This is a genomic window from Desulfobotulus sp. (assembly GCF_034006065.1).
Classification (GTDB): Bacteria; Desulfobacterota; Desulfobacteria; order Desulfobacterales; family ASO4-4; genus Desulfobotulus.
Genome location: NZ_JAVETM010000026.1, coordinates 1 through 53,528, shown reverse-complemented (window position 1 = coordinate 53,528; position 53,528 = coordinate 1). Strand labels below are relative to the sequence as shown.

Annotated in this window: 53 protein-coding genes; 31 read left to right on the top strand and 22 right to left on the bottom strand. The window is 55.1% G+C overall.

The genetic code is table 11. The annotated features are described in order from the left end of the window. On the bottom strand, positions 1 to 599 hold a 599-nt coding region (locus RBR60_RS10775; protein ID WP_320356597.1), incomplete at its 3' end, for a hypothetical protein. A 628-nt stretch (positions 600 to 1,227) separates the two neighbouring features. Here RBR60_RS10775 and RBR60_RS10770 point away from each other — a divergent pair. After that, positions 1,228 to 1,395, top strand: a complete 168-nt coding sequence (locus RBR60_RS10770) for a hypothetical protein (protein ID WP_320356595.1) — start codon at positions 1,228 to 1,230, stop codon at positions 1,393 to 1,395. 132 nt (positions 1,396 to 1,527) lie between these two features. Here RBR60_RS10770 and RBR60_RS10765 read toward each other — a convergent pair whose 3' ends face one another. From RBR60_RS10765 to RBR60_RS10680, 18 genes are all read right to left on the bottom strand, one after another. After that, positions 1,528 to 2,349, bottom strand: a complete 822-nt coding sequence (locus RBR60_RS10765; protein WP_320356593.1) for an MBL fold metallo-hydrolase — start codon at positions 2,347 to 2,349, stop codon at positions 1,528 to 1,530. Next, positions 2,346 to 2,807: a dUTP diphosphatase gene (gene dut / locus RBR60_RS10760; RefSeq protein ID WP_320356591.1), complete on the bottom strand. Its 462-nt coding sequence runs from the start codon at positions 2,805 to 2,807 to the stop codon at positions 2,346 to 2,348. The genes RBR60_RS10765 and dut overlap by 4 nt, the downstream gene beginning before the upstream one ends. Beyond that, positions 2,804 to 4,102 (bottom strand): pitrilysin family protein, encoded by a 1,299-nt coding sequence (locus RBR60_RS10755; protein ID WP_320356589.1) that lies wholly within the window; start codon positions 4,100 to 4,102, stop codon positions 2,804 to 2,806. The genes dut and RBR60_RS10755 overlap by 4 nt, the downstream gene beginning before the upstream one ends. Positions 4,103 to 4,114: 12 nt before the next feature. After that, complete coding sequence (gene pnp / locus RBR60_RS10750) at positions 4,115 to 6,298, bottom strand: polyribonucleotide nucleotidyltransferase (protein ID WP_320356587.1); 2,184 nt, start codon at positions 6,296 to 6,298, stop codon at positions 4,115 to 4,117. A 284-nt stretch (positions 6,299 to 6,582) separates the two neighbouring features. After that, complete coding sequence (gene rpsO / locus RBR60_RS10745) at positions 6,583 to 6,867, bottom strand: 30S ribosomal protein S15 (RefSeq protein WP_413815462.1); 285 nt, start codon at positions 6,865 to 6,867, stop codon at positions 6,583 to 6,585. A 163-nt stretch (positions 6,868 to 7,030) separates the two neighbouring features. Beyond that, positions 7,031 to 7,945 (bottom strand): tRNA pseudouridine(55) synthase TruB, encoded by a 915-nt coding sequence (gene truB, locus RBR60_RS10740; RefSeq protein ID WP_320356583.1) that lies wholly within the window; start codon positions 7,943 to 7,945, stop codon positions 7,031 to 7,033. Beyond that, the gene (locus RBR60_RS10735; protein ID WP_320356581.1) at positions 7,942 to 8,919 is read right to left on the bottom strand and encodes a DHH family phosphoesterase; all 978 of its coding nucleotides are present in this window, start codon (positions 8,917 to 8,919) and stop codon (positions 7,942 to 7,944) included. The genes truB and RBR60_RS10735 overlap by 4 nt, the downstream gene beginning before the upstream one ends. Next, positions 8,900 to 9,295 (bottom strand): 30S ribosome-binding factor RbfA, encoded by a 396-nt coding sequence (rbfA, locus tag RBR60_RS10730; RefSeq protein WP_320356579.1) that lies wholly within the window; start codon positions 9,293 to 9,295, stop codon positions 8,900 to 8,902. Before rbfA ends, RBR60_RS10735 begins: the two co-directional genes overlap by 20 nt. Positions 9,296 to 9,400: 105 nt before the next feature. Continuing rightward, positions 9,401 to 12,286, bottom strand: coding sequence for a translation initiation factor IF-2 (infB, locus tag RBR60_RS10725; protein WP_320356577.1), 2,886 nt, complete (start codon positions 12,284 to 12,286; stop codon positions 9,401 to 9,403). A gap of 79 nt (positions 12,287 to 12,365) precedes the next feature. Further along, the gene (nusA, locus tag RBR60_RS10720; RefSeq protein WP_320356575.1) at positions 12,366 to 13,745 is read right to left on the bottom strand and encodes a transcription termination factor NusA; all 1,380 of its coding nucleotides are present in this window, start codon (positions 13,743 to 13,745) and stop codon (positions 12,366 to 12,368) included. Positions 13,746 to 13,758: 13 nt separating this feature from the next. After that, complete coding sequence (gene rimP / locus RBR60_RS10715; RefSeq protein ID WP_320356573.1) at positions 13,759 to 14,223, bottom strand: ribosome maturation factor RimP; 465 nt, start codon at positions 14,221 to 14,223, stop codon at positions 13,759 to 13,761. 258 nt (positions 14,224 to 14,481) lie between these two features. Then, entirely contained in the window at positions 14,482 to 16,905 is a 2,424-nt protein-coding gene (pheT, locus tag RBR60_RS10710; RefSeq protein WP_320356571.1) for a phenylalanine--tRNA ligase subunit beta, read from the bottom strand. 2 nt (positions 16,906 to 16,907) lie between these two features. Then, a complete protein-coding gene (gene pheS, locus RBR60_RS10705; RefSeq protein WP_413815463.1) occupies positions 16,908 to 17,879 on the bottom strand; it encodes a phenylalanine--tRNA ligase subunit alpha in 972 nt (323 codons plus the stop codon). Between the two features lie 252 nt (positions 17,880 to 18,131). Continuing rightward, the gene (rplT, locus tag RBR60_RS10700) at positions 18,132 to 18,488 is read right to left on the bottom strand and encodes a 50S ribosomal protein L20 (protein ID WP_320356569.1); all 357 of its coding nucleotides are present in this window, start codon (positions 18,486 to 18,488) and stop codon (positions 18,132 to 18,134) included. Positions 18,489 to 18,646: 158 nt separating this feature from the next. Next, positions 18,647 to 18,844 carry a 50S ribosomal protein L35 gene (gene rpmI, locus RBR60_RS10695; protein ID WP_320356567.1) on the bottom strand — a complete coding sequence of 66 codons (198 nt, stop codon included), beginning with the start codon at positions 18,842 to 18,844 and terminating at the stop codon, positions 18,647 to 18,649. A 165-nt stretch (positions 18,845 to 19,009) separates the two neighbouring features. Beyond that, positions 19,010 to 19,558: a translation initiation factor IF-3 gene (gene infC / locus RBR60_RS10690; protein ID WP_320356599.1), complete on the bottom strand. Its 549-nt coding sequence runs from the start codon at positions 19,556 to 19,558 to the stop codon at positions 19,010 to 19,012. Positions 19,559 to 19,715: 157 nt separating this feature from the next. Continuing rightward, positions 19,716 to 20,222 (bottom strand): nucleoside deaminase, encoded by a 507-nt coding sequence (locus RBR60_RS10685; protein ID WP_320356565.1) that lies wholly within the window; start codon positions 20,220 to 20,222, stop codon positions 19,716 to 19,718. Next, the gene (locus RBR60_RS10680) at positions 20,219 to 20,773 is read right to left on the bottom strand and encodes an adenosine deaminase (protein ID WP_320356563.1); all 555 of its coding nucleotides are present in this window, start codon (positions 20,771 to 20,773) and stop codon (positions 20,219 to 20,221) included. The genes RBR60_RS10685 and RBR60_RS10680 overlap by 4 nt, the downstream gene beginning before the upstream one ends. Before the next feature lie 133 nt (positions 20,774 to 20,906). Here RBR60_RS10680 and RBR60_RS10675 point away from each other — a divergent pair, with 133 nt between their 5' ends. The 3 genes from RBR60_RS10675 (at position 20,907) to RBR60_RS10665 (ending at position 23,479) form a co-directional block, all read left to right on the top strand. After that, positions 20,907 to 21,962: a deoxyguanosinetriphosphate triphosphohydrolase gene (locus RBR60_RS10675; RefSeq protein WP_320356561.1), complete on the top strand. Its 1,056-nt coding sequence runs from the start codon at positions 20,907 to 20,909 to the stop codon at positions 21,960 to 21,962. A gap of 120 nt (positions 21,963 to 22,082) precedes the next feature. Further along, on the top strand, positions 22,083 to 22,697 hold the full coding sequence (locus RBR60_RS10670; RefSeq protein ID WP_320356560.1) for a YkgJ family cysteine cluster protein: 615 nt from the start codon (positions 22,083 to 22,085) through the stop codon (positions 22,695 to 22,697). Then, a complete protein-coding gene (locus RBR60_RS10665) occupies positions 22,694 to 23,479 on the top strand; it encodes a YkgJ family cysteine cluster protein (RefSeq protein ID WP_320356558.1) in 786 nt (261 codons plus the stop codon). Before RBR60_RS10670 ends, RBR60_RS10665 begins: the two co-directional genes overlap by 4 nt. A 36-nt stretch (positions 23,480 to 23,515) precedes the next feature. Here RBR60_RS10665 and RBR60_RS10660 read toward each other — a convergent pair whose 3' ends face one another. Both RBR60_RS10660 and RBR60_RS10655 read right to left on the bottom strand, forming a co-directional pair. Continuing rightward, the gene (locus RBR60_RS10660; protein WP_320356556.1) at positions 23,516 to 24,331 is read right to left on the bottom strand and encodes an SDR family oxidoreductase; all 816 of its coding nucleotides are present in this window, start codon (positions 24,329 to 24,331) and stop codon (positions 23,516 to 23,518) included. A 21-nt stretch (positions 24,332 to 24,352) separates the two neighbouring features. Next, a complete protein-coding gene (locus RBR60_RS10655; protein ID WP_320356554.1) occupies positions 24,353 to 25,093 on the bottom strand; it encodes a YkgJ family cysteine cluster protein in 741 nt (246 codons plus the stop codon). A gap of 735 nt (positions 25,094 to 25,828) precedes the next feature. Here RBR60_RS10655 and aprB point away from each other — a divergent pair. The 16 genes from aprB (at position 25,829) to RBR60_RS10575 (ending at position 42,685) form a co-directional block, all read left to right on the top strand. Next, positions 25,829 to 26,278, top strand: a complete 450-nt coding sequence (gene aprB, locus RBR60_RS10650; protein WP_320356552.1) for an adenylyl-sulfate reductase subunit beta — start codon at positions 25,829 to 25,831, stop codon at positions 26,276 to 26,278. Between the two features lie 70 nt (positions 26,279 to 26,348). After that, positions 26,349 to 28,325, top strand: coding sequence for an adenylyl-sulfate reductase subunit alpha (aprA, locus tag RBR60_RS10645; RefSeq protein ID WP_320356550.1), 1,977 nt, complete (start codon positions 26,349 to 26,351; stop codon positions 28,323 to 28,325). A gap of 262 nt (positions 28,326 to 28,587) precedes the next feature. Further along, on the top strand, positions 28,588 to 29,856 hold the full coding sequence (locus RBR60_RS10640) for a CoB--CoM heterodisulfide reductase iron-sulfur subunit A family protein (RefSeq protein ID WP_320356548.1): 1,269 nt from the start codon (positions 28,588 to 28,590) through the stop codon (positions 29,854 to 29,856). Between the two features lie 12 nt (positions 29,857 to 29,868). After that, positions 29,869 to 32,205 carry an FAD-dependent oxidoreductase gene (locus RBR60_RS10635; protein ID WP_320356547.1) on the top strand — a complete coding sequence of 779 codons (2,337 nt, stop codon included), beginning with the start codon at positions 29,869 to 29,871 and terminating at the stop codon, positions 32,203 to 32,205. 48 nt (positions 32,206 to 32,253) lie between these two features. After that, complete coding sequence (gene qmoC / locus RBR60_RS10630; RefSeq protein WP_320356545.1) at positions 32,254 to 33,435, top strand: quinone-interacting membrane-bound oxidoreductase complex subunit QmoC; 1,182 nt, start codon at positions 32,254 to 32,256, stop codon at positions 33,433 to 33,435. A gap of 135 nt (positions 33,436 to 33,570) precedes the next feature. Then, a complete protein-coding gene (locus RBR60_RS10625; RefSeq protein ID WP_320356543.1) occupies positions 33,571 to 34,548 on the top strand; it encodes a formylglycine-generating enzyme family protein in 978 nt (325 codons plus the stop codon). A gap of 84 nt (positions 34,549 to 34,632) precedes the next feature. Further along, a complete protein-coding gene (locus RBR60_RS10620; RefSeq protein WP_320356541.1) occupies positions 34,633 to 35,358 on the top strand; it encodes a hypothetical protein in 726 nt (241 codons plus the stop codon). Between the two features lie 78 nt (positions 35,359 to 35,436). After that, entirely contained in the window at positions 35,437 to 35,751 is a 315-nt protein-coding gene (gene rplU, locus RBR60_RS10615) for a 50S ribosomal protein L21 (RefSeq protein ID WP_320356538.1), read from the top strand. A gap of 48 nt (positions 35,752 to 35,799) precedes the next feature. Next, positions 35,800 to 36,054: a 50S ribosomal protein L27 gene (gene rpmA, locus RBR60_RS10610; protein WP_320356536.1), complete on the top strand. Its 255-nt coding sequence runs from the start codon at positions 35,800 to 35,802 to the stop codon at positions 36,052 to 36,054. After that, positions 36,051 to 37,055: a GTPase ObgE gene (gene obgE, locus RBR60_RS10605; RefSeq protein WP_320356534.1), complete on the top strand. Its 1,005-nt coding sequence runs from the start codon at positions 36,051 to 36,053 to the stop codon at positions 37,053 to 37,055. Before rpmA ends, obgE begins: the two co-directional genes overlap by 4 nt. Then, on the top strand, positions 37,045 to 38,187 hold the full coding sequence (gene proB / locus RBR60_RS10600) for a glutamate 5-kinase (protein WP_320356532.1): 1,143 nt from the start codon (positions 37,045 to 37,047) through the stop codon (positions 38,185 to 38,187). The genes obgE and proB overlap by 11 nt, the downstream gene beginning before the upstream one ends. Before the next feature lie 31 nt (positions 38,188 to 38,218). Then, on the top strand, positions 38,219 to 39,466 hold the full coding sequence (locus RBR60_RS10595; RefSeq protein ID WP_320356530.1) for a glutamate-5-semialdehyde dehydrogenase: 1,248 nt from the start codon (positions 38,219 to 38,221) through the stop codon (positions 39,464 to 39,466). Between the two features lie 7 nt (positions 39,467 to 39,473). After that, entirely contained in the window at positions 39,474 to 40,118 is a 645-nt protein-coding gene (gene nadD, locus RBR60_RS10590; protein ID WP_320356528.1) for a nicotinate-nucleotide adenylyltransferase, read from the top strand. Continuing rightward, complete coding sequence (gene rsfS / locus RBR60_RS10585; protein ID WP_320356526.1) at positions 40,108 to 40,578, top strand: ribosome silencing factor; 471 nt, start codon at positions 40,108 to 40,110, stop codon at positions 40,576 to 40,578. The genes nadD and rsfS overlap by 11 nt, the downstream gene beginning before the upstream one ends. Continuing rightward, positions 40,571 to 42,109 carry a 2,3-bisphosphoglycerate-independent phosphoglycerate mutase gene (gpmI, locus tag RBR60_RS10580; RefSeq protein ID WP_320356524.1) on the top strand — a complete coding sequence of 513 codons (1,539 nt, stop codon included), beginning with the start codon at positions 40,571 to 40,573 and terminating at the stop codon, positions 42,107 to 42,109. The genes rsfS and gpmI overlap by 8 nt, the downstream gene beginning before the upstream one ends. A 45-nt stretch (positions 42,110 to 42,154) precedes the next feature. Next, positions 42,155 to 42,685 carry a type I restriction enzyme HsdR N-terminal domain-containing protein gene (locus RBR60_RS10575; RefSeq protein ID WP_320356522.1) on the top strand — a complete coding sequence of 177 codons (531 nt, stop codon included), beginning with the start codon at positions 42,155 to 42,157 and terminating at the stop codon, positions 42,683 to 42,685. A gap of 96 nt (positions 42,686 to 42,781) precedes the next feature. Here the strand turns inward: RBR60_RS10575 and RBR60_RS10570 are convergent, their stop codons facing one another. Next, on the bottom strand, positions 42,782 to 43,459 hold the full coding sequence (locus RBR60_RS10570) for a zinc ribbon domain-containing protein (protein WP_320356520.1): 678 nt from the start codon (positions 43,457 to 43,459) through the stop codon (positions 42,782 to 42,784). A 296-nt stretch (positions 43,460 to 43,755) separates the two neighbouring features. Between RBR60_RS10570 and RBR60_RS10565 the strand changes: the two genes are divergently transcribed. From RBR60_RS10565 to RBR60_RS10515, 11 genes are all read left to right on the top strand, one after another. Next, entirely contained in the window at positions 43,756 to 44,775 is a 1,020-nt protein-coding gene (locus RBR60_RS10565) for a GGDEF domain-containing protein (RefSeq protein ID WP_320356518.1), read from the top strand. A gap of 29 nt (positions 44,776 to 44,804) precedes the next feature. Continuing rightward, the gene (locus RBR60_RS10560; RefSeq protein ID WP_320356516.1) at positions 44,805 to 44,960 is read left to right on the top strand and encodes a hypothetical protein; all 156 of its coding nucleotides are present in this window, start codon (positions 44,805 to 44,807) and stop codon (positions 44,958 to 44,960) included. Positions 44,961 to 45,096: 136 nt separating this feature from the next. Continuing rightward, positions 45,097 to 45,939 (top strand): protein-glutamate O-methyltransferase, encoded by an 843-nt coding sequence (locus RBR60_RS10555; protein WP_320356514.1) that lies wholly within the window; start codon positions 45,097 to 45,099, stop codon positions 45,937 to 45,939. 21 nt (positions 45,940 to 45,960) lie between these two features. Next, positions 45,961 to 48,201, top strand: coding sequence for a chemotaxis protein CheA (locus tag RBR60_RS10550; RefSeq protein WP_320356512.1), 2,241 nt, complete (start codon positions 45,961 to 45,963; stop codon positions 48,199 to 48,201). Beyond that, positions 48,198 to 48,677, top strand: coding sequence for a chemotaxis protein CheD (locus RBR60_RS10545; protein ID WP_320356510.1), 480 nt, complete (start codon positions 48,198 to 48,200; stop codon positions 48,675 to 48,677). The genes RBR60_RS10550 and RBR60_RS10545 overlap by 4 nt, the downstream gene beginning before the upstream one ends. Further along, the gene (locus tag RBR60_RS10540; protein ID WP_320356508.1) at positions 48,674 to 49,522 is read left to right on the top strand and encodes an HDOD domain-containing protein; all 849 of its coding nucleotides are present in this window, start codon (positions 48,674 to 48,676) and stop codon (positions 49,520 to 49,522) included. The genes RBR60_RS10545 and RBR60_RS10540 overlap by 4 nt, the downstream gene beginning before the upstream one ends. A gap of 22 nt (positions 49,523 to 49,544) precedes the next feature. Further along, positions 49,545 to 49,967 (top strand): response regulator, encoded by a 423-nt coding sequence (locus RBR60_RS10535; protein ID WP_320356506.1) that lies wholly within the window; start codon positions 49,545 to 49,547, stop codon positions 49,965 to 49,967. Beyond that, positions 49,936 to 50,385 (top strand): chemotaxis protein CheX, encoded by a 450-nt coding sequence (locus tag RBR60_RS10530; protein WP_320356505.1) that lies wholly within the window; start codon positions 49,936 to 49,938, stop codon positions 50,383 to 50,385. The genes RBR60_RS10535 and RBR60_RS10530 overlap by 32 nt, the downstream gene beginning before the upstream one ends. Before the next feature lie 17 nt (positions 50,386 to 50,402). Further along, positions 50,403 to 51,443, top strand: a complete 1,041-nt coding sequence (locus tag RBR60_RS10525) for a chemotaxis response regulator protein-glutamate methylesterase (protein WP_320356503.1) — start codon at positions 50,403 to 50,405, stop codon at positions 51,441 to 51,443. Between the two features lie 72 nt (positions 51,444 to 51,515). Then, the gene (locus RBR60_RS10520; protein ID WP_320356501.1) at positions 51,516 to 52,427 is read left to right on the top strand and encodes a DsbA family protein; all 912 of its coding nucleotides are present in this window, start codon (positions 51,516 to 51,518) and stop codon (positions 52,425 to 52,427) included. An 8-nt stretch (positions 52,428 to 52,435) separates the two neighbouring features. Further along, positions 52,436 to 53,353 carry a hypothetical protein gene (locus RBR60_RS10515; RefSeq protein WP_320356499.1) on the top strand — a complete coding sequence of 306 codons (918 nt, stop codon included), beginning with the start codon at positions 52,436 to 52,438 and terminating at the stop codon, positions 53,351 to 53,353. Positions 53,354 to 53,528 lie beyond the last annotated feature (175 nt).

The following is a 53,528-nucleotide window of genomic DNA, read 5'->3' as shown; positions in this document are numbered from 1 at the left end:
TCCTCAGCGCGGATGCGCGCCTCTTCTTCGGCTTTTTTGCGAGCTTCTTCCTCAGCGCGGATGCGCGCCTCTTCTTCAGCTTTTTTGCGAGCTTCTTCCTCAGCGCGGATGCGCGCCTCTTCTTCGGTTTTTTTGCGAGCTTCTTCCTCAGCGCGGATACGCGCCTCTTCTTCGGCTTTTTTGCGAGCTTCTTCCTCAGCGCGGATACGTGCCTCTTCTCCAGCTTTTTTCAGATCCTCAGATGTGTAGGTCTGCAGCAGGAGGGATTTGACGCGGATTACCTCCTGGGGGTCTTCAGAGGTAAAAAAGGGGGGGGCTGAGGGGAGCGTTGGGGGGGCAGCAGCAGGCTGAAAGGGCTTTTCAGGTTGCCAGACGTCAAATTTCCGCAGGAGAAGGTTACCCTTTGGGGCGCTGGCTGGGGAGGTTTTGGTTTTTGCGGTTGTGGTCGCCTTTTTCACCGTGGCTGTTTTTTTTGCAGCGGTGGTTTTTGGGGCCGAATCGGACTTGGTTGTGCTGCTGGCCTTGCTTTTCTCACTGCTTTCTGTGCCGGTGCTTTTTGGGCTTGTCGTGGTTTTTTTCTTGGTTGTTTTTTTAGCCATGATAACCCCTTTGTTTTCGGTCGGCCCTTGACTGGGCCGGACACGTTTTTTTATCATTCAGTCAGATGGATGCTGCAGTTTAAGTTGCTTCCTTATAGGATTGGGGCCTTTTTGTAAACACCCATGTGCAGCAGTCTGAAAAAGTGCGGATACAGCATAGGCTGCAAAACGCATTCTGTGCGCTGCATCTTGAAAAAAGGGGAGGATGGGGGAGGATCATGGTCCTGACGGGATGAAATGGTGTACCTTTTTTGTTCAATGGGCTGTGGAGAGGGGATGATCTAAAAAAAAGCTTGACGTAAAAAATAAAATGATAGATTTTATTGCTTGAAGTACCTTCCTCTCCGGCTCGGCTTTTCTGGTTCCGGGCCTGCGCTGTGTCCTGTGGTCTCCCCCCACACGGGTTTACTTTTTTCTTTGTTGTTTGGGCGATGGGTCTATTGTACCCGATGGAAGCATGAAAATGCGCTGCGTCCGTGGAGATGCGCCTTGCCGGAACCCGGTTCAGGCGCTCCGTAACAGAGAACACCTTAGGTGCAGGGCTTTTAAGTTTTCCCCTGCATGATCTGGTCTTTGGCTTGGAAGCATTGCCTGGACCCGTAACCCTTTCCGAATCAGGAGGTGTCCCATGTTGAATACAAAGGTTGAATATAAAAAGGTCCTCATGGATGGCCTCAATGCCATGCGTCACAATGAATCCATACGCCATTACCAGGAACGAGGCTGGACTCTTTTCGGAGTAACACCCAATACCCAGGAAATGAAGATGGAGTATCGCTTTAAACGTCCCAAATAAAGGGAACTTCAGGGGAGAACGCAGAATCTTGCAGCGTTTATCGGGGGTTAAGAAAAAACCGGCATCTGCCGGTTTTTTATTTGGCAAAGGGCGGAAAGGAAAAGGACGAGGACTTTTTTTATCCAAGCGATATTAAAGGGAAAGGGGGGCCTTTTCGACCCGGACAGGGGGAAGAGGCCTTGCCTGACAGGCCACCATCAGATTGGCAGAAGAGTGGGCCAAAGCCTGTCCCACCACGCGGCAGGCCCGTTCAGGCTGGTTGTTCTGCTCACTGAGATGGGCGATGACAACCTGGGAAAGATCCCTGTGCAGAAGATCCTGAAGAAGATCCCTGGCAGATTCATTGGATAGATGGCCCGTGCGGCCCTTGACCCTCTGTTTGAGAGGCCAGGGATAGGGGCCTTTGTCCAGCATTTCCGGGCAGTGGTTGGCTTCAAGCACCAGAGCATGGCAGCCCCTGAGGTGGCTTTTGACCAGGGTCGTGGCCACGCCAAGGTCCGTTGCAATGCCGATTTTAATGTCTTGGGAACTCACGGTGAAGCCTGTGGGATCCGCAGCATCATGGGGGATGGAAAAGGGATGGATGAGGAGGCTGCCGATGGCAAAGGGGACACCGCAGGTGATTTCCCTTTTCTGGTGCAGACAGCCTGTGCGTTCTTTGGCCGCGTCCAGAGTGGCGGAGGTGCCATATACCGGAATGTGCAGTTTGCGGGAAAGGACGCCCGCACCAGTCACATGATCGCCATGCTCATGGGAAAGCACAATGGCGGAAAGGCCCTGGGCAGAAATACCGACACTGTCCATGCGGCGGAGAAGTTCCTTGCATGAAAAGCCCGCATCCACCAGAAGGGCCGTCTCACCATCGTCAATGTGCAGGCAGTTGCCCTTGCTGCCACTGGCCAGCACGGTAAGGGTGATCCCGGATGGACGGGCGGCGCCACAACCCTCTTTCATGGCCCTTTTGCCTCTCCTTTTCCCGTATGACCAAAGCCCCCTTCGCCACGGACTGTGGCTTCCAGGCGATCCACTTCCTGCCAGCGGATCTGGGAAACAGGGCCTATAATCATCTGGGCGATGCGGTCGCCGCGCAGGATTTCCACGGTTTTTCTGCCAAGATTGATGAGCCCGACCTTAACCTCGCCCCTGTAGTCCGCATCAATGGTTCCGGGCGCATTGACGACCGTGACGCCGTGGCGGATGGCAAGTCCGCTCCTTGGGCGAATCTGGGCTTCAAAACCCGGAGGCAGGGCCATGGAAAAACCTGCGGCAATGAGGGCGATGTCTCCGGGCTCAAGGATGCGGCTTTCTGCGGCTGGAATATCCATTCCCGCCGCCAGGGCTGTCATGTAGGTGGGAAGGGGAAGGTCCTCTGCACCTGGCATGCGGACAATGGGAATCGAGAGGGAGGTCATGATTTTTTTTCTCCGCATGCCTCTTTCATGGGCATGCCGAATTTCTCACCCAAGGCCGCCGCATTGTCCGATGGACCGAGGACAGAAACCAAAAAATGTTTTTCTCCAAAAGCAATTCGGGCAAGATCCATGATGCTTTCCTGTGTGACTTCATCCACCCGGGCCAGGGTTTCTTCCACAGGAAGATAGCGACCAAAATGAATTTCATTCTGGGCCAGTTTCACCATGAGATTTTCCGTGTTTTCCATGGAAAGAAGGATGTTCCCCTTGGTGTAGGCCCTTGCCCCTTCCAGCTCTTCCAGGGTCACGGGTTCTGTGCAGAGCCCTTTGAGTTCCTTGTGAATTAACTCCGCAGAGGTCTCCACCGTGCTGGGCGCGACACCGGCATAAATGCCCATCATGCCCGTATCCATGTGGCCTGATGAAAAGGCGTATACGGAGTAGGCCAATCCCCGTTTTTCACGGATTTCCTGGAAAAGTCTGGAGCTCATGTTGCCGCCCAGAATGGTGGTCAGCAGGGAGGCGGCAAAACGATCCTCATGGGTGATGGCAAGGCCGGGGGCGCCGAGACAGAGATGCACCTGCTCAATGGGGCGGGCTGTGACCCGCACCCCGCGCTGGAGTACCGGGGTTTTGCGTTCCGCGCGTCCAGGCCCTGGAATCAGGCGTTCAAAGGAAGGGGCCAAAAGATCCACAACGTGCTGGTGTGTTAGGTTGCCAGCCAGGGAGACAATAACCCGGGAGGGACAATAGTATTTCCGGAAAAAGGTCAGGAGGTCTTCGGATCGGACATTCTGGATGTTTTTGGGAGACCCCAGGATGGATTTACCCAGGGGATGGTCTCCCCAGGCGTATTTTTCCAGAAGATGATGGGCAAAATCTTCAGGGCAATCTTCCAGCATGCCGATTTCCTGAAGAATCACCGGTCTTTCGTTTTCCACCTCTTCGGGATCAAGGCTTGAGTTGAGGAACATATCCGAGAGGATGTCCACCATGATGGGCAGGTGGGTATCCATGACCCGGGCGTGGTAACAGGTGGTTTCCATGGTGGTAAAGGCGTTGGATTGTCCGCCAATGGCGTCAAAGGCCTTGGCCAGCTCATAGGCGGAGCGGCGCTTGGTGCCTTTGAACATCATGTGTTCCAGGAAGTGGGCGTAGCCCGCTTCCTCTTCGGATTCGTCGCGGGCGCCGACATCCACCCAGACGCCCATGGCGACGGATCGCACATGGGGCACCTGGTGGGTCAGAATCCGGACACCGTTGGCCAGTGTGGTTTTGCAGGTCATCGGGTCCATATGAAAATTTTTTTATCTCCGACGGGGTCTGGGGCCGTTGGAATCATCCCGGCGGGGGCGCTCGCTGCGGCCCTGTTCTCCGTTATTTTCGGAGGGGGCTTCCGCGCCTGCGGGAGGTTCCAGAAGAGCTTTATGACTGAGACGGATTTTCCCGTCTCTGGAAATTTCAAGAACCTTGACCCGAAGCTCATCCCCTTCCTTGACCACATCTGTGACCTTCTGCACACGTTGATGGGCCAGTTCCGAGATGTGTACCAGGCCGTCGGTTCCGGGCTTGAGCTGTACAAAGGCGCCAAAATCTGTGGTGCGGACCACCTTGCCCGTATAGATCTCTCCCACTTCAGGTTCCATGCAGATTTCAAGCACCAGTTTTTTGGCGGCTTCGGCGTCTTCAAGGTTGGCGGCGGAGATTTTTACGGTACCGGAGTCATCCACGTCAAGATTGCAGTTGGTGTCCGCCTGGATGGCGCGGATCATTTTACCGCCAGGTCCGATGAGATCCCGGATCTTATCGGGGTTGATCTTGACCGTAAAGACCTTGGGTGCATAGGGAGAAAGGGCTTCACGGGTCTGGGGGAGGGCTGCCAGCATTCGGTTGAGGATGTGGATACGGCCTTCTTTGGCCTGGGCCAGGGCCTTTTCCATGATATCCCGGGAAAGCTCGGGGATTTTGATGTCCATCTGTATGGCTGTGATGCCCGCTTCACCCCCGGCTACTTTGAAATCCATGTCGCCGGTATGGTCTTCATCGCCCAGGATGTCAGAGAGGATGACCACCTTGTCGCCTTCTTTCACAAGGCCCATGGCGATGCCGGAAACGGGAGCCTTGATGGGGACCCCGCCGTCCATGAGGGCCAGGGTTCCGGCGCAGACCGTACCCATGGAGGAAGATCCGTTGGATTCGGTGACCTCGGAAACCAGGCGGATGGTGTATTCAAACTTGTCACGATCCGGAAGGGCGGCTTCGATGGCGCGGGTGGCGAGGGCGCCATGGCCGAATTCCCGGCGTCCGGGAGCCCCGACCCTTTTCACCTCACCCACGCAGAAAGGTGGGAAGTTGTAGTGCAGCATGAAGGGTTTGGTTTCATCACCGGAGAGGGTTTCAATGCGCTGCTCGTCTTGGCCGGAACCCAGGGTGAGAACGCCCAGAACCTGGGTTTCACCGCGGGTAAAGAGGGCGGAACCATGGGGGCGGGGAAGGGTGCCCACCTCACAGGTGATGGGGCGGACCACATCAAAGGCCCTTCCATCAACCCGCGTGCCTTCTTCCAGAACAATTTTTCGGCTGACTTTTTTCATGAGGCTTTCAAAGAGCGTGGCCACTTCGGCTTTACGCTCCACGCCCTCTTCTCCGAGGTCTTCCATGAGCTGCTTTTTAACGGCGCTGACATTGTTTTTCCGCACCATTTTGTCGTCCGCCTTGAGGGCCGCGGCCAGGGGGGCGGCCGCAAGGTCCGCCACTTTTGCAGCGAGTACTTCGTCCACCACAGGCGGAGTGAAGCTGCGTTTGGCTTTTCCGATATTTTCCCGGAGCTGCTCCTGGATCTGGATCAGGGGCTGCATGGCGGCATGACCGGCAAAGATGGCGTCAATGACATCGCCTTCACTGACAAAACTGGCTCCCCCTTCCACCATGGTGATGCCGGTTTTGGAGCCAGCCAGAACAATGGTCATGTCGCAAGCGGGGTTTTTCAGATCCGAGAGCGTGGGATTAAAGACAAATTTCCCATTGATGCGGGCCACCCGGATACCGGCAATGGGCCCTTCAAAGGGAATATCGGAAAGGGTGAGGGCTGCGGAAGCGCCGATGATGGCCAGGACATCGGGATCGTTTTCCCTGTCCATGGAAAGGACGGTACCGATGATCTGGATTTCACTGCGGTAGCCCTTGGGAAAGAGCGGGCGGATGGGGCGGTCGATGAGTCGGCAGGTGAGGATTTCCTTTTCGCTGGGTCGGCCCATTTCTCTGCGGAAATAGTTGCCGGGAATGCGGCCTGCGGCATAGATTTTTTCCTGATACTCCACGGTGAGGGGAAGAAAATCGATATCCCGCTCTTCGCTGGAGGAAACGGCGGTGACCAGTACAATGGTTTCTCCGCACTGGACCATGACGCTGCCTGAAGCCTGTTTGGCGATTTTGCCGGTGCTGATGGAGATGGTTTTTCCATCGATTTCTGCGGAATAGGTGAATTGCATATGAAAAGCTCCTTTTGCGTAGGCTTGTGTGCCGGGCATCCTTTGCAAACGGACTTACGCAGAAACATCTTGGCGTTTCACTGAGAAGATTCTTTTTCAGGAAGCGCGAAGGTGTTTTTGCGGAAGTCCCTCGTGCCCGGAAAACGGTTGGGGTGACTGCCGAGGCAGGGGTTTGTGTTTGATGGTATCGGGGAAATCCGTCCATTCTGGCTCCGGGAGTCTGGGAATGGAAGGGATTTTCTATGATTTCGGGGAAAAGGAATTTTTCCTTTTCCCCGAAACAGTTACCGACGGAGTCCGAGGGCTTCGATGAGGTTTCTGTAGCGTTGCATGTCTTTGTTTTTGAGGTAATTCAGCAAGCGCCTGCGCTGACCGACCAGGATGAGAAGCCCCCTGCGGGAAGCATGATCTTTTTTGTGAATCTTCAGGTGCTCGGTCAGGTACGCGATGCGATGGCTGAGCAGGGAAACCTGCACCTCCGGAGATCCGGTATCCGACTCATGGGTTTTGAATTTTTCAATAATCTCTTTTTTCTGCTCATTGGTGAAAACCACGGTGTTTCTCCTCATTTGGAATAAGAATGTTCGTTCCTCTGCGTTTTCGATCCGATATTCCATTCAGACCGTAAGCCTTGTGCTTAAACTGCGTGCAAAGGACCCCTGGGTGTGAAAGACTGCCATTCCCCCTGAATACATCCAGAGGTTGGAAAGTGTGGAAACAAAAAATCACGGCCTAATCAGGGCCATGCATAAAAACAGCATCATAGCAGAATCTATCCGGTTGGTCTTCCTCTTTCCGGATCACGGCCATGAGTCTTCCCTGAGCATCCACGATGCGGACAGGACCTGCATCCGGGACAGCGTCGGGAAAATCCGCTGTGCAGAGCACTTTGCCATGAAAGATCTTTTCCGTCAAAGTATTATTCGCGCAGATTTCAGGCAGAAAGCCAAGGGCATGGGCCATGGAAATCAGCGGAGGCCCCTGGGAGGTGGTCTCTGCGCCTGGGAGAATGATATCCAGGGTGCAGGCGTCCTCCAGGGTAAACCCGCAGGTTGCCGTGCGTCTCAGGGCGGCAAGATAGCCCACTGTGCCAAAGGCTTCAGCCAGATTCGCAGCCAGGGTACGGATGTAGGTACCTGAGGAACAGTGAACCGCAAAGCGGATTTCAGGCAGCTGCAGTTCCAAAAGGTGGAGACTGTGCACGATGACCGGGCGTGGCGGTTTCTGGACCGGTTTTCCCTGGCGGGCCAGGCGGTAGAGGGGAACCCCCTTGTGCTTTAAGGCCGAATATACCGGCGGCGCCTGCATGAGAGGGCCTGTGAAGCGGGCAAAGGTTTCGCAGACTTCCGTTTCATTCAGAAAAGGTACGGCTGCGGTGGCCGTGATCTGGCCTTCGGGGTCCAGGGTGTCCGTTGTGCAGCCAAGGCGCAGGGTTGCCACGTAGCTTTTATCTCCGCCGAGAAAATAGCGGGAAATACGCGTGGCTTTCCCAAGGCAGATTACCATGAGGCCCGTGGCAAAGGGGTCCAGGGTTCCTGCATGCCCTGCTTTTTTTAGGGCCAAAGTCCTTTTCAGACGGGCAACCAGACCCGCAGAGCTGAGACCCTGGGGTTTGTCGATGAGCAGAATACCGTCACGGTTGTTCATGAATGGTCGCTCTGGCTTTCCTGGGCGGCCATGTCTTCTTCCAGCACCCTGAGGATTTCTTCAGGCTCCATGGCAATGGGAAAACCGGCTGCGGCCCTGTGACCACCACCGCCGAATCGGAGGGCGATGCGTGTGGCGTCCATGCGGCCATTGGAACGTAAACTTACTTTATAAGAAGGTGGGGATCCCGGTGCGTTTTCCTTTTCCCGGATCAGGGCGGCCATCTCCACCCCTTCTATCTGACGGGCATAATTGACAAGACCGCTGGCTTCCGTGTCATCGGCACCGCTTTCTTCAATCATGGCCCGGGTGAGAACCATGCTGGCCAGTCTGCCGCTGGCGGAAAGCCGGATGGAATTCAGCGCCTTCTGGAGAAGGCGGATATAGGCAAAGGAGTATTTTCCGTAAACATGGCGAGCCACAGTTTCGGGGTGTACGCCCAGTATTGTCATTTCGGCAGCAATGGAGAGGGCTTCGGTATTGGTATTTCCAAAACGGAATCCGCCGGTGTCCGTAAAGATTCCCGTATAAATTCCCCAGGCGGCTTCCCTGGGGATGGGCCAGTTCAGCCCTTTGAGAAGGCGATAAATCAGTACGGTGGTGGCAGCGGCGTCGGGGTCAATGAGGTTAGAAACACCAAAGGCCGTATTGCTGGGATGGTGATCAATGTTGAGGATCCGGGGAATCTTTTCGAGTTCCGGCTGAAGAACTCCCATGCGACCGGCATCCCCAGAATCCAGCACAACCAGCGTATCAAACACCTGGAGAGGACCGGGATCCCGGGTAATGCGCTCGGCTCCCGGAAGAAAGGCAAAGGCTGGGGGCAGGCCATCTTCGTTGTACATCACAACTTTTTTTCCACGGGCTTCAAGACTGGGGCCCAAGGCCATCAGGGCGCCGATGGCGTCTCCATCCGGCTGTACATGGGAAACCAGCAGAATGTTCTGTGCCTGTTCAAGTATGTTCTGCATCATCAGGGCCTTCTTTGGATTCACTCGGCGTTTGGGAAGGGGTGATCGTCCGGAATATTTTTTCCATGCGAGCGCCATAGTCAAAGGAATCATCATGGCGGAAACGCAAATCCGGCATATAGCGCAGCCCCAGATCCTTTGCCGCATTGCGTTTTAAAAAGCCCTTGGCGCTTTCAAAGCCCCTGAGGGCGTTGGCCTGGGCTTCGGGACCGCCTGCGGTGGTGAAGAAAACCGTGGCAATACGCAGATCCCGGCTCAGTTCCACGGCGGTGACTGTGACAAGATGCAGGCGGGGATCCTGAACGTTTCTTGCAAGATGGGTGGAGATCACCTCGCGGATCCGGCCTCGGATCCGGTCGGATCTGGGAGAGGCTTTCATGGAAAAACTCCTTTTGTGGTTGGGCGACAAACAAAGCCGCCCGGTGGTGTGCAGAAATGCACCGGGCGGTTTTTATGTTCCGATGAAAATGAAGGTGTGTCAAGCCTAGCTCAGCTTGGGTTTGATCTCAATGATCTCATAGGATTCGATGATATCCCCAACCTTCACATCGTTATAGTTTTCAATGCCGATACCGCATTCATAGCCCTTGACCACTTCCTTGGCGTCGTCTTTGAATCGTTTGAGAGAAGACATCCGGCCATCGTAGAGAATCACCCCATCCCGGAGCAGGCGGACCTTCTGGTTCCTGAAGACACTGCCATCGGTGATGAAACATCCGGCAATGGTTCCGATTTTGGGAATGACAAAGGTCTGGCGAACCTCGGCCCTGCCCAGAACCTTTTCCTCAAAGGTGGAGGCCATCATGCCGACCATGGCGTCCTGGATATCCTTCAGGGCGTTGTAGATGACATCATAGAAGCGCATGTCCACGTTTTCTTCCTTGGCCATTTCGTGAACCTTGGCACCGGGACGAACGTTGAAGCCCAGGATGATGGCATTGGAAACCGCCGCCAGAGAAATGTCCGATTCTGTCACCGTACCTGTGGCGGCATGGATGATATGAATTTTCACTTCCTGGGTGGCGAGCTTGGCCAGTGAATCACGCAGGGCTTCGATGGATCCCTGGACGTCGGCCTTGAGGATGACGTTGAGTTCCTTGACTTCACCCTCTTCCATCTGTTCAAAGAGCTTTTCAAGGCTCATGCGACTGGTCTTGGCCAGTTCCTTGGCCCGCTGTTTCTGGGATCTGTGCTGGGAAACCTGCTTGGCATCCCTTTCATCCTTTAAGGCGAAAAGCTCGTCTCCGGCCTCAGGTACACCGGAAAGTCCCAGAATCTCAACGGGGATGGAGGGACCGGCTTCCGTCATCACGGAGCCAGTGTCACTGATCATGGCGCGGATTTTGCCATGGTGGATGCCGCAGACCACGGCGTCACCGGTTTTGAGAGTGCCTTCCTGAATCAGCACCGTGGCAACGGGGCCACGGCCCGTATCAAGCTTGGCTTCCACCACATGGCCCAGGGCTTTCTTGTCCGGGTTGGCCTTGAGATCCAGAACCTCCGCCTGAAGGAGGATGAGTTCAAGGAGGGTATCGATGCCCTGCTTTTCTTTTGCGGACACATAGCTGAAAATGGTATCCCCACCCCAGTCTTCCGCAAGAACCCCTTTTTCAGAAAGCTCCCGTTTGACCCGATCCGGTTCCGCACCGGGTTTATCCATCTTATTGACGGCAACAATGATGGGAACTTCTGCGGCCTTGGCGTGGTTGATGGCTTCCACGGTCTGAGGCATGACACCGTCATCCGCAGCCACCACAAGGACAACAATGTCTGTGACCTTGGCACCCCTGGAGCGCATGGCTGTGAAAGCTTCATGACCGGGCGTATCCAGGAAAGTGATTCTTCCCCGATCCGTTTCCACGGAGTAGGCACCGATATGCTGAGTGATCCCACCCGCTTCGCCGGTGACCACATGGGTCTGACGGATGGCGTCAAGGAGGGAGGTTTTGCCGTGGTCCACATGCCCCATGACCGTAACCACAGGGGCCCTTGTGATGAGCTCTTCCGGCTTGTCCTCGTGGGCCTGAAGGATATTTTCCTCTTCAAAGGAGGCCCTTTCCACTTCAAAACCGAACTCTGAGGCCACGACAACGGCGGTATCATAGTCAATGGTCTGGTTGACCGTGGCCATGACGCCCATCATCATGAGTTTTTGGATCATCAGGCTGGCCTTGATCCCCATGCGCTTGGCAAGCTCCGCCAGAACAATGGTGTCATCGACCTTGATACGGCGCTTGATGGCCTTGGGTACGGTGATCTGGGTTTTCTGGTGCAGTTCCTGCTTTTTACCCTTTTTACCCTTTTTGCCTTTTGCGTAGAGTGCGTCGCCTTCCACAATGGCGCGTTTGCGGCCCTTCTTTTTGCCTCTGCGATCACTCTCTTCTTCACGGGATTCCGCCAGATCCTTGGAAAGGCTGTCTTTGCCTTTCTTTTTACGGCTGCCGCTGGAAGGCGTATCCGAAACCGCAGCAGAGTCGGGAACAAGCAGGAGCTCCAGGGGATCGGGTTCCGCAGGCACAACCACCGCAGGTGCTGCAGGCCGCGCCGCAGGCTTGGCCGGGCTGCGGTCGGACTTCATCTGCTGGAGAACAGCCGGGTCAATGCGTTTGATGATTTTGGCGGCTGTGGGTTTTTTCTTTTTTCTGGCCATGCGGGCGGCTTCATCGGAGTCGTTTGCCCCGATCTCATCCATTTTTTCCCTGTCTCCAGAAAGAATTTTTTCTGGTATGGCGGCAGGGGATGTCTCGGGCATGGCCGGGGTCTCGGCCGCAGACAGGACACTCTCCCCGACCTTTTCGACAGAAGGCTCTGGGCTTGCGGGAGGGACGGGCGTTTCCTGTTTTGCCGCGCGCGGGGGAAGGCCTGCAGACGATTTCTGGGCTTCAGGAGCGGCAACGGGGCCAGTCGGAGATGCGGTTTTTTCCGCAGCGGGCGCAGGGGCAGGCTCGGGAGGGCGGAAAATAATCCTGGCCGCATGGTTGGGCCGGGCGGGCTTGGGAGGACGGGCCCCAGTTCTGCCTGCCTGGGGTGCCGCTGTCTCGGGTGCGGGTGTATCCGCCTTTTCCGCCATGGGGGCTGAGGGCTGTTCTGCGCCATTGGCAGCGGATGTTGGCTGCGTCTGTGGAGCGTTCTGGCCGGAGCGTCCGGAACGGCGCTTGCGGCGGCGGACTACGGCCGGCTGTACCCGACGGTTTTCTTCTTCCGTATCTTTTCCCAGCACAAAGCGCTTGATGGCTTCAATCTCGCCATCTTCCAGGGCGCTCATGTGGCTACGCACCTCAACACCATCCATTTTTGCGATTTTGTCGAGGAGCGCTTTATTCGTCATATTCAGTTCCTTGGCCAGCTCGTAGACTCGCATACGTCCCATCCATATCCCCCTTCATCACCGGTAGCAGAGGTCTTTACCCCTGAAGCTTCCGAATTACCGCGGTCTTTCCGGTCCGGAATTATTCGTTTTCCGATTCCGGTGTCGCCGCTTCGTCTGCGGGGACCTTCCGGTTTTCATCCATCCTAGGTGTCTCCGATTCCTCTGACGCGTCCTCTTCGGAAGGCGCAGTCACTGAAGGATCGGGTCTTTGGGCATTTTTTTCACGGCTTATGGTCTGCATGGCTGCGGTAATCATGGCTTCCGCCATCTGGGCATCCACGCCTTCAACTTCCATGAGATCTTCCACAACCGCATCGGCAATCTCGCGTACGGTGGTAAAACCTGCGCCGTACAGGGCTTCGGCCAGGGTCATACCCACGCCCGGAATCCCCATGAGAGCGGCGTAACCTTCCTTCATGGCCTGGCTGTAGGAGGCCTCACTCTTCACATCCAGGTGCCAGCCCGTGAGCCTGGAAGCCAGACGTACATTCTGCCCCTTTTTGCCGATGGCAATGGAGAGAAATTCATCGGGCACAATCACTTCCATGGCCCGGTTGTCCTCATCAATCACCACCCGCAGGATTTCTGCAGGCGCTAAGGCGTTGCAGACAAAGCGGGCCGCATCGGGACTCCAGGGGATAATGTCAATTTTTTCTCCACGGAGTTCCTGGACCACGGCCTGAACCCGGGAGCCCTTCATGCCCACACAGGCCCCCACGGGATCAACCCCGGAATCCTGGGAAGATACGGCAATCTTGGCCCGGATTCCTGGTTCCCTGGCTGCGGCTTCAATGGTTACCGTACCTTCGGCAACCTCAGGCACTTCGCTGCGGAAGAGGGCTGTGAGAAACTGGGGATGGGTACGGGAGAGAATGATCTGGGGTCCCCGACTGTCCTGAAGCACCTTCATGATGCTGGCCCGGATGCGGTCACCCCTGCGATAGCTTTCCCTGGGAATCTGCTCCCGTGCGGGCAGAAGGGCTTCCGTCTGCCCCAGGTTAACCAGAATGTCTCCCCGATCCACGCGCTGGACAATGCCATTGATGATCTCGCCTTTGCGGTCAATGAACCCATCATAGACCGCATTGCGTTCCGCATCCTTGACTTTCTGGATGATCACCTGCTTGGCGGATTGCGCTGCGATGCGACCAAAGCTTGCCGTATCGAGCTTGGTGCCCAGGGAGTCTCCGATTTCACAATCCGGGTCCAGTTTTCGGCCATCTTCAAGGCTGAGCTGGAAATCCGGGTGGGTGACGTCTTCCACCACCTCCCGGAACTGGAAGACCTCAATTTCTCCAAGATCCGGATTGTACTGGGCTTCCACATCAATGTGGGATCCCAGTTTTTTCTTTGCCGCAGATTCCAGGGCTTCTTCAAGGGTCTGGATGAGGACTTCCATGGGAATACCCTTGTCCCGACTGACCTGTTCAATGACCCTTTTGATATCGCTAAACAGCATGATGTGCTCTCCGTTAGTCCCGGCAGAGCCGCGCCGACTGAATTTCCCCGTAGGGAATGGCAACGGTTCTTTCGGCAAGCTTGATGGTCACCTGACCTTCAGTGATGCCCAGAAGTTCCCCCTTGTAATTGCGCTGCCCCTCCAGAGGGGCGTGGGTCCGGATTTTTACCGTTTCTCCTGCGAAACGTTCGAAATCCCGAGGGCTTACAAGGGGGCGGTTGATTCCGGGAGATGACACCTCCAGGGTGTACTGACCCGGAATATCCATGTGAATGTCCAAGAGGTAACCGAACTCCCTGGCAAAACGGGCGCAGTCGTCAAGGGTTATCCCGCCGGGTTTGTCCATGAGGATGCGAAGAATTCGTCTCCCGTTTTCAGAGGCAAACTCTGCAAGGACAAGTTCCAGCCCGTGGGATTCCAGCAAGGGCTGGGCAAGGTCCTGGATGCGATGGATCAGTGTGTGGTTTTCGGTTTGCAACCGGTTTCCTCCAAGGCAAAAGGAAGACCGGAATTGCATAAAGAAAAAACGGGCAGCGGCCCGTTTTCCGTGGCGATTCCGGTACTGTTGGTATGGGCGGAAGAAGCCTGCTTCCGATCCTTTACGGCATTTGACGCAGGTTTAAATACATACCAGAAGAATAAATAGGGTATTTTGTTCTGCTTGTCAAGAAGCCTTTTAAGGGCAGGGTGGAGGAGAAGCCCCTGCCCAGAAGGGGGCAGGGGCTGAAGAAAGATTTTATGCCGGGAGTGTGGCGTTGAATTGGCGGAGCAGGGTTTCTGTGATTTTTTCCTGGACCTTGTTCACTTTTTTATCCGCAAGGGTTTCTGTGGCGGAACGGTAGATCATACGCAGGGTCAGGCTTTTTTTGCCCTGGGGAATATTTTCACCCTGGTAGAGGTCGTGGATGCTTAAGGATTCCAGGATAGAAGGTCTTTCCTTTTCCACTTGCGCCAGGACATCCGCTGCGGGGATGTGGGTATCAAGAATCAGTGTGACATCCCGGAAAGTGGCGGGGTACCGGGAAATCTCCCGGGAGGCGTGCAGGATTTTGCGGTTTTTCATGAGTGCTGTGAGTTCCAGCTCTGCCATGAAGACCGGCTGTTTGATGTCAAAGAGACGACAGGTTTCAGGATGGACCTCATAGACGAGGCCGAAAATCTCTTCCCCAAGGTGGATGCAGGCCGCAGCCCCTTTGCGGGTCCAGGGCAGATCCGCCGGGTTGGTCGGGGGTGTGAAGTCTGCCTCGGGAATGCTGAGAATGCGGAGCAATGCCTCCACACTGCCTTTGATGTCAAAGAAATCGCAGGCCGCAGGTCGGGTATGCCAACCTGCGCCGCTGCGGGAGCCGGTCCAGGCGAGAGCCAGAATCTCCCTTTCTTCTGGGAGGTCCTGGTCCGCATGGGGAATAAAGGTGTTGCCGATTTCAAAGATTTTCAGATTCTTTTCCTGCTGGGCAATATTCCGGGCCAGGGTTGAAAGCAGGCCTGGGACCAGGCTGGTGCGCATCACGGCCAGATCTTCGGAAATGGGATTTTGCAGGCTTACGGAAGGCCGCAATGGGTGGTCCTGGGAAAGACGCATTTTTTCCGCGCTGTCTTTGGCCACAAAGCTGTAGGTGATTACCTCATGAAATCCCAGTCCGCACATTTCATCCTGAAGCGTGCGGCGGAAACGTACTTCTGGGGGATCAAAGCGGGTTTCTGCGGGCATTTCCGGGAAGGTGACCGGAATGTTGTCGTAGCCAAAGAGCCTTGCCACTTCCTCAGAAATGTCTTCTTTGCGGGACACATCCACCCGGAAGGAGGGGGGGCTGAGGGTGAGGGTTTCGTCTGCAACGCGGACGGTAAAACCCACCTTCTTCAAAAGGCTGGCCATGGTTTCCGCAGAAAGGGAGAGGCCGATGCGCTGATTGATGAAGGAGGCATCGACGGTGAGGGTGCAGGGGGTTTGGGGTCTGGGATGGATGTCCAGGGTGCCATCCACCAGTTTTCCGTTTCCGACTTCCACCATAAGGCCCGCAGCCCTGTTGAGGGCATAGAGGGTGCCCTGGGGATCCACGCCGCGCTCGAAACGATAGGCCGCATCTGTGGAAAGGCCCAGCGTCTTTGCGGTCCTGCGTATGGAGGGGGCGTCAAAGCAAGCGCTTTCGATGAGAACCCGCCGGGTTTTTTCTGTCACCCCGGAATGAAGGCCGCCCATGACGCCGCCGATGGCCACGGGCTTTTCCCCGTCGCAGATCATGACCATGCCAGTGTCCAGCCTTCGCTCCTTCTCGTCAAGGGTAACGAAGGTTTCTCCATCTCTGGCTTTGCGGACCACGATGCGCTGATCCGCAAGGGTGTCAAAGTCAAAGGCGTGGAGAGGCTGGCCTGTCTCCAACATGACAAGGTTTGTGATATCCACAATGTTGTTGATGGGGCGGAGACCTGAAGCCATGAGTCGGGTTTTCAGCCAGGCGGGTGAGGGCCCAACGGTGATATCCACAACAAGACGGGCGGCGTACCGGGGGCAGCCTTCGGGGTCTTCGATGGTGACAGAGGCGTGGTTCTGGATCTTGCCCACTGCCGGATCGACTGCTGGCAGCTCCAGGGGTTTGGGTTCAAAGGGCCTGTCTCCGAATGCGGCCACTTCCCGGGCAAGGCCCATGACACTGGCGCAATCCACCCGGTTGGGGGTAAGGCCGATGGTCAGAACGGTGTCGTCCAGCCCCAGTGCCTTTGGAAAGGAAAGGCCGGGAGGGGTATCCGGAGGCAGGGCCAGAATACCGGAATGGTCTTCATCCAGTCCCAGTTCCTTGGCGCTGCACAGCATGCCTTCGGAGATTTCTCCCCGGATTTTGCCTTTTTTGAGCACTGTTCCGTCGGGCATCTGTACGCCTGCGGGTGCCAAGGGGGCCATCATGCCGTTTTGGATGTTGGGGGCACCGCAGACCACATGGAAGATTTCATCTCCGGTATCCACCCTGCAGGTCTGGAGTTTATCCGCATTGGGATGGGCGGCAATGTCGAGAATGCGGCCCACACGGATGGCGTCGAGGTGGGCGAAGGGGCGCTCGATGGCTTCCACTTCGAGGCCGGTCATGGTGAGGGCGTGGGCCAGATCCTCGGGTGCCATGGGTACGGGTATCAGGCTTTTAAGCCAGTTGAGGCTGAGTTTCATGACTAAAACTGCTCCAGGAATCGGATGTCGTTTTCAAAGAACTTCCGGAGATCGTCGATGCCGTACTTGAGCATCGTAAGACGCTCCACGCCCATGCCAAAGGCAAAGCCCCGGTAGCGTTCCGGATCTATGCCTGTGTTTTCAAAGAGTACGGGATGCACCATGCCGCAGCCGAGAACTTCCAGCCAGCCGGTCTGGGAACAGATGCGGCAGCCCTTGCCCTTGCACATGACGCAACGGATGTCCACTTCTGCACTGGGTTCTGTGAAAGGGAAGAAGCTTGGGCGGAACCGAAGGCTGGTTTCCTTGTCAAAGAGGGCGTGGATAAAGGCGGTGAGGATCCCCTTAAGGTCTCCGAAACTGGCCTTTTCATCCACAAGCAGTCCTTCAATCTGGTGAAACATGGGGGTATGGGTGATGTCTGAATCGCAGCGGTAAACCCGGCCCGGCGCAATGATGCGGATGGGAGGGGTGTGGCTTTCCATGAAGCGGATCTGAATGGGGGACGTGTGGGTCCGCAGCACCACCTTTTCGGAAACATAAAAGGTATCCTGCATATCCCTGGCCGGATGGTGGGGCGGGATGTTGAGGGCTTCGAAGTTGTACCAGTCGAGCTCCACCTCCGGGCCTTCGGAAATCTCAAAACCCAGGCGGCTGAAAATGTCGGAAATTTCTCTGCGGATGCGAGTCAGAGGGTGGAGGGTTCCTGTGGAAGGTCTCCGGCCGGGAAGGGTGATGTCAATGTCTGCGGACCGGTCTGCGGCTTCGGATTCAAGAAGGGCCTTTTTTTCGCTGATGGCCTGCTCAAGGGCTTCCTTGGCGGCATTGACCCTCTGTCCAAAAGCGGGGCGCTCTTCCGGAGGCAGGCTGGCCATGGTGCGCAGGTGCTGGGTTAAAAGGCCTTTTTTGCCCAGGTATCGGACGCTGAGGGCCTGAAGTTCTCCGGCATGAGCAATGCCGGCAAGGGCGGCCATGGCCTCTTCTCTGAGTTGTTCAATGCTGATGTCCACGTCTTATGCCCTGTATCGGTGGTTGGAGGTGGGGGTCGCTCTTTTTCAGGATGGAATGTGGGCTTCCGGTCCTTCAAAAGCAGATAAGGTTTTTATGAAAAAAACCGGAACTCCCGAACCCGGAGAGGGCGGAGGTTCCGGCTTTTGTGCGACCCTGGTGATACGGTGCGCTCTCTAAGGCAGAGGGGCGGTCCTGTGCGGAGTCCGCCCATTCTTTTATGCCTGCAGCTTGTCGGAGGCGGTTTTGGCAATCATGGCAAAACCCTCGGGATCGGAAATGGCAAGCTCTGCCAGAACCTTGCGGTCCAGATCGATGTTGGCCATCTTGAGGCCATGGATCAGGCGGCTGTAGGAAAGTCCGTTCATCCGGGATGCGGCGTTGATACGGGCAATCCAGAGACGGCGGAAATCCCGTTTTTTCTGGCGACGGTCGCGGAAGGCATACATGAGCGCCTTGTCCACGGAGTCGGCGGCTGTGCGAAAGAGCTTGCTGCGGCCACCACGGAAACCTTTGGCGAGGGTAAGAACCTTTTTACGTCTGTGTCTGGCTTTAAAGCCTCTTTTAATGCGCATGGGAAAATCTCCTCAAAAAGACATTTAAAAAAACCGGCAGATCCCCGCATTCCGGATTCAGAAGCACCCCGGAGGACAGGGCCATGGCGACCCTTGTGATGACGAGGTTCGGAGCGGCGCGCCCCCTGATGTAAGGCGCGGATGGAGCCGGGTCTCGGCTATGCGTAGGGCATAAGCCGCAGAAGCTGGGACTGGTTGGTTTTGTCTGCAATCTGACCCTGGCGGAGGTTCCGTTTTCTTTTACGGGTTTTTTTGGTCAGAATGTGACTTGAGTTGGCCTTCCGGATTTTAAATTTACCGGAGCCTGTACGGGTAAAACGCTTGGCTGCGGCCCGGTTGGTCTTCATTTTGGGCATGAAACGGCCTCCCTTTCCTTGAACCATCCTGTTTTTAAGGATTGTCGATCACCTCCGGACCGCGCTGCAACGGTCCGGACGCCTTGGTAAAAAACAAAAATACTGGCGCGTAGAAAATACGCGCCAGAAGAATAAACGCCATGGCGTGGATCCGCAATGAAAAAATCAGGCTTTGGGGACAAGAATCATCATCATGGTCCGCCCTTCAAATTTGGGCGTTGACTCCACGGTGGCGATGTCCTCCACCTGGGAAATAATGCCTTCCAGTACACTGCGACCCCGGTCGCTCATGGTAATTTCCCGACCCCGGAACATGACGGTCACTTTGACCTTGTTTCGTTTCTCAATGAATTTCCGGATATTTTTCAGTTTTGTTTCCAGATCGTGGTCGCCGGTTTTGGGGCGTACCTTGACTTCCTTTAACTGGACAACAGTCTGTTTTTTCCGGGCTTCCTGTTGTTTTTTGGTCAGTTCATATTTGAACCTTCCGTAATCCATGATCTTGCATACAGGGGGTTTGGCCTGGGGTGAAACTTCCACCAGGTCCAGGGCCAGACCTGCGGCAATATCCAGTGCCTTGGGCACAGGCATGATCCCGAGCTGTTCGCCCTCAGGATCAATGACGCGGACTTCCTTTGCCCGGATGTTGCGATTGATCCGGGTTCGACTCTGTTGCTGAGGGGGCTCCTGCCCCTGCTGGCGTCCGTTGGTAATTATACCGGACCTCCTCGTGGTGCGCGTTAAGCGTTGAAATCACTCTGACAATAAAAAGTGATCGGTTCAAGATGGTCAGCATGCGTATATACGTTATATTGCATGGATGTGCAAGAAAAAATAAACGGGCAGACTCTCGGACGGAAAAAAGGGAGGGTCAGAGGGTCTTGAGGGTATAACGGGCAAGCAGGCTGTCTTTCCAGTAGGTATTCTTCGGACGCTGAAAAAATTCCCTGAAGAGGGCAAGGCTTTCCTGCCTGCGGAAATGGGGGAGAATTTCAGGGCGGTTTTCGGCATAGAGGGGAGGGAGGGCATCCAGGTTGCAGGCAGTGCCCCCGCCCATGGCGTCTTCATAGGCCCAGACGATTCTGCCGATGCCGGAGAGCAGAGTGGCCGCATAGCACATGAGGCAGGGCTCCATGGTAGCATAGAGGGTGGCTTTCCTGCGGGCTTCTCTGGGAAGGCGTTGTTCCAGTTCCCGGAGGGCGAGAATTTCCGCATGGGTGATTTCGCTGGGTAAATCTCCCGAGGAGGCCTGACGCCTTGACGTCACAACAATGCGATTTTCCACAGTGATGATGCAGCCAACGGGAAATTCTCCTTCCTGCAGGGCGGTCTGAGCCAGGGCAAGGGCCTGCCCCATGAAGTGGTGGTCAGGGTTCATGGGCTTTCAGGCTCCGGATCCAGGTGGCAGACGGCGTCATCGCAGGGGCAGGCATCATTGACTTCAAAGGCATAGAGGATGCGGTGGCAGCGTTCTTTCAGCTCCGGTGAGAGGGCTTGAGAATCTTTTTGGCTCTGGGGCAGTTTGTGGGGTTGGGGTATGGCCTCAAGTCCCTGGCCCAGGAGACGTCCGCTTGCGGTATGGAGAAGCTCGGCATCCTCGCCGTTGCTGATTACAACAAGGGGGGCGCCCATGAGCAGCGCCGCTGCCCGGGCCGGGGTGCGGCGGGTGACCAGGGAACCCGGTGCATACCGGATGAGGAGGGGGGATTTCCCTGGAGCAAGGATGAGAAAATCCAGATGGATGGCTGCTCTTTTTTCTCCGCATATCAGGACGAGTGGGATGTGGCTTTGAATCTCCCGGGTCGTGTAGCCCATTTCCAGAAGACGATGGGCGAGTTTCTGACGGTAACGGTTGTCATGGGTGTCTTCAATGGTTTTTCCGCTCAGGATATCCTGGGTATGGCCAAGGACAAGATGGTGTTTTCCCATGGGAGACCTTAATTTCGTGAAAGTTCTCTTCGACTCTTTACAAGGTGCGGACTCTTGTGCATAGGATGACCCTCGGTTTGAAAGGATGAACTCCCATGACACGATAGCTGAATTCCGGCAGGCTGGCAATCTTATGTCCATACGAGAAGATTTTGAACAAAGGGAAGCAGGTTTCATTGCGGCCTATGGCTGCCGCGCAGCAGCCTCCAGGGGACGTCGGAAACGGGAAGAGCCATGCCCCATCCGGACGGTTTTTCAACAGGATAGGGACCGCATTGTTTTTTCAAGTGGTTTCAGGCGTTTGAAGCATAAGACCCAGGTTTTTTTATCTCCCCTCGGGGATCATTACAGAACCCGACTGACCCATACCCTGGAAGTGGCGGAGGTGGCAAGGACCATTGCCCGGGCCTTGCGCCTGAATGAGGATCTCACGGAAGCGGTGGCTCTGGGCCATGATCTTGGGCACACACCTTTCGGCCACTCTGGAGAAACGGTGCTGAAGGAGATTTATTCAAAGCATTTTTCCCATGCAGCCCAGAGTCTGCGGGTTGTGGATCTTCTGGAAAAGCGGGGGGAAGGGCTGAATCTGACCTACGAGGTCAGAGATGGTATTCTAAAACATTCCAAGGGTTTTGGGAATATTATTCCCACCGAGCCCGGAGAGACGGCCATCACCATAGAAGGTCGGGTGGTGCGCATAGCGGACATCATTGCTTACCTCAACCATGACCTGGATGATGCTGTGCGCAGTGGGGTGATCCAGCGGAGCCAGATTCCTGAATCCTGCCGGAAAATTCTGGGGGAAAGCCATTCGGCGCGGGGGACCACCATGATCCGGGATCTGATTTTTCACAGCGGGATGGGGGAGGGGGGGTTTTGTCTGCGCATGAGTGACCCTGTGTATGAGACCATGGCGGAGCTGCGCCAGTTCCTTTTTGAGAATGTGTACCGATCACCCAGGGTTCATAACGAGTTTGTGAAGGCAAAAAAAATTCTGACGGAGCTTTTCAATTATCTCATGGATGATGAAAGGGGGCTGCAGGCTGAGCTGATGCGCATGGAGCTTCTGCCCTTTGATCCGGACAGGGATGTGCGGGAACAGGTGGTCTGCGACACCATTGCCAGCATGACAGACCGGTATTCCTTGAATCTTTACCACAGAATTTTTATGCCCTTTCCCCAGTTCTGAGGGAGGCCTGTGGCTGCTTGCGGCCGAAAAGGCCGTTTTTTTTGACGTCTGCCCTGGAAAAATCCGAAGCAGGCATGCTGGGATCCATGGGGATTCCTGATGGGGAGGAGTTTTTAAGATATGGAAGGTCTCGAAACGGGGCTTGCACCAGAGGTGCTGGCTTCTTTTTTTTCAAGGATCGCCACCTTGTTTGATGAAATGGACAGGGCGTACGATGCGGTGACGGGAGAAATGGGTTTTACTTGTACGGGCTGCCGGGATACCTGTTGTGAGACCCGTTTTTATCACCATACCCTCATTGAAGTGCTGTATCTTCTTAAGGGTTTTTCCGTGCTTCCGGAAGCAGAACGCAGGGTCATGGAGAAGAAGGCGGAAGCTCTGTGCAGGGCCATGGAAGCCCATGATGAAAAGGGGAATACGGGGCTTTTCCGGGGACTCTGTCCTTTGAACGTGGAAGGCCGCTGCCGGGTGTATGCCCACAGACCCATGATCTGTCGGTTGCACGGGACCCCCTGGAAAATGCAGGGCCGGGATGGTGAAGTTGCAGGACCGGGGTGTGCGGTGTTTGGCGACAGGGAGGATGCCCGTCTGGATCGTACGCCGCATTACAGGGCCTTGGCCCTGCTGGAACAGGATCTGCGCAAGGCCTCGGGTTTTGCAGGACGTATCCGTCTCAGCATTGCGGAGATCCTGGGGTTGCCCATGCCGGAAGTGGGAACGGAGGTCAGCCGATGAAGCATCTGGATGTGGAGGCTCTGGATACATTGCCGGGAAAACGCATCCTGGCGGGGGAGCGTTTTGCCTTCCGTTGCCATGGGGGGCTTTCCTGTTTCAATCTGTGCTGTCGCAACCTGGACCTGTATCTGTATCCCTACGATGTCCTGAGACTCTGCAAGGCCTTACATCTTTCCTCTGAAACCTTTATGGAGCGGCACACAGATGTGGTGATGCGTAAGGGGGAATATTTTCCTGAGGTTTTGTTGCGGATGGCGGAAAACGAGGAGAAAACCTGCCCTTTTCTCACAGAGGCTGGTTGTTCCGTTTATATGGACAGGCCGGACACCTGTCGCACCTTTCCCATTGAACAGGGAACGATTCTCAGCCCCGATGGCCGGGTGGTGGAAGCCGTTGCCTTTTTCCGGCCTCCGGATTTCTGCATGGGACAGAAGGAGGAGAAGCTCTGGACGCTGGAAGCCTGGGCCAAGGATCAGGATGCGGAAAGGCACAATCGCATGACCCGGGAATGGGGGCTGGTGCGGTCGCTCTTTTCCAAAGATCCCTGGGGGCTTGAAGGTTTTTATGGGAAAAAGGGAAAGATGGCCTTTATGTCCGTCTATCACCTGGATGCTTTCCGCGCCTTTCTCTTTGAATCGAGCTTTTTTAAACGATACAAGGTGGATCCGGATCTTAAGCGTAAGATCAAAAGGGATGATGTAGCACTCCTGCGCTTTGGTTTTGACTGGATCCGCCACAGCGTCTGGGGTATGGCTGTGACCAGTATGCGGCCCAGGAAATGAGACTCCAGGGCGGCCTTTGGCCTGTGCAGGCAGGGTTTATTCCACGCCCATGGGCATGGGGGGAACTTTCTCGCCTCCCAGTACATATCCACCATCCAGGCGCAGCAGACTTCCGGTCATGTAAGGCGCTTCCAGTACAAGGAAACGGATGGCCCGGACCACATCTTCAATACGACCAATGCGACGGAGGAGGGTGTGGTTGGTGAGGGCTGCTTTTTCGGGATCCGTGAGCAGGGACCAGCCCCGGGTGTCAGGTCCGTGCCGGGTTTCCACCAGGCCCAGCATCAACTCATTGACGCGGACTTCCGGCGCACCGATCCGGGCCCAGGTTTCTGTGAGGATGGAAATGCCCCGGTTGGCGGCTGCGTAGCCTTCATTGAAAAGAAGACCTGCGGGACCGGAGCGTCCCGTCAGTGCGGCAATGGAAGATATATTGATAAGGCAGCCATCTCCCGAAGCCTTGAGATGGGGAAGGGCGGCCTCGGCCAGCCAGTGTTTGGCCCTCAGCGTGGTTTCCTGCTCCAGATTCCACTGTTCGCAGGTGTATTTTCCATGAACAACGGGCATGCCTCCCCGCTCGATATTGTTGATGAGAATATCCAGTCGGCCGAAATGGCGTCGGACATCCTCCACAAGCTCCGGTATGGCGGCGGTTTGACGCAGGTCAATGTCGAAGATGCGAAAGGGGCGGCCGCTTTGGCGGAATGCCTTTTCCATGGCCTCAAAATCTTGCGGCCAGTCGTGCCGGGTGAGGGCCAGGGAAGCCCCCCGCTCAGCCAGATCCAGGGCGATGGCCCTGCCAATGCCCCGGACGGATCCGGGGACCAGGGCGATTTTTCCGGTAAGGGGCATGGAGTAAGTCTCCTTTGGGTGTCAGCGGCTTTTTCCGAAAAGCCGGAAGCGCACCCACTCCAGAGCGAGCAGCAGAAGCTTTTCTTCATGTTTTTCTGCGGCAAGGAGCCTCTCTTCGGGAAAAAGGTCCACAAGCTGCCCTGAGCGGAAGGCGCCATCGCGGAAACCGTCCAGATCATAGCAGCCGGTGATGAAAATTTCTTTTTCCCAGGGTTCAAGGGGGCCAGGGCGAAGCCGGTTTTTCAGGCTGATGAGGGGCATCATGGCGTCGTTCATTTCATTGTAGGTGGCAAGTTCCTGTCCGCCGAGCCACTGGGCAAAGGGGAGGCTGTGAGGTTCGGTGAATCCTTGGCACTGGGGGTCCGGAATCCGGGCATAGTGCTCTGTGATGCGGCCTGTGGCCCTGTCTCGGACCAGGCCACGGGCAAAGGGGAAGATGCGGCAGGATGCGGGGCGATCGGGGTATACCCGGCATCCTTCATCGTTCACAAAGGGGCAGGCCCAGTCATGCCCTGCATCCAGTTTGAATGTGACAACGGGCAATGCTGTACTCTCGCCGTCAGAGACTGTGCAGTAGGTCGCCAGGAATGCGGAAGAGCTGAGGGCCAGGTGGTTTTTGAGTCGGAGAATATCATAGGGGTAGAGAACCTGGGAGATGTCATGGCAGCAGTGATTGAAGCAGGATCGCTCCGCATGACAGGAAAAGCAGATGGCGGCGCCTGGGTCAATGGGTAGGAAGCTGTCTTCCGGTGTCTGGGTCATGGAATTCTTTCTTCATGGTGGCTGGAGGAAAAATTCGGGTGTTTGTCCATGGTCGGGCGGGAAGGATGCTGAAAGCCTGGTTCCGGTCCCGCGCCCCTGTCATCCGTATTTTTGAGCCGGGTGTCAAGGGGGGATCGCAGGGGACATTGGGAGCGAGGTGGCCAAGGGGTGGTTTTTTCGCTGAGTCAAAAAAAGTTATCTTATCTGTTATCGGATGGTTGAAAAGAAGGTCCTTTGTGAGTCAGGAATCAATCTCAAAGGCGTTTGATCTGAAAACAGTGTTTTGCAATGTAGGGGTTTGGCTACCACATCGTGTGGTGGTTGGTTTTTCGTATCATATATATTGTTTTTTTGTGGTTTGATTTCTTGTGGTGGGTTTTGTGAAGAAATCCTCAGGGAGAATTTTCTTGACAAATCCATCTTCCCGGTGTTAACGTCGCTTTTCAATTGATGTGGGGGGTATCCCATTGATTTCAAAGAAAAAATTGCTGTTTGCGGAGTAATGCACTGAAAAATCATGTTTTTCCGGCTTTCTGTCGGAAAGGGTGGGTTTTGCGATGTGTGCGGATGTGTCTCACTGAAAAAAGATATATCGGAATTTTTGCCGTATGTCTTTGGGCTGGGTTGCATCTCGCTTGTGTTAAGGGTTCTTGGTCTCCGGTGCGGTGTGTGCGCCGACCGGATTGTTTATCGTCAGGAGTTTGGTTCAACGTACAACTTAGGGAGGTATTGTAAATGCCAAGCTTTGTAATCGCAGAAAAATGTGACGGATGCAAAGGCGGAGAAAAGACTGCTTGCATGTACATCTGCCCCAACGACCTTATGGTGCTGGATCCCAACGCCATGAAGGCCTACAATCAGGAGCCGGATGCATGCTGGGAGTGCTTCTCCTGCATCAAAATTTGCCCGAACCAGGCCATCGGTGTTCGCGGCTACTCTGACTTCGTTCCCATGGGTTCCGACCTTGTTCCCATGATGGGCACCGAAGACATTATGTGGACCTGTAAGTTCCGGAACGGCGTTGTGAAGCGCTTCAAGTTCCCCATCCGCACCACGGCTGAAGGCACTGCCAATGCGTACGAAGGCGCCAAGGGCAAAGACCTGAATTCCAACCTTCTCTTCACCGAAGAGGGCGTCGGATTCAAGCAGGCTGCTCCCGAAGCTCCTCCCGTATGGAAATCCTGATCTTCTGACTGGGGTTTTTGTCCTATTCAAACAACATTCCTTAACTAGAAACGTTTAGGGAGGCTATACAATGGCATTGCCGAATCAGCCGCATGGCGAACTGAAATGCGTTGAAAATCCTGAAATCATCGAGAAGGAAGTGGATATCCTGATCGTTGGTGGTGGTATGGCTGCTTGTGGTACCGCTTTTGAAATCAAGAAGTGGGCCGACGACAACATGAAGATCCTCCTGGTGGACAAAGCTGCCATGGAGCGTTCCGGTGCTGTAGCGCAGGGCCTTTCCGCCATCAACACCTACATCGGTGACAACAAGGTTGACGACTATGTTCGCATGGTGCGCAACGACCTGATGGGTATTGTTCGTGAAGACCTGATCTTCAACCTGGGCCGCCACGTGGATGACTCCGTTCATCTGTTCGAAGAGTGGGGTCTGCCCATCTGGAAGAAAGATGCGGATAACAAGAACGTTGACGGCAAAAAAGGTCTGAAACTGGGCCTTCTGAAAGATGGTGCCAAGCCCGTACGTACCGGTAAATGGCAGATCATGATCAACGGCGAATCCTACAAGCGGATCGTTGCTGAAGCTGCCAAAAAAGCCCTGGGTGAAGAAAACATCCTTGAGCGCGTTTTCATCGTGGAACTGCTCCGCGACAAGAACGAGCCCAACCGTATTTCCGGTGCTGTTGGCTTCTCCACCCGTGAAAACAAAGTATATTACATCAAGTGCAACACCATGATGGTTGCCTGTGGTGGCGCTGTAAACATCTACCAGCCCCGCTCCGTAGGTGAAGGTAAAGGTCGTGCATGGTATCCCGTATGGAATGCCGGCTCCACTTACACCATGGCTCTGCGCGCCGGTGCGGAACTTTCCATGATGGAAAACCGCTTCACGCCCGCACGTTTCAAAGACGGTTACGGCCCTGTTGGTGCATGGTTCCTCCTGTTCAAAGCCCACCTGGAGAACTCTCTTGGTGAAAACTATGCAGCTTCTCAGGCTGCCAAGGACGAGCTGGCCAAGTACGCTCCCTACGGTACCGCCCCCATCACTCCGACCTGTCTGCGTAACCACCTCCTGATGAACGAAGTGAAGCAGGGTCGCGGCCCCATCATGATGGTGACCTCCAAGGCTCTCCAGAAAATGGGCGAGACCATGGACAAGAAGGAACTCAAGCACCTTGAAGCCGAAGCTTGGGAAGACTTCCTGGATATGACCTGCGGTCAGGCCAACCTGTGGTGCGCCACCAACACCGAGCCTGAGAAAAAAGACTCTGAAATTCTGCCCACCGAACCGTACCTCCTGGGTTCCCACTCCGGCTGCTGCGGTATCTGGGTATCCGGTCCGGACGAAGACTGGGTTCCCGAAGATTACAAGTGGGGCGACAACGGTGTGGTTTACAACCAGATGACCACCGTAAAAGGTCTCTTCACCGCTGCAGACGGTATCGGTTGCTCCGGTCACAAGTTCTCCTCCGGTTCCCATGCTGAAGGCCGTATTGCCGCCAAGATGATGGTAAAATGGGTGAAAAACCATGCAGATTTCAAACCCGCTCCTGAAATGAACGCTCAGGAAGCTGCGGATCTGGTATGGAAGCCCGTTAAGACCTGGTTTGCTCACAAAGACTTCTCCACCATGGCAGATGTCAACCCCAAATTCTGCAAGCCTGCGGGGATGACCATGCGTCTGATGAAAGCCACCAACGAATACGGTGGTGGTGTGGGTTCCTACTACTGCCTCAACCAGTCTTCTCTTGAGAACCTGATGGAACTCTTCAAGATGATGCACGAAGACTGCGAGTTCCTGGCAGCAGGCGACCTGCACGAACTGATGCGCTGCTGGGAAATCTTCCACCGTATCTACACGGTAGAAGCCCACACCCGTCACATCATGTTCCGTAAGGAATCCCGTTTCCCCGGATTCTACTACAGAACGGACTTCATGGGCCAGGATGACGAAAACTGGTTCTGCTTTGTCAACTCTTCCTACGACAAAGCCACCAAAGAGTGGACCATGAAGAAAGTGCCTTACCACCGCATTATCCCGATGTAATCCGCTTGTGGGCGTGATGTAATCGGATAAGCCTTCGCCTCCTGGTCTCCGGATTCCCGGGGCCAGGAGGTTTTTGTTACGATGCCCCTTTAAAAGGGTTCGGGCGGCTTTGTGGGGTGTGCCCAATTATCCGAGGGTTTTTTACCTGAAAAAGCCCTGGGATATCTGGGCACAGAACAGGCAAGACATGCCTGCTCACCCCTTGCGCCCGATGAACATATTCTAAAAAAGCGTTTTTCAATCTTATTTAGGGAGGGAAAGCATGACGTTGGAAAATTCAGCCCCTGCCGGGAGTATCCTGGTGGTCGGGGGGGGGATCAGCGGTCTTACCACGGCCCTCGAAGCTGCCGAAGTCGGCTATGACGTGTACATTGTGGAAAAAACCGCTTCTCTGGGAGGTCGTGTGGCCCAGCTGAACCAGTATTTTCCCAAACTCTGCCCACCCACCTGTGGGCTTGAGATCAATTATAAAAGAATTCGTGACAATGCCCGGATCAAGGTACTCACCCTTAGCGAGGTGGAAAGTGTGACCGGTACCCCCGGTTCCTACTCCGTGCAGGTGAAGGTGAATCCCCGGTATGTCAATGAAAACTGCACCTGCTGCGGGGAGTGCGCCAAGGTCTGCACAGCAGAAATCGACAATGCCTTTGACTTTGGCATGTCCAAGACCAAGGGTGCCTACCTGCCCCATGGCATGGCCTTTCCCCAGCGCTATGTGATCGCACCGGAAATCATCGGCACCGATGACGCCGCAAAAGCGGCAGAAGCCTGCAAGTACAATGCGGTGGATCTTTCCATGCAGCCCAAGGTGCTGAACCTTGTGGTGGGTTCCGTGGTCTGGGCCACAGGCTGGAAACCCTATGATGCGGCCAAGATTGACAACTTAGGTTTTGGTCGTTACCCGGACATCATCACCAATATGATGCTGGAGCGTCTGGCCTCCAAAACCGGGCCTACGGAAGGTAAGATTGTCCGTCCCTCCGACGGCAAGGCGCCTTCCAGTGTAGCCTTTGTGCAGTGCGCAGGTTCCAGGGATGAGAACCATCTTTCGTACTGTTCCTACATCTGCTGCATGGCTTCTCTGAAGCACGCCACTTATATCCGCAGCCAGTATCCGGATGCGGAAGTCTATATCTACTACATCGACCTGCGGGCCCCGGGCTATCGGTATGAGAAGTTCTACAAGATGCTCAAAGATGATCCCAAGGTCTTCTTTATCAAGGGCAAGGTTGCGGAAGTGGCCGAAGAGGGTGGCAAGATCCTTGTTACCGCTGAAAACGCCGTGACCGGTGAAAAGAGCCGCCGCGCTGTGGATATGGCCGTTCTGGCCACAGGCATGGAGCCGAGTCTTGCAGGGGCCAAACCCAGGGCGGATCTTGTGTTCACGGAAGAGGGCTTCATTGTCAATGACTACGCCAAGGGTGGACAGTTCGCCTGTGGCTGCGCCAACAAGCCGGCGGACGTGGTCTCCAGCAACCAGAATGCAACCGGTATGGCTCTCAAGGCAATTCAAACCCTGGTGAAGCGGTAGGAGGCAGATAACATGCAGAAGAAATATGGCGTATACATCTGCACCGGATGTGGCATCGGTGAGGTGTTGAATATTGAAAAACTGGAATCCGTGGTGGCGGAAAAACGTTTTGCATGCAAGACCCACGCCTGTCTTTGTGGTCAGGAAGGCTTGGATCTCATTAAGGCGGATGTGGCCGAAGGTACCAATGCCCTGGCCATCGCCGCCTGCTCCCGCAGGGTGAACTTTGACATTTTCAAGTTCGACGGCTGTGTGGTGGATCGGGTTAACCTGCGTGAGGGCGTTGTCTGGAGTCACAGCCGGGACGTATTCCCCGGACCTGTCACCGAGGATGAAAAAGCCGATGAGTATTTTGTAGACCGTATCCAGCAGATGGCAGACGATTACATCCGCATGGGTATGGCCCGCATTGAGAAAATCGCCATCCCTGCGCCCTACAAGCTGGAGAACTTCTCTAAGAAGATTCTTGTTATCGGTGGTGGGGTTACGGGCATGAGTGCGGCCCTGGATGCGGCGGCCGCAGGCTATGAGGTGACCATCGTTGAAAAGGAAGAAACCCTCGGCGGCTATGCGGCCAAAATGCGCAAGCAGATGCCTGTGGTCATGCCCTTTGAGTCCCTCATTCCTCCCGTGGTGAATGACAAGATCAAGGCCGTTGAGGCTTCTTCAAAAATTGAGGTGAAAACCGGCACTGTGGTGGCCCGCATTGCTGGGCAGCCCGGAGATTTCACCGTTACCTTCAAGAAGCCCGGTGAAAAAATTGAATTTGACGTCCCCCTGGCTGTTCCTGAAGAACAGCGGGTGGACGCCAATGGCAAGGCTCTGGACGTGGATCAGATCCGTGTGATCTACAACCAGATCAACGAAGGCCGTGCGGACGTTCTCACCTTTGATCCCAATGGGGTGAAGTATGGAGCTGTGATTCTTGCCGCTGGATGGAAGCCCGCGGAAGTGAATGCCGAAGCCTGGGCGCATTTAGGCGTGGGCCATGCAGACGTCATCACCAACCACCAGTTTGAGATGATGGCCAAGGAGGGCAAGGTGGTGCGTCCCTCCGACGGTCGTCCAGCGAAAAACGTGGTCTTTGTCCAGAGCCCTGGCAAGGATGGAGATGATGCGGACTTTGATTACTGCGGCTCCGTTACCTCCATGGTGGCCTTAAAGCAGGCCAAGTATGTGCGGGAAGACTATGCGGACGGGAAAGCCTATGTGATCTACCAGCACATGCGCACCCCTGGTCTTCAGGAAAACTTCTACAAGTCCATGCAGCAGGATCCCGGTGTTTTCCTCACCAAGGGCGAGGTTACTGCCGTTGAACCCACCGCAGACGGTCTGGTTGTCACCGCAGGCAGCACCCTTCTTGGCGATGAAATTCAGATCCGCGCCGACCTTGTGGTTTTGGCTACGGGCATGGTTCCCGCCACCAAGGAGGATCCTGTTGTTAACCTTGCATACCGCCAGGGCCCCGGCTTCCGGGATATCAAGACCTTTGACGGGTATGCAGACTCCAACTTCATTTGTTTCCCCTACGAAACCCAGCGTACGGGCGTGTATGCCGCCGGTGCGGTCCGCAGAAGCCAGACCATTGAAGAATCCATGGAAGATGCGGCAGGCGCAGCCCTGAAGGCCATCCAGTGCGTGGAGTCCGCCAACCGGGGTGTGGCGGTGCATCCCCGCTCCGGCGATATGACCTTCCCGGATTTCTTCTTCCAGCGCTGCACCCAGTGCAAACGTTGTACGGAAGAGTGCCCCTTCGGAGCCCTGGACGATGATGAGCGCGGTACGCCCAAGCCCAACCCCACCCGCTGCCGTCGCTGCGGTACCTGCATGGGTGCTTGTCCTGAACGCATCATCGGTTTTGCGGATTACTCCATCGACTCCGTGGGCTCCATGGTGAAGAGTATCTGGGTGCCTTCGGACATGGATTTCACCGAACCGCCCATGCGTATTCTGGGCCTGGTTTGTGAAAACGATGCTTACCCCGCACTGGATATGGCGGCCATGAACCGCATCTCCTACCATGCGGACGTGCGCATCATTCCTGTGCGCTGCCTGGGCTCCGTTAACGTGATCTGGATCAAGGATGCCCTTTCCCAGGGTATGGACGGCGTGTTCATGATGGGATGCAAGCATGGGGACGACTACCAGTGTCACTTTGTCAAGGGTTCCGAGCTGATGGATGTGCGTTCCAGCAAGATGGGGGATACCCTGGTCAGCCTGGGTCTTGAGAATGAGCGTGTTGCCCAGTTTGAGGTGGCCATTGACGAGTTTGACAAGGCACCGGAGCTGATCAACAAGTTTGTGGCAAGAATTGAAGAATTGGGTCCGAACCCCTTCAAGGGCTTCTGATAAGGATAACCCACACCGCCCATTGCATACTTTGAGGAGGTAGGTCAGATGACACAGAAATATATGGTAGAGCCGGATCTCGGCTTTATCAACGAGGTGATAGGCCTCGGTGGAGATACCTTAAAAAAATGTTTTCAGTGTGCGACCTGCTCGGTTGCCTGCCCCATTTCTCCGGAGAATAAGCCTTTTCCGAGAAAGGAAATGGTTGCAGCTTCCTGGGGTCTGAAGGATAAACTTGTGGGCAGCGCGGATATCTGGCTCTGTCACCAGTGCGGCGACTGCAGCACCCTCTGCCCCAGAGGGGCTGCCCCGGGTGACGTGCTGGGCGCTATCCGTTCCTATGCCATCACGGAATACGCCCAGCCCAAGGTGGTTGCTAAAATGGTGAACGACCGCAGCAAGTTTGGTCTGCTGACAGCCGTTCCCGCAGCGATTTTTGCCTTTTTTGCCTTCCTGACCGTTTTCGGTCATGAATTTTTCGCTCGCCTTTTCGGAGGGGAGTTCTGGTACCACACCCATGACGGTCTGCCTGTTCCCGGTATTGCGGCTTCAAACTTCATTTCCAGCTGGTTTGTGGACATCGTGTTTGTTCCCCTTGCCTTGGCTGTGGTGGTGGTGTTTGGTCTTGGTCTCAAGCGTTTCATCGCGGACATGCATGCCAATGCCGTTCTGGAAGGAAAAACCGAGAAGGCGGACTTCAACTGGAAGGAGTATGGCCAGGCCCTCTGGAAGGTGCTGCCCACCATCGGCAAGCATAAGAAATTTTCCGAGTGCGGTGAAAACCGTGAACGTGCCACAGCCCACATGATGGTGCTTTTCTCCTTCATCGGTCTTGCTGTGGTCACAGGCCTTGTCTTTGTGGGGGTTTACTTCCTGCATCAGGCAACGCCCTACAGCCAGCTTAACCCCATCAAGTGGGTGGCCAACGTTTCCGGTGTGGCTCTTATCATTGGTGTTTTCCTCATGATGAAAAACCGGCTGGCCAGAAAAGACCAGAAGTCTGCTTATAAAGACTGGTATATTCTGGGTGTGATCATGGTGGTGGCGGTTACGGGTATGCTGACCCAGATGTTCCGTCTGGGTGGGGTGGCTTTCCTGAGCTACCTTTCCTACTATATCCACCTTATTGCCATCTTCCATCTGTTCGCCTACCTGCCCTTCTCCAAAATGGCGCATCTGGTGTATCGCACCGCTGCCATGGGCTACCAGGAGTACAGTGGTCGCAAGTAAGCCTTGTTTCAGGCGCGCCTGGATGAAGCAGAAGTTCCTGGGCTTTTTTTAAATCCAGGCGCATAATGAGTAAAAAGAACGGCGGGTCGGGATGTGAGCGATCCGCCGTCCTTTGTTCTGACTCCAGGGGTTTTCATGCAAACTGTCCGTATCCTGCGTTTTCTGGCCCTGGGCCTCCTGATACCTGCATTGATTGTGGTGTACGGCGTGCTTTTCTGGGGCATGCCAGAAGTGGTGACACCCCCCGAACGATGCCCGGAACCCTATGGGGGGGAACGCTTGGAGCGGTATGAGGACCCCCTCACCGGTCTTGGGTTTGTCCGGCTGCCCGCAGGCTGTTTCTGGATGGGCAGTCCAGAGGATGAGGAGGGACGTTCGCCCCATGAAGGGCCTCGGACGTATCAGCATGTGAAAGCTTTTTATATGGGAGAAACCCCTGTTACCCGAGGGGCCTTTGCCCGTTTTGTGGCAGAGACAGGCTATGTCACGGATGCGGAGAAAGAGGGGATTTCCTGGGTTTATACGGGAAGCCGTTGGGAAGCTTTGGCCGGATATTCGTGGAAAAATCCGGGACATGCACAGACAGAAGAGGATCCAGTGGTCCACGTTTCCTTGCAGGATGCCCGGGCCATGGCCAGCTGGATGAGCCGGAGGGGCAGGCAGTACCGTTTGCCTTCGGAACCCGAATGGGAGTATGGCGCCCGGGGGGGGAGTTCGGCCTCACGGTTCTGGGGGGATGATCTGATCGCTTTGGCTTCCTACGCCAATGTGGCGGATTTTTCTGCGCGAAGCCGGTTTCCAGGCTGGATTGTGGCGCCTGTGGACGATGGTTTTGTTTTCACCTCACCGGTAGCCGCCTTTTTGCCCAATGCCTATGGACTTCATGATATGCTGGGAAATGTCTGGGAGTGGTGTGACACCCGATACAGCGCCTCAGCCTATCAGCATGAGCGATTTTTTCGTCCGGGTCCCAAGGATCCTGTGGTGATCCGGGGAGGGTCCTGGTATACAAGACCCGAAGGTGTACGATCCGCTTCCAGGGAATTCATGGGAAGAGGGCGGAGATGGGGGCAGGATGTGGGTTTCCGTCTGGTTCTGGAAAAGAGGGATTGACCCGCAGGGGAGGATCGCGTATAGATAGCCGGTGTTTTTGATGTGAAATCCAGCCCTTGTTTGTCCCGAAGCAGGACGGAGACCATGGAAGATCGTTTCGCAAAAATATACGCCCGTCCCCGGAATGGTTTTTCCGGAATGGCAAGGCTTTTTTCCAGATCCGAGATTAAAACGTTTTTTCAGCGCTATATTTCTGTGATCATCCTGATTGAAGTGGGCATCTTTATTGCCTGCTGGCTGTATCAGCTGGGGCTTGTGGGAGAAGACCGTTTTGGACCTGTAACCCGGCCCTTTCCCTGGAAAACCTATTTTCTTTTGGCTTTTCTTGCCCCAGTGGCCCTGACCTTTCTTCTGGGTCTCGTTGTGGGTGCTTTTAATATCTTTCTTTATGGAGAATCCCGCCAGGCGGGTGGGGAAATGAAAGAGAGCGATGCCCCCGGATGGCTGCGTTCTTTTTTTCAGATACCCTTTTTGCTGATGTTGCTGCTGTTGGGCATGGCGGCGGGCTTGGTCTATCGTATCGATGAGATTCTGTATTTTCTGGATCATGCGGGTACGGCGGTTCTGGATGTTTTCAGGATTGTCGGTATTTTTGTTGTGATCTGTGGTACAGCTGCCGGGATTCTGTGGATGATTCTCGGATATAAACTCAAAAAACAGGCATTGGAATACCATTATAAGGCCGAGGTATTGCGGTGCCTCCCCCTTTCCGAAGAAAAGGGGGGGTCTCCTGTTGTGATGTCCCGGGTTTTTCCGGATCCATCCGCTGTGGCACCGCCGGCCACGGGGAGGAAGAAGGAATTGCCTTGACAGGGAAAAGGCTGGAGATAAACTTGTACTTTTTTTCAGAGGGCCTTATTGTTTTTTAGCGTTCAAGGAGACAGACTGATGACGTATGCTGTGATTGCAACGGGCGGTAAACAGTACCGGGTTGCTGAGGGTGAAACCCTCAGAATCGAGAAAATCGCCGGAGAGCCTGGCGCCGAAGTCGTGCTGGATTCCGTCCTGCTGGCCAGGGTGGGGGATGCACTGAAGATCGGCCAGCCCATGCTTGAGGGTGCTGCGGTTCATGCCACCATTGTGGAGCAGGACAAGGCCAAGAAGGTTCTGGTATTTAAATACAAGCGGAGAAAGCGTTACCGTAAGATGCAGGGCCATCGTCAGCCCTACACCGCACTGCGCATCAACCGCATTGAGGCCTGATTCCTTTTTTTGGTATGAACCCTTTTCTGGAGCATAAGGAGTTTTCACATGGCACATAAGAAGGCGGCGGGCTCTACCCGCAACGGTCGTGACAGTAACGGACAGCGCCGGGGCGTGAAATGCTTTGGCGGCGAAGTCGTGAAGGCGGGCAACATCATTGTCCGTCAGGTGGGAACCAAGGTTTATCCTGGTGAGAACGTGGGCATGGGCAAGGACTATACCCTGTTTGCCAAGGTGGATGGCAGGGTGACCTTTGAACGCTACGGTCGTGACAGGAAGAAAGTCAGTGTATACCAGGCGTGAAATTCGTCGATGAAGCACAAATTACCGTGGAATCCGGCCATGGCGGTCGGGGATGTGTGAGTTTCCGCAGGGAGAAATTCATTCCCAAGGGCGGGCCTGACGGTGGAGATGGTGGAGACGGTGGCGATGTGATTGTGAAAGCGTCCGATGCACAACGGACGCTTTACCGTTTTCGTCACCGGGAACATCATGCCGCAGAAAGGGGCCAGCCCGGTGAAGGGGCCAACCGATCCGGCCGCAGGGGCGAGGATCTGATTCTGGAAGTGCCCACAGGCACTGTGATCTGGAACAGTGAGACCGGGGAGCGTATCTGTGACCTGGACAGCCCGGAGGCCACCTTTGTGGTGGCGCGGGGCGGACGGGGGGGCAAGGGGAACCGCTTTTTCATGAAAGCCACCCACCAGGCCCCCCGTTTTGCCCAGCCGGGAACGGAGGGCGAGCGCCTCACCCTGCGCCTTGAACTGAAACTGATTGCGGATGTGGGGATCATCGGCCTTCCCAATGCGGGAAAGAGCACCCTGATCCGGGCCATTTCCGCAGCCAAACCCCGGGTGGCGGACTATCCCTTCACCACTCTTGTGCCGAACCTCGGGGTGGTGAGCCCCCCCTGGGGCGAGCCCTTTGTGGTGGCGGACATTCCGGGCCTCATTGAAGGGGCCCATGAAGGGGTTGGGCTTGGGCACCGCTTTCTGCGCCATGTGGAAAGAACCCGTATTCTGGTGCATGTGATTGATGCCATGGCCATGGATCCGGAAAATCCCCTGGCAGCCTTTGAGACCATCAACCGGGAGCTTCGTCTTTACAGTGATCTGCTGGCGGAAAAGCCCCAGATTGTGGTGCTGAACAAGATGGATCTGGCGGAAGCCAGGGAAAATGCTCTCCAGTTCAAAGACCTCTTTCCTTCCCATAAGGTGGTGGGCATTTCCGCCGCAACGGGAAAGAATCTGGATACCTTTCTTGAGATCCTGACGCGGGAGATCAACAGCAAAGATGAAGGATAGATCCCAGTGGTTTTGTAAGGCCCGTCGTGTGGTGGTCAAGGTGGGCAGCAATGTCCTCACCGCTTCCGACGGGCTGAACCTTGATGTGATGAAGGCCATCAGCCATGAGATTCACACCCTCATGGCCGGTGGCCTTGAAGTTATTCTGGTTTCCTCCGGTGCCATGGCTGCGGGCATGCGACGGCTGAAGCTTCCCAAAAGACCGGTGGAGATTCCCAAACGGCAGGCCACCGCTGCGGTGGGCCAGGCGGGGCTCATCATGGAGTATGAGCATATCTTTGAGACCTTCGGGAAAACCGTGGCCCAGGTGCTGCTCACCCAGGAGGATCTTTCCAACCGCAAGCGCTTTCTCAATGCCCGCAATACGCTGAACACCCTCATTGACTGGGGGGTTCTGCCCATCATCAATGAAAACGATACCGTGGCCGTGGAGGAGATCAAGTTCGGAGACAACGACAATCTCTCCGCCATGATCACCCTCCTCATGGATGCGGATCTCCTTATCAATCTGACGGACATCGACGGCCTTTTCACCAAGGATCCCCGCACCAGCAGCGATGCGGAGCTGATTCCTGTGGTGGAGCGCATCACCCGCAGGATCGAGGCCCTGGCCGGAGACATTCCCGGCGCTCTGGGCACAGGGGGGATGGGCAGCAAGATCCGGGCGGCCAAAAAAACCACCCTTGCGGGGATTCCCATGATCATCGCAAGGGGAAGCCGTCCTGGGGTGCTCACCGATCTCTTTGCGGGCAGGGAGCTCGGAACCTTTTTTGTGCCGGGGAACAACCGGCTTCGCAGCAGAAAGTGCTGGATTGCCTTCAACCTCAAGCCCAAGGGCAGTGTGACCCTCGATGCGGGGGCTTCAGCCGCTCTGCGTTCCCAGGGGAAAAGCCTGCTTCCCGGAGGCATCATCCGGGTGGACGGAGAATTTTCCATGGGTGCTCCGGTGAGTATCCTGGATGTGGAGGGCTCTGTGCTGGGCATGGGGCTCTGCAACTACGCCTCTGCGGACGTGCGGCGCATCATGGGTCGCAAAACGGCCCAGATCCGGGATGTGCTGGGATACAAACCCTATGATGAGGTGATCCACAGGGACAACCTGGCCATCACGGCAGGAGAAGATGTCCCCTGATTTTTTGGGGAGAAAGGAAAAGGCTTCTCATATGGAAGAAACCATCCGGAGCATGGCGTATCAGGCGAAGGTGGCCTCCCGAAGGCTTGCCGCCGCAGGTACAGCCCAGAAGAATCTGGCCCTGGAAAGGCTCTGTGACCAGCTGGTGGCGGACAAGGCCCATATTCAGGCGGAAAATGGCCGGGATGTGGAGGCTGCCCGGAAAAACGGCCTGTCTCCTGCCATGGTGGATCGCCTCACCCTCTCGGACAAGGTGATGCATGCCATGATTCAGGGGGTTCGGGAGGTCATGCAGCTTCCCGATCCCGTGGGTTCCATCCGGGATATGGTGCTGCGGCCCAGTGGCATTCAGGTGGGCAGGATGCGCATTCCTCTGGGGGTGATCGCCATGATCTACGAGTCCCGGCCCAATGTCACCGTGGATGCGGCGGCGCTGTGTCTCAAGGCGGGCAATGCGGTGATTCTCCGGGGCGGATCCGAGGCCTTTTATTCCAACCGGGTGCTGGCGGAAACCATCCAGAAAGCCTTAAATGATGCGGGTCTGCCTGAGGAAGCGGTGCAGGTTCTGCCCATGACGGATCGGGAGGCCCTTCCTTTTCTGCTTCAGCAGGAGGAGAGCATTGATCTTGTCATTCCCAGGGGGGGCGAGGGGCTGATCCGCTTTGTCACGGAAAATTCCAGAATCCCCGTTCTGAAACACTACAAGGGGGTCTGTCATATTTTTGTGGATGCGGATGCGGACTTTGGCAAGGCCCTTCCCATCCTCCTCAACGCCAAGTGCCAGCGGCCTGGTGTCTGTAACGCCCTTGAGACCCTTCTTGTGCATGAAAAGGTGGCGGCGGAATTTCTGCCCCTTGCGGCCAGGGCGCTGACGGAGGCGGGCGTTCGACTGCGGGGTTGTCCGCGCACCTGTGCCCTTGTGGAAGCGGAGGCCGCCACGGAAGCGGACTGGCCCGCCGAATACCTGGATCTCATTCTTGCCGTGAAGGTGGTGGATTCCCTGGATGCGGCCATGGCCCACATCAGCCAGTACAATTCCGGACATACGGAAAGCATCATCACGGAAAACTGGGGCAGGGCTTTGCGCTTTATCCGGGAAGTGGATGCCTCCGCCGTGATGGTGAATGCCTCCACCCGTTTCAACGACGGCGGGGAGCTGGGTCTTGGGGCGGAGATCGGTATTTCCACATCCAAGCTCCATGCCTACGGCCCCATGGGCCTTGTGGAGCTGACCACGGAAAAATTCGTGGTTTTTGGCGATGGTCAGGTGCGGGCCTGAAAGTTCCATGGCCACACGTCTGAAAACCGCCATACTGGGTGGCACCTTCAACCCTGTGCATATGGGCCATCTTGGCATTGCAGAAGAAGTGCTGCAAAGCCAGGGACTGGACCGGGTGCTTTTTGTGCCTGCGGGAGTGCCGCCCTGGAAGGCGGGAAGAGGGGATCTGGCTTCCGCCGAAGACCGCCTTCACATGGTGGCTCTGGCCCTTGAGGGAAATCCGGGATTTGGGGTGACGGATCTGGAGCTGCGGCGGGAGGGGCCGTCCTACACCTGGGATACGGTCTCTTTTCTGATGGAAGCCCATCCGGATACGGATTTCTCTTTTCTGCTGGGCATGGATGCCATCGCCGGTATTCGCTCCTGGCATCGCTGGGAATCCCTTTTGTCGAAAATTTCCTTCTGGGTCATGACCCGGCCGGATACGCCCTTTGAAACGCTGGAAAGGGTACTGCCGGAATATGTTCCTGCTGGGGATCGTTTTTTGTATCCGGGGCGGCCGGAGATCCGAAGAATTTCCGTAAGCCCCCTTGCGGTGAGCGCCACAGAGATCCGAAGGCGGATTTCTGAGGGGCGCTCCGTCACCGGTCTGGTTCCGGAGGCGGTCTGTGACTATATCCGTGACCGAGGATTGTATTGCCATGCATGCTGAACTTGAAAAACTACTGACGCCTTTTCTGGAAGCGGCCTCTGCCCGCAAGGCGGAAGATATTGTGGCCCTTGATTTACGAAAACTCATTGCCTATGCCGATGTCTTTCTCATCATGAGCGTGAACTCCACCCGCCAGGCCAAGGCTGTGGCGGATCACATGCGCAGAAAACTTAAAGATGCAAAAATCCGCGCCCTTGGCATTGACGGCGTGGAAGAGGGACAGTGGGTGCTGATGGATTACGGGGATGTGATTGTTCACATCTTTCACGAGCCTGTACGGGCCTTTTATGACCTGGAAGGTCTCTGGCGTGATGCCCCCCGTTTCGGGGAAGCGCTCATTGCCCGCATTGCCGAGGAAGCCCTTGCAGCTCCGGATCCGGAGGCGGAAAAGGAAGTCTTCTGGGAGTGGGAGGATGATGAGGCACCCCAGTGGGATGAGGGGGAAGAGAGTGATGCCTGAGGTCACGCCCTGCCTTCTCATGATTCTCGATGGCTGGGGCCTTGGCGGGGACGGGCCGGGCAATGCGGTGAAAAAGGCCCGTACGCCGGTTCTTGATGGGCTGATGCGCTCTTTTCCCGTGACCACCCTGGCCTGCTGTGGCCCGGATGTGGGCCTTCCCCAGGGGATTATGGGCAACTCCGAGGTGGGGCACCTCAACCTCGGGGCGGGTCGCATTGTGTATCAGGATCTTTTGCGCATTGACCGTTCCATTGAAGACGGTTCCTTTTTCAGCAACCCCGTCCTGATCCAGGCCATGGACAGGACAAGGGAACGGGGAGGCACCTGTCACCTCATGGGGCTTCTTTCCGATGGGGGCGTACATTCGAGATTGTCCCACCTCAAAGCCCTCATTGTCCTGGCAAAGGAAAAGGGTTTTTCCGCAATCGCCCTGCATCCCATTCTGGATGGCCGGGATACAGCGCCGAAGTCCGGGCTGGGGTATCTTAAAGAGCTTCTGGATTTTACTCAGGAGATACCTGAAGTTTTTGTGTCCACCCTCTGCGGCCGCTTCTACGCCATGGACAGGGATACCCGCTGGGAGCGCACGGAGCGGGCCTTCAGACTTTACGCCTCTGGTGAAGGGGATGTGGCGGAAGATCCCTGTGCTTTTGTGGCGGCATCCTACGCCAAAGGCGTGACGGATGAGTTTCTGGAACCTGTCCGGCTTTTGCATGACCGGGGGGAGGCGGGGTGTGTCCGGGATGGAGACCTGGTGATTTTTTTCAATTTCCGGGCGGATCGTGCCCGCCAGATCACCCGTGCCTTTACGGAGCCGCAGTTTGAGCCTTTTGTAAGAACGAAAAACCCTTCCGTGGACTGGGTCTGCATGACCCGGTATGATGAAAAATTCGATCTCCCCGTAGCCTTTGGTCCCCAGCGTCACAGGGATATTCTGGGGGAGGTGGTGAGCCGGGCAGGATTTTCCCAGCTTCGCATTGCGGAAACGGAAAAATATGCCCATGTCACCTATTTTTTCAACGGAGGGGAGGAAGTGGCCTTTGCCGGAGAAGAGCGGGTGATGGTGCCTTCCCCCAGGGAGGTGGAAACCTATGATGAAAAGCCGGAGATGAGCGCTGCTCTTGTGGCGGATCGTTTTCTTGAAAAGGCGGCTTCAGGGGTCTATGCCCTGATGGTGCTGAATTTTGCCAACATGGATATGGTGGGGCATACGGGAAATCTGGATGCGGCCTGTGCGGCCTGTGAAGCCGTGGATTTTAATGTGGGCCGCGTTGTGGAGGCCATGCGCCAGAAAAAGATTCCCGTTCTTATTACGGCGGATCACGGCAATGCCGAGGAGATGCGGGATGCTTCGGGTAAGATCCATACGGCCCACACCTGCAATCCCGTGCCCCTCATTCTGGTGGACGAGACCCGCAGCAGGGTTCGCCTGCGGCCGGGCTGTCTTGCGGATGTGGCCCCCACCCTCCTTGAGATCATGGGAATCGGGGTTCCGGAAGCCATGACGGGGAAAAGCCTGCTTGCGGACTGAGGAAGATCTGTTTTCAGCATCCGTAAAAGGGCATGGAGGAAGATCATGACGTGCAATACCCTTTGTGATTTCATTACGGGCAGGGAAGTCCCGAATGTGGGGGCTGAGGAAAACCGCCAGTCCGTGGAAAAGTATCTGGTGAACGGCAGAGGCTATCCGAAGGAGGCCATTGCCGTGGATCTTCCCCTGCGCCTGGATCTGGATGGGGACGTGTATGAAACGGAGCTGGATCTTGTGGTGTCCGTTGAGGGAATGCCTCTTATGTATGTGAAGTGCGCGGCTGCCTCCCTCGATTCCAGGGTGCGGGAGGCCGTGGCTGCGGCCCGTATCCTTGCCCCCTCCCATCAGTTGCCCTTTGCCGTGGTTTCCGATGGCAAAACGGCTCTGGTGCAGGATGGTCTGACGGGAAAAGCTCTGGGAGAAGGCCTTTCCAGGATTCCCACCTTTGAGGAGCTCAAAGCCTTTAAGGCTGCCAATGCCCTGACACCCCTTCCCGGAGATCGGGTTTTGCGTCAGCGCCTTGTTTTCCGTACCTATGATACCCTGAATGTGAACGTGCAGCGGCATAGGGGCTGATGTTTCTGGCCCAAAGGTCTGAAGAATAAAAAAGGGAGATCTCTTTCGTCTTTGAAAAGAGGATCTCCCTTTTTGCGTCTTATGGGAAGGTTTTACCTATACCACGGGGTCCACGGCTTTTCCGCAGTGCTTGCAGGTGTTGGCCCTGCGTTTGATGATTTCCATGCAGAAGGGGCATTCACGGGTAAAGCAGCGCTTGTGGATTTTTTCGATGGCCTCGGCAATGGCTTCCCGCATTTTCTCGTTGTAGGGGGAAACGTTGCGCATGGGCTCCACCACCTCATGGGTGTCACAGATATCCCCAAGCATCTCAAGGGCCTTGAAGCGTACCCGTACCGGCTCGTTGTGGTCGGAGAACATGGAGGCAATCTTAATGATGTCCTTGTTGACATAGCAGTCCGCCAGGATGGAAAAGCCCGTTTTGATGGCTTCTTTGAGTTTTTCCTGCTCGTTGAGGGAGTCCTGGGTGATGAGGCCCTGGGTGCCGCCTTCGTGACCGAAGACGGTCATGAGTTCAAAGCAGTCTTCAAAGGGATAGCGGAGGCAGCGGTAGGAGGACTTGTGTCCGTAATTGCTCTCGATATTTTCCCAACCCTGGGTGAAGACGGGGCAGAGGTCATTGTAGCAGACATAGACATAGGGAGATCCCCAGCCGAGACCATCACTGAAGGTGTAGGGCGGGACTTCCCATATCAGCATTTCCTTCTGACAGTGCGGGCAGAGGGGTTTGGCCTGAGCCAGCATCCGCGCCAGAAATTCTTCTTTGGTTTCCATAAAATTCCTTCTCTTCTCTGGGGTTCGGTAGGCTTCTTTTCCCACCATGAAAAATCTCTCCCATAATAGAGCACATTTCTCGTCTGTCAATTCATTGCCAGATAAGGATGGGGGCTTCTGGGAGATGTGTTTATTTTTTGACGCACGTCGGAATGGCGACGTCAGGGACTCGATCAGCAAGGGGGGGATAGGGCTTTTTTTCTTGTTCGGAGGGACTTTTCTGTAGTGGCATTTGTTTTGCAAATGTTGCCCTGCAGTTGTTGAAGCACCTTGAGAGAACCAATGAGGAGGACACCATGATCAGCCATCCCTTCAGCCAGTTGAAAATCAAAAGCCGTATGCGGGGTCTTGCTCGTATGATGGGATGGGTCCGGGACACGGATTATCGGCTGCTCAATCATCACCTTCTCCGGATGCAGGAAAAGCAGGATCTGGATGCCTTGTTGGCGGAAATTGCCCACTGTCTTGCCGCCATGCTGGATTATCGCCTGTTTGCCTTTGTGATCCGGGATGATACGGGAGTGGATGTCTGGATTGATCCAAGCATGTTCCGGGATGCCTTCTCCCGCATTGTTGCCGAAGATCTGGGCCTGGATTCTGATGCGGATATCCGCTTCATGGGCCCTACGGATACGGAAGGGCTGCAGCAGCGTATCGCAAGGGAAAACCTGGATGTGCGCAGTTTTGAAGAGAAAGATTTCACAGCTCACCTGTACCTTGCCACGGGCCGTAAACTTTTGCCCTATCATGACGAGATTCTGATGACCCTGCTTTCCGGCCTGCGCGCCGCCCTTGTGAATCATGTACGGATTCGGCGATTGGAGGGGGCGGTTGCCCGGGATGGTCTCACAGGTTGCTACAACCGGCGGGAGTTTGATCTGCAACTGAGGCGTCAGCTTGCCACGGCAAAGCGCCATGGCAATCCCTTTTCTCTCATCTTTTTTGATCTGGATCACTTTAAGAAGGTCAACGACCTTCACGGGCACCTTGCAGGGGATGCGGTTTTACGTACCGTAGCGAGGGAGGTGGGCCAAAGGATCCGAACAGGGGACCTGCTTTGCCGCTATGGGGGGGAAGAGTTTGCCATTTTGCTTCCGGAAACCGAAGGACAGAGGGCTGCGGATCTTGCAGAACGGCTACGCTCAGCCCTTGCGGGTTTTGAAGTGGATGCGGGCAAAGGACTGAAACTGCGGGTGACCGCAAGCTTTGGGGTGGCCACCGCTTCGGGAAGCACCGATGCAGAAACCCTTTTGGCCCAGGCTGACGCCATGCTTTACCGGGCAAAGGAAGAGGGCCGTAATCGTGTGGCCTTTTAAACCTTGAAAAGATTGGGATCTCCCTGCGTGTGAGAGGGGGTGTTTTACTGGAAAAAAGGCGTGTTTCCGAGCCCTTTGGCATTCATGGTCTCATTGAAAACATTACCCTGCGTTATGCGGGGTTTTTTATTGGCCTTGAGGATCTGGGACTGGTGGCCTTGAAGACAGGGCTTTCCTTCAATTGACAGGCCGCGGAACCCGCCGTATAGTACGAAACATTGTATTGCAGCAACACAAGCCCGTATGGCCCGGCCCCCAGGACAGGCCTCTGTCCCTTCTTGCTTCAGACACCTGAGTCGGCTTTTGTTTTCAAGAGGCTTCATGCCCAGCATACCGAGCTATGATCTGAGTGATAAAGATTTTCTCCTTTTCAGCCGCCTTGTTTATGAAAAATGCGGTATCCATCTGCATGAGGGGAAAAAGGAGCTGGTGCGTTCTCGTCTTTCCAAGCGTCTAAGAGAGCTGGAACTTCCGGGATTTGGGCCTTACCTCCGGCTGCTGGCCGGACCGGATGCGGAAGATGAGCTGGTTCGCATGCTGGATGCCATTTCCACCAATCTCACCAGTTTTTTCAGGGAAAAACGGCACTTTGATTTTCTGGAAAGCGAAGCGCTGGCAGGCATCCGTGAGCGTATGTCCAAGGAAGGCAGGCAGGATCTGCAGGTCTGGAGCGCAGGCTGTTCCAGTGGTGAGGAACCCTATTCTCTGGCCATCTGCCTCTCGGAAGCCTTGGGTGTTTCCTCCCGCGTTCAGATAAAAATTCTGGCCACAGATCTTTCCTCCCGAATGCTGGAGGCCGCTCAGTCTGCCATCTATCCCCATGCGCGGGTCGCAGGCCTTTCCCAGGACTTGGTACGTCGTTATTTTCTCAAGGGAAAGGGACGAATGCAAGGACGTGTGCGTCTGCGTCCTGAAATTCGGAATCTTGTGACATTTCGCCGTTTCAACCTCATGGAACCCTTCCATTCCAGCCTGCATTTTGATGTGATTTTCTGCAGAAACGTGATGATCTACTTTGATAAACCCACCCAGGAAATGCTTGTGGGAAAGTTCCACAAGGCACTCAGACCGGGGGGCTATCTTTTCATCGGACACTCCGAGAGCCTGATGGGCATTGAGCATGGTTTCCGGTACGTGCAACCTACCATTTACCTTAAAAACTGATCCGTTTTTGGGAGGAACTCTATGGAAAAGGCAGCATCCGGAGTACAGACCGTTCTGGATGAGGTCGCCTTACGGGTCGTTACCCTGGAGGCGGATGATATCCCCGGCCTGGGCATGCTGCTTTCCGATCTGGATCGTCTTATTTCAGCTCTGAAATCAGCAGGTGCGCCAGAGATCATGGGAGAGGTTGCATGGGCAATACGTTCTTTTACGGAAAATCTGATCCTGGGGGAGGCATCCGAGGTCAGGCCGCTTGAGGATGGGGTTGTTGTTTTGCAGGAAATGGAAAGATCCCGTATCCAGGGGGTTGCCTGGCCAGGGGATGCGGAGGAAATCCTTCGGAGTCTTGGGATACGCCAGGCAATGAAGGCGGATGCGCCTTTGCCTCAAGGCCAGGGTCCAGAAGTGGAAACCAAAGGCGGGGAAGCGCGTATTTTCACGGCTCAGGATCAGGATATTCTTTCGGACTTTGTTGTGGAAGCGGCGGAAAGTCTTTCGAGCATCGAAGTCCGGTTGATTGATCTTGAAGAAGACCCTGGGGATGTGGAAATTCTCAATGCCATATTCAGGCCCTTTCATACCATTAAAGGGGTTGCAGGTTTCCTGGATCTTTTTGAGATCAACCGGCTTGCCCACAGTACGGAAACGCTTCTGGATAACGCCCGCCAGGGCATTTTCAGCGTGAACCATGAAGTCATTGATATGATTCTGACTTCCGTGGATACCCTGCGAAGGCTCATTGCCTGCGCCGAAGAAAGTCTTGCGGACCATGGGAAAATGCCTGCCTGCCATGTGGATATCCATCCGCTGATCCAGCGCATGGAAGGGTACAAGGCCCCTCCGGAGGGCAATCGCCTGGGAGAAATTCTGGTAAGCAAGGGGCTTGTGTCTGAGGAAGCGGTGAAGCGGGGTCTTGAACGGCAGCAGGCAGAGGGAAAGCCCTTGGGTGAAATCCTGGTATCCGAAGAAAAGGTGCCGTCCAGGGAGGTGATTTCTGCGCTGCGGGATCAGAAGCGAAGCCGACCTGGCAGTGGAGGTCCTTCGACCAACCTTCAGGTGAAGGTGGACACGGCCAAGCTTGATAATCTTGTGGACCTTACGGGTGAGCTTGTCATTGCCCAGGCCATGCTGCGCCAGCAGACATCGGAGAGAACTTCCGGCGTTGGGCAGCAGATGGGGCGCATGGGCCAGATCATTTCAGATATCCAGAAGCTCGCCATGGGTATGCGCATGGTCCAGATCGGAAGCACCTTCCAGAGAATGGTGCGTCTGGTCAGAGAGCTTTCCCGGAGTTCCGGAAAGCAGGTCTGCCTTGAAATGTCTGGTCAGGATACGGAAATTGACCGCAATGTGGTGGAAGCCCTGTATGAACCCATGGTGCATATGATCCGCAATGCTGTGGATCATGGGCTGGAAAATCCTGAAGAACGCGCGCAGGTTGGAAAGCCGGAAAAGGGGCGGGTTCGTCTGCAGGCCTATCATAAAGGGGGAAGTATTCTGATAGAGCTGGCCGATGATGGTCGCGGCCTCAATGCGGACAGAATTTTTGCTAAGGCTGTGGAGCGGGGGCTGGTGGCGGCGGAAGCTTCTTTGACCAGGGAGGAGATTTTTGATCTGATTTTTCATCCCGGATTTTCCACAGCGGCTGCCATTACGGATGTTTCCGGCCGGGGGGTTGGCATGGATGTGGTGAAAAAAGTTGTGGAAACCCTGAGGGGCAGGCTGGATATTCAGTCAGAACCCGGCCAGGGAACACGTTTTCTTCTGACTCTTCCTCTGACCATGGCCATCATTGATGGAATGCTGGTGCGGGTGGGAGGGGAACGCTACATCATTCCCGCCATTGCCATTGTGGAGTCCTTTCGTCCTGCCCGCAAAGATGTGTTCACCGTTGGGGGAAGAGGAGAGATGGTCATGGTGCGAGGAGAGCTTGTGCCTTTGATCCGTCTGGGACTTCTTTGTGGTGTGGTTGCAGACCATGACAAGCCCTGGGAGGCTTTGGTTGTGGTGGTGGAAAACAAGGAACGAAAGCGGGCCCTGTTTCTGGATGAGCTTCTCGGAAAGGAAGAGTTTGTCATCAAAAATATGGGAGAAACCTTCCGTCACCTGACGTTCCTTGCCGGAGGCTCCATTCTGGGAGATGGTCGCGTGGGCCTGATTCTCGACATGGCGGGTCTTTTTGACATGGCGGACGCCATGGAAACGGCAGGATGGGAAAAAGGTCCAAACACGCCGGACCAAGGGGATGAGGAGGGCCCGTGAAAGTGATTGTAGGTGTCTCCGACATGAAGGTCAGTGCAAAACCGGGTGATGAGCTCGTGACCTATTCGCTGGGATCCTGTATCGGTGTGGTGATCTATGACCCTGTTGTCAAGGTGGGGGGAATGCTGCACTACATGCTGCCCGAGTCTTCCCTTGACGAAGAAAAGGCGAAAAGAAATCCTTATATGTTCGCGGACACGGGAATTCCTGCGCTCTTTAAAGCAAGCTATGCCCTGGGGGCCCAGAAGCAGCGCATGAAGGTTCTCATTGCCGGAGGTGCGCAGATTCTGGATCAGCAGGGATTTTTCAATATTGGAAAACGCAATCATATGGCAGTGAAGAAAATGTTTTTCCGCAACAATGTCATTGCGACCTATGAGGATGTCGGTGGCAACGTGAACCGCACCGTGCGCCTGGACATTCTTTCGGGGGATATGCACATCAAGGTCGGCGGGGAAGGGGAGAGAAAGCTATGAGCGCCATCGCGGAACTGATCCGTGAAATCGACAGCTTAAAGCCCATGCCTCAGATTGCCCAACAGGTGATGGCCTTGGCCCAGGATTCAAGAACGGATACGGAAAAGATTGCAAATCTGATCCGCTTTGATCCCTATATCACAGGGGATCTCTTGAAAATGTGCAATTCCGCTTATTTTGCCCGGAGCCGTTCCATTGACTCCGTGCATGACGCCATCAATATTCTGGGGATGGATCGGCTTGTGGACCTTGTGGTGATGAAGTGCGGAGCTGTCAATTTTGCAGGGGAGCAAAGAGGATACGGCCTTGATGAGGGCGCGTTGTGGAAAAAGGCCGTAAGCTGCGCCATTATTGCGCGGGATCTTGCCATCCGTGTGGGATTTTCGGATCGGCACCTTGTGTTCACAGCAGCTCTTCTGAAGGATATCGGCAAGGTCATCCTCAGCCGTTTTGTGGGGGAGCGTTTTGAGCGCATCCAGCATCTGGTGGCGGAAGAAGGGTACAGTTTCAGGGAGGCAGAGAAAAAGATTCTTGGTGTGGACCAGTCCGAACTGGCCGCGATTGTCGCAAAAAAGTGGGGCCTGAGCGCCAGATTACAGACGCTTATCCGGAATTCCCATATGCCGGAAGGTCCTGTGTTTTCTGATGCCGCCGCCAATGTGGTGTATGTGGCGGATCAGGTGTGCATCATGCTGGGCATTGGGGTGGGCGTGGATGGGCTGGCCTATCGTTTCCACAGGGAAGTATTGGGGGCGTTGGGGCTGACAGCAAGGGATTTACAGCAGGTTATTGCGGGATTTGGGGATAAGATCCGGGAAGTGGAAGATTTGATCGGGTCTTTCTGACAAAGGCCATAAGGGGGAGTGCATGGCTTTCAAGATTCTGGTGGTGGACGATTCCCAACCCATGCGGGCTGTGATCATCAAAACCATCCGTGCGGCGGGCTATGGTGACGCAGAGTTCCTGGAAGCCGCCAATGGCAGGGATGCGCTGGCCCAGGTCGGGAAGCACTGGTTGGATATTGTGATCACAGATTACAACATGCCTGATATGAACGGGATGGAAATGCTTGCGGCCTTTAAAAAAGATCCGGTGCTTGCCAGTATACCCGTGCTCATGGTGACAACCGAAGGAAGCCGGGAAAGGGTGGAGGCTTTTTTGCGCATGGGTGCTGCAGGGTATATCAAAAAGCCTTTTACGCCGGAAAAAATCCGGGAAAAACTGATGTCTATCCTAGGAGCGCCCCATGGAGAAGCTTTTGAAAAAAGCGATGCAGGCCTCGATTTCTGAAGTGCTGGGCACCATGTTTTACATGCCTCTGGAATTTGAGACACAGGAAAGTCTTGAGCATAGTGGGTTACTTAAAACTCCTGGCATGCAGATGGCCAGCCTGGGTTTTAAGGGGGCCCTTTCCGGAACCTTGGTTTTTCTTGTACCGCGGGATCTTCTGCAAGCCATGACAGCCGATTTCATGGGGGAGCGGGTTGTGAGTGCGGAGCAGATGGCGGGTACGCTGAAGGAGATTGCCAACATGGTGGCGGGCAATACCTTCAGCACCTATGACAGTGCAAAGGAATTCTGTCTTGGGATTCCCGAGCTCATCACGCCATCGCGCATGGCCTCTCTGCGATCCGGAGGCAAGGAGATTTTTTTATTGGTGGAGTCTGTGGAAGGATCCATGGGTGTATGGATGGGGCTTGACTCTTAAGGCAGGGAGAAGGGTTTATGGGGTCAGGGAATATCCGTGTCCTTGTGGTGGATGATTCGGCCATTGTGCGTAAGGTTTTTACAGAAGAGCTTTCCCGGGAGCCGGGTATCGAGGTAGTGGGAACCGCACCGGATCCCTATGTGGCCCGGGATAAGATTGTCCACCTGAAGCCTGATGTGGTAACTCTGGACATTGAAATGCCACGTATGGATGGTCTTACCTTTTTGCGTAAGCTGATGCGTTATTATCCTCTGCCCGTGATCATTGTCAGCTCCCTGACGCCCAAGGGGAGTGAGCTGGCCCTGGAAGCCTTGGCCAGCGGGGCTCTTGAAGTGATCTCCAAGCCCACATCCGCTTACTCCGTTGGGGATATGAGTGTGCAGCTTGCGGAAAAAATCCGGGCTGTGGCGGGAGTTCAGGTTAAGCGCAGGCTGGAAGAGAGCGAAGTGCAAAAGCGGATGCCGACTCCTGCCCCCCAGGCCCTGCGAGTAACCACCCATAAAATCATTGCCATTGGTGCTTCCACGGGAGGAACGGAAGCTTTGCGGGAAGTTTTGATCCGTATGCCTGTGAATGCGCCGGGAATTCTCGTGGTTCAGCACATGCCCGCGCGGTTCACCACGGCTTTCGCGGCACGCTTGCATGATCTGTGCGCCATGAATGTCAAAGAGGCTGAAGATGGCGATACCGTGACGCCAGGCCAGGTTCTCATCGCACCTGGTAACTTCCATATGCTGCTGAGACGAAGTGGCGCGCGCTATTATGTACAGGTAAAATCCGGCCCTCTGGTGCATCACCAGCGGCCTGCGGTGGATGTGCTTTTTGATTCTGTGGCGACCTATGCGGGAGCCAATGCCCTGGGTATCATCCTGACAGGTATGGGAGCGGATGGGGCCGCAGGGATGAAGAAGATGCGGGATGTGGGTGCAAGAACCATTGCCCAGGATGAAAAGACCTGTGTGGTTTTTGGTATGCCCAAGGAGGCGATCCGCATGGGAGGAGCGGAGTATGTCCTGGGGTTGGATCAGATTAGCGCAAAGGCCCTTGCTTTGTTGTGAACATTCCCACGCGTGTATTCGAAACGGGGGGCTGGGAAGGCCCGCTGCTTGATGGAAGAGGAGAGGACAGATATGCGTTTATTCATTGCTGTTGGTTTGTTTATCTGGATGGTCGGTTTTTTCGCTCCCTGTGGAGTCTTTGCCGAAGGAACATCCAAAGAAGCTCCCATTCTGGATGTGGAGGCTCTCAAAGAAAGTGTTGCCATGCGGACCCAGCTTTCCTGGGGAGAGAGGGATGAACGTTTTAAAGATTTTGGCAGGGAACGTGTTCGGGTTATCCAGCAAATTCCAATTCAAATGAATGGTTTTTACCTGTTTGCCGTAAAGGTGAAACTGGTTATGCCGCCGCCGGATACCCATGAAGAGCAGTTGCTTCTTGTGGTGGATGCAAGGGGCCGCCTGCAGTTTGCGGATGTTCAGGATCTTTCCACAGGCCGCAGCCTTATGGATGAACCCTTGGGGATTCTGCGGCATATCGACAATCTGCCAAAGGATTTCGGAAATCTGCTTTTCACAGGTAAGGGAAGGCATGAGATGGTGGTGATTTCCGATCCTTTTTGCCCTTACTGCAGAAAAGGGTGGCATTTTTTGAAAGAAAAACGGGAGAAGATGAAAACCCTGCGCCTGGCCCATTTCCCTTTGAATCGTATTTCAGAGGTGGCCTGTCTTGCCCTTGAGGATGCCAAGGCCCGTGGATTCAAAGTGATGGAGATGGTGGACTTTGCCTATGAAGGGCTGAATTTTGTGCAGGAACCCCAGGCTCTTTTGCAGCAGTTCATCGTTGCTTTTCCAGAGCTGAAAAAGCACTGGGGAGAGGATGGGAACAGCGCCCTGGCGCATCTTGAGTCCCGATATCTGGAGAAAATCCGGAAGGAGCGTATGGAAATTCAGGCCTTAGGTATCAGCTCTACACCGGTTTTTTTCGTTGATGGAAAGATGGTAGAAGGCTTTCAGGCTGAAAAGCTGGGTGAGCGTCTTCAATGAAGGTGGGAATGCGAGAGGGCGCGGCCCTTCTGGGATTTGCAGGATTTGTGTTCTGTCTTTTGTCCTTCTGGGGGATTGGCGATGCCCTGTGCTTAAGTTCCGGATGTGATGTTTATAAAGGATACCAGGTTTTTGGGGTCTCGCTCTATCTGGTCGGAGCCGTGGTTTTTCTGGGCCTGGGAGGCGGCGCGCTCTGGTTTTTTGAAAAACGCTGGTTTGGCGTTCTTACGGCTCTTGCCCTCAGTGGGAATATTTTTTTTCTGAGCATTCAGATTTTTTTGTGGCCCTGTACCTCCTGTCTTACTGCCGCAGCCTTTTTTGGTGCTGTTGCCTTCCTTGTTTTTTTAAAAAAATCAAAGGTATGGCATGTGTTCTGGCTTTTCTGGTTCTTGCTGTTTTTCAGCGCCTCCTTGGGGGCTCTGCGGGACAGCATTCGTCCCTGGGCCCTTCAGGAGCGTGATGATTCTGGGATCCGTATCTTTTTTTCTCCATCTTGCCCTTCCTGTAGGGAGCTTGTGGAAAGGTGGATGCAGGATCCTCTTTTTTCTGAAAAAATGGCCTTCTATCCCATTGCCAAAGATGGGGAGGATCGCAAACGCATACTCTTTTTAAAAAAAGAGCTGGACCAGGGGATGGGAGAGGCGGAGGCTTTTTCTCGTTTTTGGGCAGGTCTTTCCCATGGAAAGGCTGGCTATGGTGAGGAGATGGGGCTTGCCCTCAAGTTGTGGAGGAACACGCTGGTCATGGCAAAGGCAGGGGAGAGCCGTGTGCCTTTTGTGATTTTTCGGAATGGTACATCCATTCCGGGGTTTTCCGCACCGGATGCTGAGGTGCTTCCGAGCCAGGGATGTTCGATTATTTCCGGTGGTCAGGGTATTTGCGTGGATGAACTTGCACCAGGAGATCCTTTCCGTCGAGGATGGTAAAAGGGTGAGCGTAGGCGGAATGGGAAAAAATTAAATTTAAAAGCACTATGTTTTAAGCGGGTTAAGAAAAAAATAAAAAGAGATGAAAAAAGTCGTTGACACCCACAGAGCAAATGGGTAGTTTGCGCCTCGTTGCTTACGGCGACAGATCGAAAAGCGTAGCTGAAAAAATAAG

Coding starts and splice junctions, on each gene's coding strand:
- RBR60_RS10540 (WP_320356508.1), top strand. CDS start 48,674: ATGAGCGCCATCGCGGAACTGATCCGTGAAATCGACAGCTTAAAGCCC.
- rpmI (WP_320356567.1), bottom strand. CDS start 18,844: ATGCCCAAAATGAAGACCAACCGGGCCGCAGCCAAGCGTTTTACCCGT.
- RBR60_RS10535 (WP_320356506.1), top strand. CDS start 49,545: ATGGCTTTCAAGATTCTGGTGGTGGACGATTCCCAACCCATGCGGGCT.
- RBR60_RS10550 (WP_320356512.1), top strand. CDS start 45,961: ATGGAAAAGGCAGCATCCGGAGTACAGACCGTTCTGGATGAGGTCGCC.
- RBR60_RS10635 (WP_320356547.1), top strand. CDS start 29,869: ATGCAGAAGAAATATGGCGTATACATCTGCACCGGATGTGGCATCGGT.
- pnp (WP_320356587.1), bottom strand. CDS start 6,298: ATGCAATTCACCTATTCCGCAGAAATCGATGGAAAAACCATCTCCATC.
- rplT (WP_320356569.1), bottom strand. CDS start 18,488: ATGCGCATTAAAAGAGGCTTTAAAGCCAGACACAGACGTAAAAAGGTT.
- rplU (WP_320356538.1), top strand. CDS start 35,437: ATGACGTATGCTGTGATTGCAACGGGCGGTAAACAGTACCGGGTTGCT.
- infB (WP_320356577.1), bottom strand. CDS start 12,286: ATGGGACGTATGCGAGTCTACGAGCTGGCCAAGGAACTGAATATGACG.
- rsfS (WP_320356526.1), top strand. CDS start 40,108: ATGCATGCTGAACTTGAAAAACTACTGACGCCTTTTCTGGAAGCGGCC.
- RBR60_RS10515 (WP_320356499.1), top strand. CDS start 52,436: ATGCGAGAGGGCGCGGCCCTTCTGGGATTTGCAGGATTTGTGTTCTGT.
- RBR60_RS10640 (WP_320356548.1), top strand. CDS start 28,588: ATGACGTTGGAAAATTCAGCCCCTGCCGGGAGTATCCTGGTGGTCGGG.
- rpmA (WP_320356536.1), top strand. CDS start 35,800: ATGGCACATAAGAAGGCGGCGGGCTCTACCCGCAACGGTCGTGACAGT.
- RBR60_RS10655 (WP_320356554.1), bottom strand. CDS start 25,093: ATGACCCAGACACCGGAAGACAGCTTCCTACCCATTGACCCAGGCGCC.
- RBR60_RS10755 (WP_320356589.1), bottom strand. CDS start 4,102: ATGGACCCGATGACCTGCAAAACCACACTGGCCAACGGTGTCCGGATT.
- aprA (WP_320356550.1), top strand. CDS start 26,349: ATGGCATTGCCGAATCAGCCGCATGGCGAACTGAAATGCGTTGAAAAT.
- RBR60_RS10525 (WP_320356503.1), top strand. CDS start 50,403: ATGGGGTCAGGGAATATCCGTGTCCTTGTGGTGGATGATTCGGCCATT.
- RBR60_RS10575 (WP_320356522.1), top strand. CDS start 42,155: ATGACGTGCAATACCCTTTGTGATTTCATTACGGGCAGGGAAGTCCCG.
- aprB (WP_320356552.1), top strand. CDS start 25,829: ATGCCAAGCTTTGTAATCGCAGAAAAATGTGACGGATGCAAAGGCGGA.
- RBR60_RS10770 (WP_320356595.1), top strand. CDS start 1,228: ATGTTGAATACAAAGGTTGAATATAAAAAGGTCCTCATGGATGGCCTC.
- qmoC (WP_320356545.1), top strand. CDS start 32,254: ATGACACAGAAATATATGGTAGAGCCGGATCTCGGCTTTATCAACGAG.
- nusA (WP_320356575.1), bottom strand. CDS start 13,745: ATGCTGTTTAGCGATATCAAAAGGGTCATTGAACAGGTCAGTCGGGAC.
- RBR60_RS10625 (WP_320356543.1), top strand. CDS start 33,571: ATGCAAACTGTCCGTATCCTGCGTTTTCTGGCCCTGGGCCTCCTGATA.
- pheS (WP_413815463.1), bottom strand. CDS start 17,879: ATGGCCGCCCTTGCCGGCATTGCTCATGCCGGAGAACTTCAGGCCCTC.
- RBR60_RS10660 (WP_320356556.1), bottom strand. CDS start 24,331: ATGCCCCTTACCGGAAAAATCGCCCTGGTCCCCGGATCCGTCCGGGGC.
- truB (WP_320356583.1), bottom strand. CDS start 7,945: ATGAACAACCGTGACGGTATTCTGCTCATCGACAAACCCCAGGGTCTC.
- rbfA (WP_320356579.1), bottom strand. CDS start 9,295: ATGAAAGCCTCTCCCAGATCCGACCGGATCCGAGGCCGGATCCGCGAG.
- RBR60_RS10555 (WP_320356514.1), top strand. CDS start 45,097: ATGCCCAGCATACCGAGCTATGATCTGAGTGATAAAGATTTTCTCCTT.
- RBR60_RS10685 (WP_320356565.1), bottom strand. CDS start 20,222: ATGAACCCTGACCACCACTTCATGGGGCAGGCCCTTGCCCTGGCTCAG.
- RBR60_RS10765 (WP_320356593.1), bottom strand. CDS start 2,349: ATGAAAGAGGGTTGTGGCGCCGCCCGTCCATCCGGGATCACCCTTACC.
- RBR60_RS10675 (WP_320356561.1), top strand. CDS start 20,907: ATGTCCATACGAGAAGATTTTGAACAAAGGGAAGCAGGTTTCATTGCG.
- RBR60_RS10595 (WP_320356530.1), top strand. CDS start 38,219: ATGGAAGAAACCATCCGGAGCATGGCGTATCAGGCGAAGGTGGCCTCC.
- RBR60_RS10565 (WP_320356518.1), top strand. CDS start 43,756: ATGATCAGCCATCCCTTCAGCCAGTTGAAAATCAAAAGCCGTATGCGG.
- RBR60_RS10680 (WP_320356563.1), bottom strand. CDS start 20,773: ATGGGAAAACACCATCTTGTCCTTGGCCATACCCAGGATATCCTGAGC.
- RBR60_RS10735 (WP_320356581.1), bottom strand. CDS start 8,919: ATGATGCAGAACATACTTGAACAGGCACAGAACATTCTGCTGGTTTCC.
- rpsO (WP_413815462.1), bottom strand. CDS start 6,867: ATGAGGAGAAACACCGTGGTTTTCACCAATGAGCAGAAAAAAGAGATT.
- dut (WP_320356591.1), bottom strand. CDS start 2,807: ATGACCTCCCTCTCGATTCCCATTGTCCGCATGCCAGGTGCAGAGGAC.
- RBR60_RS10570 (WP_320356520.1), bottom strand. CDS start 43,459: ATGGAAACCAAAGAAGAATTTCTGGCGCGGATGCTGGCTCAGGCCAAA.
- gpmI (WP_320356524.1), top strand. CDS start 40,571: ATGCCTGAGGTCACGCCCTGCCTTCTCATGATTCTCGATGGCTGGGGC.
- RBR60_RS10665 (WP_320356558.1), top strand. CDS start 22,694: ATGAAGCATCTGGATGTGGAGGCTCTGGATACATTGCCGGGAAAACGC.
- RBR60_RS10520 (WP_320356501.1), top strand. CDS start 51,516: ATGCGTTTATTCATTGCTGTTGGTTTGTTTATCTGGATGGTCGGTTTT.
- RBR60_RS10620 (WP_320356541.1), top strand. CDS start 34,633: ATGGAAGATCGTTTCGCAAAAATATACGCCCGTCCCCGGAATGGTTTT.
- proB (WP_320356532.1), top strand. CDS start 37,045: ATGAAGGATAGATCCCAGTGGTTTTGTAAGGCCCGTCGTGTGGTGGTC.
- pheT (WP_320356571.1), bottom strand. CDS start 16,905: ATGAAACTCAGCCTCAACTGGCTTAAAAGCCTGATACCCGTACCCATG.
- RBR60_RS10670 (WP_320356560.1), top strand. CDS start 22,083: ATGGAAGGTCTCGAAACGGGGCTTGCACCAGAGGTGCTGGCTTCTTTT.
- nadD (WP_320356528.1), top strand. CDS start 39,474: ATGGCCACACGTCTGAAAACCGCCATACTGGGTGGCACCTTCAACCCT.